The organism is Enterococcus sp. UD-01, from assembly GCF_044909655.1.
Classification (GTDB): domain Bacteria; phylum Bacillota; class Bacilli; order Lactobacillales; family Enterococcaceae; genus Enterococcus_L.
Genome location: NZ_JBIYEU010000023.1, coordinates 1 through 45,599 on the forward strand (window position 1 = coordinate 1; position 45,599 = coordinate 45,599).

General features: G+C 35.0%; 40 protein-coding genes and 2 pseudogenes. 1 reads left to right on the plus strand and 41 read right to left on the minus strand.

What is annotated here, in order from left to right:
* Nucleotides 1–117: 117 nt before the first annotated feature.
* From ABH902_RS14545 to ABH902_RS14745, 41 genes and pseudogenes are all read right to left on the minus strand, one after another.
* The gene (locus ABH902_RS14545) at nucleotides 118–786 is read right to left on the minus strand and encodes a WxL domain-containing protein (RefSeq protein ID WP_404591929.1); all 669 of its coding nucleotides are present in this window, start codon (nucleotides 784–786) and stop codon (nucleotides 118–120) included.
* 170 nt (nucleotides 787–956) lie between these two features.
* On the minus strand, nucleotides 957–2,417 hold the full coding sequence (locus ABH902_RS14550) for a helix-turn-helix domain-containing protein (protein WP_404591931.1): 1,461 nt from the start codon (nucleotides 2,415–2,417) through the stop codon (nucleotides 957–959).
* Between the two features lie 195 nt (nucleotides 2,418–2,612).
* The gene (locus ABH902_RS14555) at nucleotides 2,613–3,278 is read right to left on the minus strand and encodes a T7SS effector LXG polymorphic toxin (RefSeq protein ID WP_404591933.1); all 666 of its coding nucleotides are present in this window, start codon (nucleotides 3,276–3,278) and stop codon (nucleotides 2,613–2,615) included.
* Nucleotides 3,269–3,631, minus strand: a complete 363-nt coding sequence (locus tag ABH902_RS14560; protein WP_404591935.1) for a hypothetical protein — start codon at nucleotides 3,629–3,631, stop codon at nucleotides 3,269–3,271. The genes ABH902_RS14555 and ABH902_RS14560 overlap by 10 nt, the downstream gene beginning before the upstream one ends.
* A gap of 1 nt (nucleotide 3,632) precedes the next feature.
* Complete coding sequence (locus ABH902_RS14565; RefSeq protein ID WP_404591937.1) at nucleotides 3,633–3,896, minus strand: hypothetical protein; 264 nt, start codon at nucleotides 3,894–3,896, stop codon at nucleotides 3,633–3,635.
* A 283-nt stretch (nucleotides 3,897–4,179) separates the two neighbouring features.
* Nucleotides 4,180–4,467: a hypothetical protein gene (locus ABH902_RS14570; RefSeq protein ID WP_404591939.1), complete on the minus strand. Its 288-nt coding sequence runs from the start codon at nucleotides 4,465–4,467 to the stop codon at nucleotides 4,180–4,182.
* 51 nt (nucleotides 4,468–4,518) lie between these two features.
* Nucleotides 4,519–5,634: a hypothetical protein gene (locus ABH902_RS14575; RefSeq protein ID WP_404591941.1), complete on the minus strand. Its 1,116-nt coding sequence runs from the start codon at nucleotides 5,632–5,634 to the stop codon at nucleotides 4,519–4,521.
* A gap of 1 nt (nucleotide 5,635) precedes the next feature.
* Nucleotides 5,636–6,316 (minus strand): ATP-binding cassette domain-containing protein, encoded by a 681-nt coding sequence (locus tag ABH902_RS14580; protein ID WP_404591943.1) that lies wholly within the window; start codon nucleotides 6,314–6,316, stop codon nucleotides 5,636–5,638.
* Nucleotides 6,317–6,600: 284 nt separating this feature from the next.
* Nucleotides 6,601–7,329, minus strand: a complete 729-nt coding sequence (locus ABH902_RS14585) for a lactate utilization protein C (protein ID WP_404591945.1) — start codon at nucleotides 7,327–7,329, stop codon at nucleotides 6,601–6,603.
* On the minus strand, nucleotides 7,326–8,795 hold the full coding sequence (locus ABH902_RS14590) for a LutB/LldF family L-lactate oxidation iron-sulfur protein (protein ID WP_404591947.1): 1,470 nt from the start codon (nucleotides 8,793–8,795) through the stop codon (nucleotides 7,326–7,328). Before ABH902_RS14590 ends, ABH902_RS14585 begins: the two co-directional genes overlap by 4 nt.
* Before the next feature lie 11 nt (nucleotides 8,796–8,806).
* Nucleotides 8,807–9,568 carry a (Fe-S)-binding protein gene (locus ABH902_RS14595; RefSeq protein WP_404591949.1) on the minus strand — a complete coding sequence of 254 codons (762 nt, stop codon included), beginning with the start codon at nucleotides 9,566–9,568 and terminating at the stop codon, nucleotides 8,807–8,809.
* A gap of 271 nt (nucleotides 9,569–9,839) precedes the next feature.
* On the minus strand, nucleotides 9,840–14,312 hold the full coding sequence (locus ABH902_RS14600; RefSeq protein ID WP_404591951.1) for a Spy0128 family protein: 4,473 nt from the start codon (nucleotides 14,310–14,312) through the stop codon (nucleotides 9,840–9,842).
* Between the two features lie 345 nt (nucleotides 14,313–14,657).
* The gene (locus ABH902_RS14605) at nucleotides 14,658–15,065 is read right to left on the minus strand and encodes a hypothetical protein (protein WP_404591953.1); all 408 of its coding nucleotides are present in this window, start codon (nucleotides 15,063–15,065) and stop codon (nucleotides 14,658–14,660) included.
* Between the two features lie 682 nt (nucleotides 15,066–15,747).
* Nucleotides 15,748–16,341, minus strand: a complete 594-nt coding sequence (locus ABH902_RS14610) for a hypothetical protein (RefSeq protein ID WP_404591955.1) — start codon at nucleotides 16,339–16,341, stop codon at nucleotides 15,748–15,750.
* Nucleotides 16,338–17,408, minus strand: a complete 1,071-nt coding sequence (locus ABH902_RS14615) for a T7SS effector LXG polymorphic toxin (RefSeq protein WP_404591957.1) — start codon at nucleotides 17,406–17,408, stop codon at nucleotides 16,338–16,340. The genes ABH902_RS14610 and ABH902_RS14615 overlap by 4 nt, the downstream gene beginning before the upstream one ends.
* A 239-nt stretch (nucleotides 17,409–17,647) precedes the next feature.
* Nucleotides 17,648–18,208: an RNA 2'-phosphotransferase gene (locus ABH902_RS14620; protein ID WP_404591959.1), complete on the minus strand. Its 561-nt coding sequence runs from the start codon at nucleotides 18,206–18,208 to the stop codon at nucleotides 17,648–17,650.
* Nucleotides 18,201–18,545, minus strand: a complete 345-nt coding sequence (locus tag ABH902_RS14625) for a hypothetical protein (protein ID WP_404591961.1) — start codon at nucleotides 18,543–18,545, stop codon at nucleotides 18,201–18,203. Before ABH902_RS14625 ends, ABH902_RS14620 begins: the two co-directional genes overlap by 8 nt.
* 33 nt (nucleotides 18,546–18,578) lie before the next feature.
* On the minus strand, nucleotides 18,579–19,217 hold the full coding sequence (locus tag ABH902_RS14630; RefSeq protein WP_404591963.1) for a hypothetical protein: 639 nt from the start codon (nucleotides 19,215–19,217) through the stop codon (nucleotides 18,579–18,581).
* A gap of 434 nt (nucleotides 19,218–19,651) precedes the next feature.
* Nucleotides 19,652–20,119, minus strand: a complete 468-nt coding sequence (locus ABH902_RS14635; protein WP_404591965.1) for a hypothetical protein — start codon at nucleotides 20,117–20,119, stop codon at nucleotides 19,652–19,654.
* Nucleotides 20,120–20,175: 56 nt separating this feature from the next.
* Nucleotides 20,176–22,107 carry a T7SS effector LXG polymorphic toxin gene (locus ABH902_RS14640; protein WP_404591967.1) on the minus strand — a complete coding sequence of 644 codons (1,932 nt, stop codon included), beginning with the start codon at nucleotides 22,105–22,107 and terminating at the stop codon, nucleotides 20,176–20,178.
* Nucleotides 22,108–22,566: 459 nt separating this feature from the next.
* On the minus strand, nucleotides 22,567–23,046 hold the full coding sequence (locus ABH902_RS14645) for a type II toxin-antitoxin system death-on-curing family toxin (protein ID WP_404591969.1): 480 nt from the start codon (nucleotides 23,044–23,046) through the stop codon (nucleotides 22,567–22,569).
* On the minus strand, nucleotides 23,039–23,437 hold the full coding sequence (locus ABH902_RS14650) for a hypothetical protein (RefSeq protein ID WP_404591971.1): 399 nt from the start codon (nucleotides 23,435–23,437) through the stop codon (nucleotides 23,039–23,041). The genes ABH902_RS14645 and ABH902_RS14650 overlap by 8 nt, the downstream gene beginning before the upstream one ends.
* Entirely contained in the window at nucleotides 23,400–25,046 is a 1,647-nt protein-coding gene (locus tag ABH902_RS14655; protein WP_404591973.1) for a T7SS effector LXG polymorphic toxin, read from the minus strand. Before ABH902_RS14655 ends, ABH902_RS14650 begins: the two co-directional genes overlap by 38 nt.
* 80 nt (nucleotides 25,047–25,126) lie before the next feature.
* Nucleotides 25,127–25,828: a hypothetical protein gene (locus ABH902_RS14660; RefSeq protein WP_404591975.1), complete on the minus strand. Its 702-nt coding sequence runs from the start codon at nucleotides 25,826–25,828 to the stop codon at nucleotides 25,127–25,129.
* Nucleotides 25,816–27,273: a DUF4474 domain-containing protein gene (locus tag ABH902_RS14665; protein ID WP_404591977.1), complete on the minus strand. Its 1,458-nt coding sequence runs from the start codon at nucleotides 27,271–27,273 to the stop codon at nucleotides 25,816–25,818. The genes ABH902_RS14660 and ABH902_RS14665 overlap by 13 nt, the downstream gene beginning before the upstream one ends.
* A 21-nt stretch (nucleotides 27,274–27,294) precedes the next feature.
* Nucleotides 27,295–28,005, minus strand: coding sequence for a DUF4176 domain-containing protein (locus ABH902_RS14670; protein WP_404591979.1), 711 nt, complete (start codon nucleotides 28,003–28,005; stop codon nucleotides 27,295–27,297).
* Entirely contained in the window at nucleotides 28,005–28,298 is a 294-nt protein-coding gene (locus ABH902_RS14675; protein ID WP_404591981.1) for a TIGR04197 family type VII secretion effector, read from the minus strand. The genes ABH902_RS14670 and ABH902_RS14675 overlap by 1 nt, the downstream gene beginning before the upstream one ends.
* 18 nt (nucleotides 28,299–28,316) lie before the next feature.
* Entirely contained in the window at nucleotides 28,317–28,754 is a 438-nt protein-coding gene (locus ABH902_RS14680) for a DUF5082 domain-containing protein (RefSeq protein ID WP_404591983.1), read from the minus strand.
* Nucleotides 28,755–28,791: 37 nt separating this feature from the next.
* Complete coding sequence (gene essC, locus ABH902_RS14685) at nucleotides 28,792–33,258, minus strand: type VII secretion protein EssC (RefSeq protein ID WP_404591985.1); 4,467 nt, start codon at nucleotides 33,256–33,258, stop codon at nucleotides 28,792–28,794.
* On the minus strand, nucleotides 33,239–34,411 hold the full coding sequence (gene essB / locus ABH902_RS14690) for a type VII secretion protein EssB (RefSeq protein ID WP_404591987.1): 1,173 nt from the start codon (nucleotides 34,409–34,411) through the stop codon (nucleotides 33,239–33,241). Before essB ends, essC begins: the two co-directional genes overlap by 20 nt.
* A 13-nt stretch (nucleotides 34,412–34,424) precedes the next feature.
* The gene (locus tag ABH902_RS14695; protein ID WP_404591989.1) at nucleotides 34,425–34,685 is read right to left on the minus strand and encodes a type VII secretion protein, YukD family; all 261 of its coding nucleotides are present in this window, start codon (nucleotides 34,683–34,685) and stop codon (nucleotides 34,425–34,427) included.
* A 14-nt stretch (nucleotides 34,686–34,699) separates the two neighbouring features.
* Nucleotides 34,700–35,194, minus strand: a complete 495-nt coding sequence (locus ABH902_RS14700) for a hypothetical protein (RefSeq protein ID WP_404591991.1) — start codon at nucleotides 35,192–35,194, stop codon at nucleotides 34,700–34,702.
* A gap of 31 nt (nucleotides 35,195–35,225) precedes the next feature.
* Entirely contained in the window at nucleotides 35,226–38,600 is a 3,375-nt protein-coding gene (esaA, locus tag ABH902_RS14705; RefSeq protein ID WP_404591992.1) for a type VII secretion protein EsaA, read from the minus strand.
* Nucleotides 38,601–38,674: 74 nt separating this feature from the next.
* The gene (locus ABH902_RS14710; protein WP_404591994.1) at nucleotides 38,675–38,971 is read right to left on the minus strand and encodes a WXG100 family type VII secretion target; all 297 of its coding nucleotides are present in this window, start codon (nucleotides 38,969–38,971) and stop codon (nucleotides 38,675–38,677) included.
* Nucleotides 38,972–39,730: 759 nt separating this feature from the next.
* Complete coding sequence (locus ABH902_RS14715) at nucleotides 39,731–40,063, minus strand: hypothetical protein (protein WP_404591996.1); 333 nt, start codon at nucleotides 40,061–40,063, stop codon at nucleotides 39,731–39,733.
* A 4-nt stretch (nucleotides 40,064–40,067) separates the two neighbouring features.
* Complete coding sequence (locus ABH902_RS14720; protein WP_404591998.1) at nucleotides 40,068–40,355, minus strand: hypothetical protein; 288 nt, start codon at nucleotides 40,353–40,355, stop codon at nucleotides 40,068–40,070.
* Between the two features lie 17 nt (nucleotides 40,356–40,372).
* Nucleotides 40,373–41,905 (minus strand): cutinase family protein, encoded by a 1,533-nt coding sequence (locus tag ABH902_RS14725; protein WP_404592000.1) that lies wholly within the window; start codon nucleotides 41,903–41,905, stop codon nucleotides 40,373–40,375.
* Between the two features lies 1 nt (nucleotide 41,906).
* Nucleotides 41,907–42,320, minus strand: coding sequence for a hypothetical protein (locus ABH902_RS14730; protein ID WP_404592002.1), 414 nt, complete (start codon nucleotides 42,318–42,320; stop codon nucleotides 41,907–41,909).
* A gap of 28 nt (nucleotides 42,321–42,348) precedes the next feature.
* Nucleotides 42,349–42,734, minus strand: a pseudogene (locus ABH902_RS14735) (hypothetical protein); the annotation flags it as partial.
* Nucleotides 42,735–42,736: 2 nt separating this feature from the next.
* Nucleotides 42,737–43,135: a hypothetical protein gene (locus ABH902_RS14740; protein ID WP_404592003.1), complete on the minus strand. Its 399-nt coding sequence runs from the start codon at nucleotides 43,133–43,135 to the stop codon at nucleotides 42,737–42,739.
* Between the two features lie 1,065 nt (nucleotides 43,136–44,200).
* Nucleotides 44,201–44,581 (minus strand): hypothetical protein, encoded by a 381-nt coding sequence (locus ABH902_RS14745; RefSeq protein WP_404592005.1) that lies wholly within the window; start codon nucleotides 44,579–44,581, stop codon nucleotides 44,201–44,203.
* A gap of 857 nt (nucleotides 44,582–45,438) precedes the next feature.
* On the opposite strand from ABH902_RS14745, the pseudogene ABH902_RS14750 reads away from it, so the two are divergent.
* Nucleotides 45,439–45,599, plus strand: a pseudogene (locus ABH902_RS14750) (IS5/IS1182 family transposase); the annotation flags it as partial.

A 45,599-nucleotide genomic window follows, 5' to 3' on the forward strand; every position in this document is an offset into this window, starting at 1 on the left:
CGAATAACCGAAAGTAAAACAGCTTAACAACAAATAAAAAAACGGAGTAGATTTCTCTACTCCGAAAAAAGTCTAACTTTTTGGGGTCACTACAAGACTTCCCATCTTTTTCTACTTTTAAGCTGGTGCATCAGACAACACCCAAGTCAGCTTGGCCGTATATCGTTGTGCTTCAAAACCGTTTTGCGGTACGTGAAGTTTCACATTTTCATTTTGACCATCTTTTCCTTCAAAAACAGCAGCAAATGCCCCAGCACCATGCCTCATTTCAGCAATCATAATATCTTGGACTTCACTATTTAACGTAAAGACGTCACTCGTTAATTGGGGTGCAAGAGATAAAGAATTATTTTTTGTTACCACTTTTCCGCCGCTTAAAATCATTTTAGCACCTCTTAGCGCTTGACCATTTTCTCCAATGAAGGGGGAGATAGACACACCTAATTTCCAACCCATTCCACCACCGCGAGTATCATTAACTTGCACATGCGGCTTCTTATTTAAGGCATAGTAATCTGCATCCCCCTGCTTAACTTCATGTTCTCCAAAGGTAATGTTAGAGGCAAAAGGAATCGTTAAGGCTCCCTTATCCCCTGTCTCTGGATGATCATCATGCGTATCGTCCGGCACAATAGGTTCTGCATCTTCACCTGAACCTGGTTTTAAAGTTAAATCCGTATTGGAAGAAACGGAATGTGACTCAGCAGCTTCTACAAAAACACCCGTTCCCGCCATAGTACAAGTTAACAAGCCGAGTGAGGCCGTAGCCAAGGCCATTTTTTTCATTTTATAATTCCTCCTAAATAATAATTGGTTTAAACTAACCCGTACTGATTTTCGCATGTCGTTCCTGCTTTTTCTAGTTTAAATAATTTCCAAAAATAAGAAGAAAAGTAAAAGTAGCCCTTAACAGCACTCAAGCAAATTAAAAAAGCTAATCTGCACATTTGTACAAACTAGCTTTTTTTACTCATCAATTGGGCCAATAACTGCCGTAGCTGTTCCCAGTTTCGTTCGGTAGGAATATTTTTCATCAACAGTAATGGCGTATCCTTTGTATTTAAATAATAATTCGATACAACTAAGTCAACCTCTTCCGGCTTGGTCTGATAATCATAAAAAGCCAAAACATAAGAATGTCCAAAATAAGCATTAATTTTATTCATCAGCCATAATCGGTGCGTGTGATGCAGATCATCCTGAATTAAAATCTTAATCGGATCCAGATTATTTAACAATAAATCATAATAATCAAGCACATAATAATAATTTAGAAATAACTGTTCCCAGTTTTCAAGTACTTTCCCCAGCTTTTGATCAGCGGCTTTTTTTAACACTTTGCGAAAATATGCCATCTTTTGATAATTTTTTGGTTGTTCAGCTTTGATTTCCTTTACGTAAGATCGGTTAAAAAACAAATCTGTATTGCCAAAAAATAGATAGCTTCTTTCATGAAATGCGACAAAATTAAACAGCAGTTCCGGGTCATTCACTGCCAAATCAAACGAAAATTCCTTTTTCAGAACTTCTTTTAACGTTATTACTGCGCGATAAGACAAGCTCTGACATTTTTCATGAGCGGCCGCATAGCTGTTTTCATACCTTTTGTTGCCGGCTATTATGCCAAAAGAATAAATAATCTGGTAAAGAAAATAGCCTTCTTCTTTGGACAACGATAGCTGAGTTTGTTTGATCCATTGAACTATCAATTCAGCACAAGCGTCGGCATCAATAATCGCCTGATCTTCTTCATTCATGCAAACTGGAGCTACCTGACTTCTTTCTAAAATTATCGCCAGCCAATATGAAAATACCCGGCGCTGTAAATGATCTAAAGTGAGTTGATACACTTTTTCAAAAATAGACAAATAATGCTCGATAGTTTCTAATTGTATATCAAATGGCCAGCTGCCATCACGGTTTGAATTCCAGTAAAAGTAGTAATAAAAACTGCGGATCGCTTTTTCATCTGCCTCCAGCTCCAGCTTAAACGTATGAAAGGTCATTCGATACCGTTTAAAATAATTCACCAATAATTTGGCATATCTAAAAACCGTTGAAACACTTGTAAATTGCGTTTTCGCATACTCCTCTAAATTTTTTTCGGGATTATGATACATAAAATCAATCAAATGATAATTATATGATTTCCTGTAAAAGTGCAGATAAATTGTGTAAATTGGAAAATCTTCCGCTTTTTCAATAGAAAACCGCTGATTGTTGTCATTTACTAAAGTAATTTTTTCAGGATATTCCGTAAGCAGCTGCGTAAGCTCGGAAATATAATTCAAAATTGACTTAGCTGACATATTAAACCTTTTCTGCAGTTCTTCCAATGAGCACCAACGGTTTTCTTCAAGCAGTAAATTCAGCAGCTGGATTTTTTTCTGCGAGGTTTTCGTTAAGAAGGTTTGCATACACTCTCCACTCCAAATCTTATGCCTAACATTCATACAATCCTATTCTTACAAATTAGAGAAATTATATAATTCCTTGATTGTTTCGTCAACAGCGACAAGCTATGAATAACAAAAAAGAGGAGGAATGTGGAGCAATAAGAACCTCAACAATCTGTCCGATCACTTTATACCTACTTATGCATCACTCTCCATTCAATGCAACTGTTGAAACCAGCTCTTGTCAACTCCGCTCGGAAAAGTATAGGTACCATCTTTACGGACAACGGTTTTATTTAACAATAGGACAGCCTGCATAGCTAGCGTCATATCACTTAAGCTATTGCTGAATAACCCATTAGTCCGCTTTGAAAAAGCTTGTAATTTATATAGCTTCCCTTCTAGTTCGTTCATATCCCGCTGCAAATTCTCCGACATCTCTCTTAAATTCTTCTGAAAATCAACTACAATATCCAATACATTCGTCATCAGAGTTGTCCTTGTTTGTGATTTCACAAAGGTACACGTGATATCTACCGATAGCTTCATTTCTTTAATAGCTTTCAACTGCTGCCTTAGATTATCTTCATCTAAATATCCCTCGCTTGAAATCAACGAATCCTCTGCTTTATATGTCTCTAGCTCCTGTTCAATTCCTTCAATTGATGTTGTTAGTCGTGTAATAGCAGGGAGGATGCAGTCACTAAACAAGCCTGCCGCAGCAGTATAAGCTGCTCCTGACAATGTGCGACCATCAACCGCTAAAATGACCTGCCGGCTTCCCTTACTCAATTGATTAACCGCTGCTTTGGCACTCGTTAAATTTTTGGACAGAGCTGCAATCAATTCACTAGATTCAGCACTTGAATAAATTAGTCCCAAGGAATTTCACTCCTTTTTTTGTAAAGTGCTTCCCGCTCATCATCCAATCGATTAATTGCTTTGTTATAAGCGGATTCAAATTGTTCACCTGAATCTCTTAAACTTTGCTGAAAAACCTGCAGATATTCATCATTTTTTTGCATTCTTCGCAAATTCTTTGTATTTCCCTGATTGACTAACTCATCATTTAACACAGACACTTGCTGGAAGCCTCGCTGAAGATCACTCTCCAATTCTAAAATAGCACTCTTTATTTTTCGTCGTTCATTCACTAATTCATCTTGTTGATTTTCTATCTGTAAAACTTCCTGGTTACACATTCTTTGTTGCTGCTCATACGATAATTGATTCAACTCATTCACATCCTTTAAATTGAAACTGGCTATCCTTAAAAGCCATTAATTCCGCAATTTCAGGGAACTTATTGCTTTGTTCCTGAACACAATGAATGAATTGAGATAAGTCAGAAAGAAGCTGATTATTCACCTCAACACCTATTTCAATACTAGCGATCGTACTTTTTTCTAAAGTAACTTGCTGCCCCTTAGAAATTACGACAGCATTAACCCCGACCACTGCAGAATTTGCTGCTGAAATACTTGAAGCAATTTTTTCCATCCTATTTACCCCTTTTCAGTACAAACAAACTTGTATGCGTATATATTATATCAAATAATTTTCTTATTGTAATATAAATTTTAAAAAGTAGAATAATTTCTGTCAAATAATATTTTTTTTATAAATTACGAACTTTTTACTAACTTTCGCAACTACTATAAAATATTTCAGGCGTTTAATTTGTTTTTCTACTAGAAAAAGATACCTCCCAAAAGATTTGGAAAGTATCTTTTAATAGTGTACCAAAACTAAAACGCTTTTCTCTTTTTCGTCTGTTCAGTTATCAGTAATTCCACCACCATCTATAATGAGTTACATACTTATAATTCCACCATTTATTACCTAAGCTTCCATAACTTCTAGACTTTAAATACTTATTGCTCGCAACATTCTTGTACAGATAATTGAAAGAAGTATAACTAGACCAAGGATTATTCCAAGCATTATAAGTATCGTTCCTAGCAATGACCGTCTTTGCTTCTGAAATAGAATGATGTGTAGGAATACATAAAATTGTTATTCCAAAAAACAATCCTGTTGATACCAAAACTATCTTTTTTAATTTACTCATTTCTATTCCTCCTATTCTATAAGCCAACTATAAATCTTTTCTTCTTAAAAGTCAATTTTTTCTTACTAAATTTATTATTAAAAGTGTTAAAAATGAAACTGAAAGAAAGATAAATGCATTTCCAACGTTAAAATGTAGATTATGATACTTTACCGCCTGAGCATTTGTGGTAATGGCAACCGGGTTCAAATAGCTAAATACATTGAAATGAATAATCGAATCGATTTTTTTCATCCCGGAAGGAATCATTTGCGAGCCAACCCCAGCAAAAAGAAAAGCAATTAAGACAATTGATTCCTTTTTTATTAGAGAGTACATTAAATACAGCAGAGTAATCATAAATAAACCCACCAAAATAGATAATAGAATTGTTTCTAATAAGATTTGTTGAATAGGAACCAACGTAAAGCCATCTATTTTCTGTATCACTATCGGAAATTTAGGGCTACCTATACCATTTAAACATCCTGAAATACCAAAAATCAGCCCAGTACTTACAAATAAGCTGATGAATGAAACGCCAATTAATACGAATAGCTTTATACATTTTATGCGTCTAGCTGTAATTGGTTCGAGCAATTTAAAATTAAAATTGTTTTTATAATCTAAAGAATACTGGTGTGAAACCAACATAGCCAGTAAAAAAATATATATAATTGGCATGATAATGGATAAATATCTAAAGGTATTAACAAATCCTTCTGCATTAGCTTCTTGGCTTTTAGGAAACACGTCATTTTTTATAAAGTAGCTAAAAAGGGCACTATCAATATCCAATTCCAGCAACATCCTTGATTTATCTAGACCTTCCGATAGTTCAGCGTCTGAATGAAATAAATCATTTTTCGTTTTTTCTATATCTTTGATTTCCATTGCAAAAGCTTTTTTCCAATTCCCATTATTTATGTAGCTTTCTTTTTTTCGGGCATTACTTAACAAGGCTTCTAATTCTTTGAAAAAAGGATCATCCTGCTTATTTTCCTTCACCATAGTTTCCCGATCTTTTGAATACATCTCCACATAAGTGGTAAATCTTTCAGAATAGCTGTCTGTATTAGCTGTAGGTCTCGTATAATAAGATAATGCTAAAACAACAAAAATTAATATACCTATAAAAAGTTTAAATCTTACATCTCTCACAACCTCAATAACGGTAAATTTATACATGTTATTTTCCACCTCTCTTAATATTTTCTACCTCCATATAGACTGTCTCTATACTATTCGTTTTACAAAAATAGACATTCTTCTCTTTAATAAAAATCATTTCTTCTGTTAATTCTTCTAATTGAGGGACTAAGTGAGAAGCCAGCAGAATTGTACGACCATTCTCTTTTTCTGTTTCCAATAAGCGTTGAAAACTTTTTATCGTTTCATAATCCAAGCCATTGAATGGTTCGTCAAGGAACCAAATAGGTGCATCACTGATATAATACATTGCCAAGATAAGCTTTTGTTTCATTCCTAAAGAACATTTTCTTAATTGCTTGTTAAAAAACGACTGCATAGCAAAAATCTCAATCGCTTGTTTTATCCTGACTTGATCTACCTTCCACATATTTTTTATATGTTCCAAATATATATAAGCGGTCAGTGATTCATTGAGAAATCCTTCAAATTCATAATAAAAGAATTGCTTTTTATAAGAAACGGTTCCAGGCTTTTCCCCATTCAGCTTAATCCTACCGTTACTTTTATATATTCCTGATAATGTTCTGAAAAAGGTCGTTTTGCCAGCTCCATTTAACCCAAACAAACCATATACTCCACTTTTCGGTATTATTAGGGAAAATTTTTCTAAAATCGGCATTCCTGACAACCATACTTCTAGATCCTGTAGCTCAATCATAATAGCCTCCTAAATAAACAGATATATTTATTATACAGCAAAACAAACTTTTTATTTTAAATAAATTACTAAAATACTTAAACTCAACGTATTTAGCTTGTATTGGTTATTATTTCCGCGTTAACTATAAAATTAAAAATGATTCGAACTGCTAGAAACTATAATTTTCGGGTCAAAAAAACGAATAAAAAGAAACTGGAGTCAACCTCCTTCTTTTTATTCGTTATGCTTATTAAAATTATTCAGCTCTTTAAAAATACAGATGAACTGTTACACATTGATTTTTATAAATCCGTCACTACAACGTAATAGACCTTCACAGGACCATGTAATCCAACTACCAACTGCATTTCAATATCTCCAGAGTTTGAGGGTCCTGAAATAAAATGAATAGCTGAGCCGACTTTTTCTCCTCGTTCAATTTTTTCTGAATAAAATGCCGCTGCCTGAGTAGAACGTGGAACCAGCTTACTCATTGGAATAATAGAAATGTAATGCTTCGGCAGAAAGTGAAGAGAACGTCCTTGACCTGCCGAAGTTTCAACAACAATTGTTCCAGATTCGGCTAATAAAAATTCCGCAAATGCGATAGATACATTGGCTTGTTCAGCAGCTTGAATATTTTCATCTCGGTACTCATTCCCCGGTTTCCAGTAAGTGATGGTAGTATCCTCGCTTGCCAATTCGGTTTCTATAAATTCTGTTAAACCGCACGCTGCAAATCGATCATCTGTAGGCAACAACAGCTTTCCGCCTCCTGATGCTTTTATTAATGAAAGTAAGGTATCCGCCAAGTCCTTAGCTGTTGTTTCAAATAGCTGCGTATGGATTTTAGGAACGCGCGCTTTTACTATTTCCAGCAGCTCTTCTTTACTTTTATCCGCTAGTTGCTCTTGAGGAAGCTGATTGATCGGTACAAAAGGGTGCTCACTAACCGGACGTCGCGGTACTCCTAGTTTTTCGGATAAATTAGTTAAAAAGCTTTCTCTGTTTTGGATCTTTCCAGTAGTCATTTTTCTTCACCTGCTTTGTGTTTTTTATACCAGCTTCGAAAGTTTTCAGATGATTTAGGTGGCCGAGGAAGATCGCGAACATCCGTCCAGCCCTTCATCATAGCTGGCCCCTTATCAATATAACCGCCATATTGGTACATGTTCTCTACGGTAATCTCTTTATTTTTACTCAACATTCCTAATCCTGCATGATCCACTGACAATGCCATTTTGAAAAGTGTCGGCGAAGAGGTCCCTTTACCAATCACTTTCATTTGAACATCTTCAAACCCATGCTTCATTTTTAAATCATCCGTCATCACTTTTCTGTGTTCGATTAAAAGCTCATGCAAAGGAATTTTCACCGGACAAGTTTCTGTACAAGCGCCACACAAACTTGAGGCATAAGGCAATTCGCCAAATTGCTTGTAGCCGCCCAAAATAGGAGACAAAACGGCGCCAATTGGTCCCGGATAAATAGAACCGTAGCCATGACCACCGATGTGACGATAGACAGGACAAACATTTAAGCAGGAACCACAACGAATGCATTGAAGTACAGGCTGAAAAGCTGTGCCAAGTGCATTTGAACGACCATTATCTAAAATAATCACATGAAAATCCTCAGGACCGTCGGATTCATCTTCTGCTTTAATGCCAGCAAATGTTACATAGGTCGTCAAGCTTTGCCCAACTGCGCTTCTAGCTAACAAATTGTCAAGGACTTCCGCTTCTTTCATTGTCGGAACAATTCGTTCCATCCCCATCAATACGATTTGTGTTTTCGGTACACTAATCGTCAGATCTGCATTGCCCTCATTTGTATTTAAATTGACCATTCCTGTGTCTGCAACAGCAAAATTACAGCCTGTAATGCCGATCTCAGCTTCTAAGAAAAATTTTCTCATGACTTCACGAGCACATTTGGCCAGATTTTCTGGTTCATTATCCCCTTTATAGCCTAGTTTTTTCTCAAAAACCTGTCGGATCTGTTCACGATTTTTGTGAATACTTGGAAACACAATATGAGAAGGTTCATCCCAATCATCCATTTGCAAAATAAATTCGGCTAAATCCGTCTCCATAACGCTCACGTCTTCTAATCCCAAAAGCATTGGATCAATATCCACTTCTGTTGTGACCATTGATTTTGATTTTACGACTTTTTTCGCCTGTTTTTGTAAGACAATCTGCTTTACATAGTCATTGGCTTCTTCGGCTGTTTGAGCAAAAAAGACATGTCCTCCTTGCTTCGCTACATTATCACTAAACTGTTCCAGATAATCTGGCAGATAGGCAATGGTATGTTGCCGAATTTGTTCACCTAGTTCCCTCCACTGAGACCAATTTCCCAGCTCTGCTCTAGCCCCTTCCCGCTTCAACCATTGATCGTCCTGAGCCTTAGCCACAGCTTTTTGCATAAAGGTATCTTTTTTACTATCTTCAATTCGTTCACTAAATGTTTTTGTACTTGTTGATAATCCCATTTTCTTACCTCCTACGAAACAGTTGCGATGTTAGTCTGTGCCACTCTACTTAAATCAACATCGTTATTTAATACTTCAGCGATATGCATGATCTTAATTTTTTTGCCTTCTCGATTAAATTTCCCACCGATATTCATCAAACAGCCCATATCTGCACTAATTAAGATTTCTGCCTTCGTATCAATAACATCATTCATTTTTTCAGTAACCATTTCCTCAGAGATAGCAGGCATTTTTACTGAAAAAGTGCCGCCAAAGCCACAGCAATTTTCAATATGCTGTAATGGGATTAGCTCCAATCCTTTTACCTGTGCCAATAATTTAAAAGGGGCTTCTCGTTCTTTTAAGATACGTGTCATATGACAGGAACGGTGGTAGGTAGCTTTAGCCGGCAATGTAGCTCCAACATCAGTCAACCCCAATACACGATAAATAAATTGGCTAAATTCATAGGTTTTTTCAGCTAAAGCAATCGCCTTTGGTCCGTAAATTGGATCATCCTTCAAAAATTCAGGATACTCTCTTAACATCCCTGCACAGGAGCCAGCCGGAGCGACTACATATTCCGCACCTTCAAAGCTGTCTATTTGATTTTTCAACGTGGCATAGCTTGCTTTTTCATAGCCGCTGTTGTAGGTCGGCTGACCGCAACAAATCTGCTTGTCCGGAAGCTCTGTTTCACATCCTAAACGTTCCAGCACTTCCACCATTGCAGCGCCGACATTAGGAAACATTAAATCAACCACACATGTAGAAAAGATACTAACCTTCACAAAAAAACCTCCTCGCACCTTTGTACGAGAAGATTCTTGATCACCAGATGTAAATTATCGGTTCTGCTATGTGACGACTATTTGCAAAAGAGATGATCCTGTAGTGATAGAAAGGTTCATACAAATGCGCTTTTTGTAATAATTATTATTATAAAATAATTTTAACACGCATCTCTTGCATTTGAAAGTAATTTTCCATACATAATTAAACGAACGATCCTTTTGTTGCACTTTTATGCTTTGCTAATTTTTATGCTTAGAAAAGACCTTTCTATTTATCGCTTACTTGTCTTTTCTTAACTATTATAAGAATCACACCTAGTAATAAGCAACCCAACACTGCTAATACTCCGCTGATTTCATCCCCAGCCTTTGGTAATATTTCATTCAGTACTTTTTTATTGACTGGTATCGGCTGTTTTTTCACAGGCTGACTAGATGGAGAAACGAACTCGTTGGTAAAGGTAGGCACCGCTGTGTTATTTTGGTAATTTACGGTTGCTTTGAGCTGTCCTGCCTTTTCAGTAACCGTTACTGTCACTTCGTACTTCGTTTTATCATAGGTCACACCTGTTACTTTTTTCTCTGGAATGACTTCTGACATAGTGTATTTGTACACTCCCGCTTTTGTATAGTGCAACGGATCAAAATCAATAGCTCCATCTGCGGCATTCTTCTTCGTCTGCTTTGTGTTATTCCCTATTCCAACTAACTCAAAGCTAAATTCATCTGCCAGCAGCTTGCGACCCGTCAACACTTTTTTAGCCTGCAACTTAATATCTGCTGGTCGAACTTGTTTTTCTGGATTATAAACGTTGGTAAAGTTCGGCTCTTTCCCTTGCTGATAGTCAACCTTCGCTTCCAGCTGTCCGTCATTTTCAGTAACTGTTACCGTTACTTCATAGACTGTTTCATCATACGTCATACCTGCTTCCGGTGTTGTCGGTGTTGCTTCAGAAAGCTTGTAAGTGTGCACTCCCGGCGCGTCATAGGTTATAGGATCAAAGGTAATTGTGCCGTCTGCGGCGTTTCTCTTTGTTTGGAGGGTCTGGTCTTGACTATCTTTCAAATTAAAACTAAATTCGTCCGCCTGCAGCTTACGACCGGTCAGAATTTTTTCCGCTGCTATTACTGCAGAGGTTGTTTTAGTTTCCTGCTTTTTATTTTCCAAAGTGAACGTGTACTCACTGCTTTCATTAGAAAGCGTAAAGTCGTACTGACTGTTGTCCAGCAAATAGCCGTCTGGCGCTTGATTTTCAATCAATGAATACTCTCCATAGCATAAATTGGAAATTTGTTCAACCGGCTGCCCTGCTTGAAGAATCTGATCCCCGCGAACTTCAATATCACTCAACAATAATGTTAATTCACCAGAATCACTTCGATGATAAAGATTGAAAAACGCAGAGCCATTGGTAATTAATTGATTGTCCTCATCCACCTTACGGAATTTCAGTACGCCGTTTTTACCACTTGAGGTTCCTTCGCCATCTGTTGATTTAACCGTCACCTGCGATTGAGTTGTATGATACTCTAGCCCTTTACCTGAAAGTGTAGCCCGATTCGAAATCGTTTCATTATTCAAAACACCCGGATCAATCGCCGTACGATATTCTACAATATACGGAGAATTAATTTCAGCACCTAAATCAATGGTCAAGGTTTGCTCGCCCTTAACAAAATCCATGGAAACGGTCGGTCGATTTTCCTCTGTAAAGACCAGAGCCGGTCCGTCCTTTTCAAAATGAGTACCATCTGTCGTTTTTGCAGGATAAACACTCACAACCACTTGGCCCTGCTCATCATAAACAAATGACTGCTCATTAATTTTCACAGTATCCACGACTTTCGGGTCAATCATTCGATGCGCATCTTTGTTTAACACAATAGACCAGTCAACTAAGCGATAATCATCTCCTGTTCCTTGCTTGCCGGATTTATCAATCCATCGGTCAGAATCACTTTTTTCAACTGTTGCTGCCACTTCAAGCGGTTCTTGATCCGGCATCGTCAGAGTTGCTCGATTAGTATAATCTGCTTGTTCATCCGCCGCTTTAGCGGAAACAAAGACTGCCAGTACCTTATTGGTTGCTTTCAATAACGTAATTTTCGGGACACCATTATCCATTTCATACGTATAATCTTGGCCTGCAATCCATTTTTCGCCTAATTGACCGACCTGCACTCTAGAAGAATGAAGTTCGGCATCGTAAATAGTTACTTCTTTAAGCGTTTGACCATCACCTAAAAAGTCTTGAATCACGGAATTTTTAGGGATGTTACTTTGCCAAGTATTGAAAACAACAGACCAATAGGTACTATTTTCAGCAGCAGTTTGTTCTTCAAAAGGATTAGCATGTGAAAAAGCTCCTGCCACTGGCTCGTCTTTTTTGAGATACTTGCCGTATTTCACCCCATTTTTTGCATAATCAACAGGTACCCAGGTTGCTGTTTGCGTTCCATCCGTATGTTTTTTATCATCACTGCCGACATAAGTAACCACAGTGCTATTATCAAAGCGGAGTACAACACCATTACTCGCTGGCGGCTGATTTTCTAAATTATATTTCGTTTTATACGTTAAGGTAAGCTCCGCTTGCGTTGTTGCATAGCTACCGATTAAACGGATTACAAATCCCGTTAAGTATTCATCATCACCTGCTAATTTTTCCAGTAGATAATCCTGTCCTTGAACTAACGTCGCCGTTACTCCTTCACTATTGGCAACAAGTACAAGCGAATCTTCCATTAGTTGCAGTGCGCTTTTATTGGCTCCCGCCAAATTTTCAAATTTATCCGTGATAACTGTATTCTTCATTAACACACGTTTAGAATTGACGGTCACTTCCCAATCAATGGTATTATTGGCATAATCCTTACTAACTGCTTTTTTCCCAACACCTACCGATTGATCCACATCCGTTTTAACTGTCGAGCTGGTTTCTTCCCGTGTACTGCCGTCAATAAACAACGCTTGATTTAAGTAATCCCGTCCCAGCGGTGCCGGCACATCAAAGGACTGCGTGGAATAGAAAATTTTATAAACACCTGCGTGTTTAAACTTCAATGTAAAATGAACATATTCACCATTTTTTTGTTGGAAATCTCCCTCTGTTGAAGAAATCGACCAATCACTGGCTGGTACTGGATTCCCTGCTTCGTCCTGTACCTGCAAGGTATTTTGGAGCAAGTAATGATGTGCAGAATCTGCACTGCCCCAACGATTATACATCCAATCTTTCAGCTCACCATTTTCTTGCGTAAACGTTGCTTTTAATTCCCAGGTAATCACGCCTGTATTTACATCCACACTGGTATGGTGCTTGTAGTTATCCAAGTTGTCATAATCCACACTGGCTTCTGCAGCATTTTCGATAAAGTTATCTCCGGTAATCGTGGCTCTATTGTAAAAACTAGTCTTCATTTGATCCACAATGTTGGTATGCAGCACGATTTTAATTGGCTGATTCAGCACACCAGAGGTCGGCGTTGCAACGTAGCTGCCATCACTTTCAATCCAGCCAGATAAAAAGTTTGCCGGCGCAGCCACCCACTCCTGATTTTCATTTAATACATAAGTTGAAGTGTACCAGCTTGTTAAGCCTTCAGGTATAAAGTCACGAATATACGGACGCTTTAATTCCCGACCAGATTCATTGATTAATAAGGTCCACGTCACCACATTGTTTTTTTCCAGCATTCCCTGTTTACTGATTTCCGCTTTTAAGATGGGAATCTTGATTGTAATACTTTCACTATCTTCATTTTCAATCCCCGTCACAATTTCTACGACTTCTTCTTCAGTTACAATATTTAATTCCGTTCGCAAGTCAATCGTTCCCTGACGTTGACTCAAATTTTGAGCATTTTCATTAAACGTCACAACCAATTTCCCATCAAAACCTAATGTAAATGCACCTAAAACTGCACCAGAACTATTTACTAACTCCTCTGAAACCGGATTATGAACTGAAAAATACTCAGGCAACTGGTACGTATAATAATCACCTGCTAAAATTTCCTCATCATCCAATAACGACCAGTCAAAATGAATTTTGATATTCGCATTTTGGGTAGCCGGATACGTATCAGAAAATTCCTGATCGTTAAAATCCGTCACTTTCATTCCGTTAAATAATTTCACCCCGCGAGTATTTAAATTCGGTTCATGCGCGCGCGGACTTTTCTCCGGAAGAGCAGTCTCCAACGGTTCTACCATACTAGCACTGGTTTCATCAGAAAAATACAGCTGTTTAACAATGCCATTGCCAAAATCAAGTATATCCTCCGATTGATTGACAGCCGTCGGATAAGCTTTGAGCAACACCGAGCCATGATAACGCACAATACTAGCAAAATCCGATACTTGTCCTATTTCATCAAGCACATAATTTTGCTTAAACGTAACTATCAACTGCTGATTCGCCACTTGATAACTGCCTACCTGATCAATGGTTCCTGATTGTTCTTCATACGTTAGATTTTTCGGAAGCGCCATAGCGATCTGAGTACCTTCTTCAATCAACTGACCGTCCTTCATCGTCCAATTAAGCCCTACATTCAGGGAAGCGTCTTTGGCTAATCGATTGTCAGAACTAATCTGACGGCCCTGCTCATCTGTCAATTCTACTGATTCAACCGCAAGGATTGAATCCTCCGCCGTTTCTGCCAATGCTGCTAATGGTAAGGTTCCTATAAAAACACTCAAAATAAATAGAATCGAGCAAACTTTTTTTAGTATCATTATCCTTCACTCCTTCTTTCTGAATGACCATTGCCTATTCCTATCTACCCAGAGTATAGTTCAATAATGTAGAACCAACACGACAATATCCGTTCAAAAAAGGAGATTTTTTGGCTAATAAAAGTGAAGAAAATCTTTCTTTTGTTTGCGTTTTTCTTTTAGAACTTTTTGTTAGAAGCATCAAAAAAACGTTCCGCAAACTCAATTACGAAACGTTTTGATTTAGTTTGATGGCAGCTAATACTTTAAGAATTCTCCAACTACGTTATATTCATACGTCAATAATTTCGCAATGGTCCCAGCTGGAGTTGTGACACTGTATAGAATTTCTTAAAATAAGTTGAACTACTCTGATAAAAATTTCTCCGCATAATCTTTATAACTTGGTTGCTCTTTAGTATTCATAGCATAGATTAGCGTTCCACTTAAATAATCATCACTATTTACTTTCAACAATAAAGCTAGTGCAGAATTTCCTTTTTCCGGAAAGATTACGGAATATTTTTCGTTATCAATCGTTAATCCATAATACTTAACGCCATTTGATGTTCCTACAGCATTTTGCTTGTAGTCCAAGTTTTCATTTTCATTGTCATTTGAAATAGTTATTTCTTTATCTTTAATTTTTATTGAATAGACTTTAGCATTTGCATCTTCGGCTTTCCAAGTTTTTTGAATCTCCTTTGACCCGGAACAACCTGTCATAATAAGAGTGATACAAGCTATAATAAAAATTTTATACTTATTTTTCATATCAAAACCTCATTCTATAAATTTTGGATTGTACTTACTTTTTAATTGTTTATTCAACGTATACTCATAATTAACCTCTTTTGTTTTGTACGCAACTTCATTTGGTGAATAGTACACATTATCGTAATAAACCGCAAAGAGGAATGCCAAGATTTGATAATGTTTATTTAATGTATTTATTGTGTACGTGCTCTTGTTATCGTAGGATACATTGTCTTTTTCAATCAGGCCTACTTGAATGTCCTTAGAGTCATACATTGGGATTTTTAAACCTTTTTTCCTAGTCCTATTGCATAGAAATAATACGTTTCATCATTGTAATTCAATTCAAAAAGAGTATAGCCAAACAACCATTTTGTTCTTCTTTCACATAATAAGCCTATTAATACATTGTATATCTGAAAAGGGAGTAATTTTACATTTTTAGAATAATTGAACCGGCTCAACGCGTCTTTAATAATAGAAAATTGTAATTTTAAATTTTTATTTGCTATCGAAACATTGATCTGTGTCCTCAAGTTTATTGGGATTTTAGTCGTACCTATAATTTATTTGCTTCTGTTAGTTCATATCTTTTTCCAAAATTAGCTTTTGTTTGAATAAGTCTATTTGTTATCATTGGATTAAAAAATACCCTTTTTTTTATTTTACAATTAAATCAGTTGGTAATTTATATTTCAGTTTATTCATCATACTTGCCTTCTTTCATTTGCTTTTTTAGAATTCTGAATGCTTTTTGTTGGATAAGTGGATGAACAGAGTAATGTAAGAGTCCTATTCCAAAACAGAATAAAATTAATTCTACTACAATTTTTGTAGAGATATTCTCCATAGAAAAAGAAAGTAATAGAAAAATTATATATCCTATGAAAAATAACCTCTCTATCCATGCTAAAGGAATCAAATTTTTGGAATTTTTAAGAACTTTTTTCACTTCTTCTTTTTTGAACTCTCTTTTTACAATTGATCCCTTTGATTTTTCTACTAGAAAGCTTGCTAAAATTTTGCCTAAGAACCAACTAACTCCGGAAATACAAATAACTGTTAAATAGATTGGCACAAAAGAAATAAAATTAAATTGCTTAGCTAGCAATGGAATTAACAGTATCCCCCCTACCATACTAGTTATCCACGTGTTAGATTTAGAATAACTCCTACTTGCTTTTTCAGTAAAAAGTCCTATGAATTCTTGAATAAATAATTCACGTGTTGACAGATCGAAATAAATAGATTTGTCAGAATCAATCTTTAATAATGGCGCTACTTTATTTTTCAATCAAATGCTCCTCCTAATGACTTACCAACGTTAGAAAACCATTTCCCCATATCTTCTTTGACATTGTTAATATTCTTTGATACTTCTTTCACCTTTTTTTCTATGCTTTTTTTTGCTTGACCCGACTCTACCCAATCATATATTCCAGAAACGGCCACTCCGATTCCCATTCCTACTGCTGCACCTACTACTGTTCCAACTATAGGAACGGGAATGGCTGTTCCTAGCCATGCACCAATCTGACTACCAACAGCTGCTCCTCCTGATTGAATTATTGTATGAGCTGCTGTATTTTTTAAAGCTCTCGCTTCGTCATTATATTTCTCCATTTGATCATTGTAGTCAAAGGCTGCTCCGATAACTGTGGTACTAATCCCATTATTAATATCATTTATCCGCTTCTTCACATCCGGATCATCCACCCCATACTTCGCAATCATTTCTGACGGCGTCATCGAGTTCAGATCTTTTTCTTTGATCTTCCGCTGCTTTTCTTCTGCTTCTGTCACATTCTTATGAAAAGCTTGTACATTCTCTGCTAATGCAGTGCTATTCGCAAACGCGAGAAACCGTGGATCTGTATAGCTTAAGCCTCCGACTTTCTGGGCTGATTTAATCTGTGTGCCTAAAGACTGAATCATATCTTCATTAGCCGAGTTTCCTTGCTTACTATCAAACTGGTTAACTTTTTTTATGATTTCTTCCGCATATTTCTTCGTTGCGTCCGCTACCTGATTAAAGTCACTTTTCGAAGCAGATAATGAAATTAAATCAGAAATACTACTATACACTGTCTGGAAACTTTTCACTTGCTCTTGATAAGTTTGCTTCATTTTATCAATATCTGATTTTGCTTTGATCAGGACTTCTTCACTAAGGACCGCTGAATCTGATGATTCCCCTGTCGTTCCTTTAAAATCCTGATATGCTTGGCGCAGTTCCATCTCCATTGCTGAATAACTACTTTTTAACCCAACAATTACGGCGTTCTGGTTGTTATTAATATCTGCTGCTATAGCCTGGCCTACCTGACCGTACATTGCGTTACTGTTAATTATACCATTCAAATAGTTTTGTATTCAATTATATTTGCGATTCACTACTAAGCTCTTAAATTCTATTTTTAATACACTTATAGATAACTAAAAAGATATGAGAATACTACTCACTTTTAAGAGTTAGCCTTTCTCATATCTTTTTTCATATTATAGTTAGCTTTTTATTAGCCACTGGTAACTTAATTAGTGTGTGTGCTTATTATTCAAGACTTTGCTATTCGACGCCAATCAGATAGTAAAGTGCCTTTTTATTTTGTGTTATATATCTCTATGAATTCTGATGGAACGCTGTCTGCTAGCCAAACCTTTTCATTTCCCAAATAAAATTTTATTCCTTTTGCTCTAGCATTTTCTGTATTAATCACTAAAATAATCGGGTTTTTATCTTTTCTTTTTCCTACTAAATTAGCTGTCTCTATATCTTCAGATAAATGAACATATTGCCTAGACATTGGAGATAAACCACTTTTTTCAATTTCAGATAAAAAATCATGTGCAGTCCCATGATAAAGTAATTTAGGAGGAATAGCTTCTTCTTTTACTATTTTCATTGGAATAGAGTGTCCATACAATGCTCGAATACTATTCTCTTTAATCTCATGTCTCTTTTTTTCTGATTTCTCAATCATTATTTTTAAATCATCGAGTTCTACATTTTGCCATTCATCAGACTGATGAATGGCTTGTAATAATTGGTCAATCGGCACCCAACCATTTTTATCTAGTTCTAACTCATATTCCCAAGGAGCATGACGCAATGCATAAGAAACTTCTTTACTCAATTTTGTATAGTTTATTTTCTTAGACAATTTCTTCCTCCCGATTATATTCGACCATTGTCTTAACAGCAGATTCTACCCATTCCCATAAATCTTCAAATTCACCCCTTTGTTCAAAACCTTCTGTAGTGAAATCATGAATTAATTGAATTTTACTTCCTTTACCAATTTCAAAGCAAGCAGTATCATCATTGTCAGCCCTCTTAGCAAATGGAATCAACTTCCGATTTGGATACCTATTTCTCATGCCATTATAAATACTTGAAGCTTGTTCTTTTTCCATCAAAAACCAAATGTCAAAATTTACTAATCCCAAATCTATTAGTTTTTCATATGATTTGGGATATTCAAAATTAATTTCTTCCATATAAAAATTACACAAATTAACCACCCACATTTTCTATTTCATTTTTTCTAAATCAAATGACCCCATTGGATTATTATTTCTGAAACTAGCTTTTTGTTTTCCAATTCTCAAATCAGTAGCTTCTCCCCATGTCTTAGGGACTCCTTTAGGTGTTGTAAACCTTGCAACCATATCGGGAGGTAAAGGATCATTATAATTTCTAACCGTGGCTTGAACATCTATCCCAACCTCTCTAGCTGCTGCAACTCTTGTGTTATCAAGAGTCGTTAAACTACCGTCAGGCATTCTCACAACATCGATTGGGTCACCTTTCCAACCATTCGCTTTCATACTAGCAATAATTTCATCTGAACCGTTTACAGAAGTTTGACTGAACCTAATTTCCGAAGGGTTAACATTTTCAATATTCTTTCCAAGTCCACTGGCTTTCTTAGCTACATCATCAACAGCACCACTTCCCTTACTAAAGTTAGCTTTTGCCATCTTCATGTAGTCATCAATTGTGCCTTTGCCAAAGACTTTGACGCTTCCTCCACTTGCAATTGCTAACTCATCCATTATCGGCATCGGAATATTTTTTAATTTGGTCACAAAGGCTTTTAGCGCATCATCTCCATATTTCAGAGCTTTATTCATCATTGATGTGACTTTGCCTAATTTACTTAATGTCATGGCTTTCGTTGTTGCTTTGAACGCATTTTATCCCTCAGCAATTTTTACGCCTAACTTCGTTCCTTTCAGAGCCGCATTTACTTCTCCAACTCCGACAAACATGCTCGCTATATCAGTTCAGCAATATTTCTAAAACTATTTCCATTTTCAACTAAATCCTGGGATTCTCCTTTTTTTGAATAACGATGATACATCTGAAAAATGAATAGGAAAAAGCAGTATAAGTACCACTATTAAAGTACTCATATTGCTTTTTCTGTAATGTTTATTAACTAATCATTCAATTCCATCATCTAAAAAATATCATAACAAGAAAGCATTGTTTTCATTAACTTTGGTTAAAATAGCAATAGGATGTTAATTTTTTATCATAATAAACTGTCTTTTTTTAGGAATCAAATCCAATAAATAGCATAGTTGTTCTGTCCATACCTTTATTCATTAGCCATTGTTTTTTTCATTAAATCTTCAATCTTTATTAATTCATTTTTATATTCTTCAATTGTTTCTGGAAATTCATTAATCATAAAATTAAAAAACTCTTTCGCAGATTTCAATAATATCGAAAAAAATTCTTGCTCTGGTACATTCCATTTTTTGACTTCAGATGACTCCATAGAAAATAAAATTTGGTTATTGGCTATTCGGTTCATTTCTAATTTGATCGGTTGGTCTGGAAAATACGTTTCCGATTGCCCTTTTTCTATCACCATACTAATCATTTCCACCAAATAAGACCAAAGTTGATCAACTAAATCCCAATGCTGTCGTCCTAAAATTTCTTCGTCAATATACTTTAAACATATTGCTCCTTCTACATAAAACAAGTCAACATTACTTTTAATAATGGATATTTCCTTTAAATTATCAATACTTACAAAGTTACATTTTAAATTGTCCATTGTAACAATAGTCCCTGGTTTTAATATATATGATGTACATGTAAACATTTTTTCACCTACTTAATTATTTCGTATAATTGACCAATCCGTCCATTTTTAAATCCTATAACATATTCTACTCCATTAAATTTACCTGAAACTTGAAACATTCCAGTAGTTCCTTTTTTCAATATCAAATCTCTGTTCTGTTTCATTACACTTTCCACTACATTTTCAATATCGTCAATTGACAGAGATTTGTTAAGAAAACTTTGTGTATTTTTTATACTTCCATTCCAATAATTGGGATGATGCCGTTCCAAGATATGCTTTAATCCACTTTTATCTAATTTAAATGTTAGGTCTCCAACTTTAAAAGTCTTACTATTGAAGTTAGCTAAATCATTGACAACTTTTTCTGGTAACGCTTTTTTTACATCATCAACAGCCCCACTCCCCTTACTAAAGTTAGCTTTTGCCATCTTCATGTAGTCATCAATTGTGCCTTTGCCAAAAACTTTGACACTTCCGCCACCTGCTATAGCCACTTCATCCATTATAGGTACGGGTATTTTTTTCAGCTTATTAGCTAATGCTTTGGCTGCATCATCTCCGTATTTTAGTCCTTTACTAATGACATTCGTAACTGTTCCTAATTTGCCTAATGTTGTTGCTTTGGCAGCTGTCTTAAACGCATTTAACCCCTCTGCCAGTTTACCAACAAACTTCGTTCCTTTCAAGGCTGCACTGACTTCACCTACCCCAACGAACATACTGGCTACATCGAATACATAACCGCCTATGGCATAAGCATTTCCATTTTTAATATCATTCACTACTGTACTAACTATTCCAACGCCCATATCAAAGCTTTCTTTCAATGCCTCTCTATGTGCAGGACTTACAGCTAATAACCATGGATTAGTAACTGCTTGGAAGCCCATACCCACAGTTTTTAACATACTTCCGATTGCTTTCGTATTTTCCCAAGCACCTTTAATATCATCTAGCTTCCACTGAGGTGTTGCAACGCCTCTGGCTGAATCAAATCCCCATTCAACTATTTCCACGCCTAAATGGAGTAACTCGCTCCCACTAATCGCAATAGAACTAACCATCTCACCTGCGCCGCCAAGAAAACCTTCGCCAAATAAGAGAATATCTTTAAACCCTTTAGGAATAGACAGATTTTTTGTTCCTTCTACAACATTCCCCCACCAATCACCAATGCTATCTGACATATTTTTTAAGAAATTTTCTACTGGATGATGCTTTGCCCATTCTTCTTGTTTTTTCTTTGCCACTTTTTCCGCTTCTAGCTTTGCGGCCGCTTCCGCTTCGGTTATTTGACTATCAATATCCTTAATTGCTTCTGCCAGCTCTGTTTGTGATACGAATTCCATAAATCTAGGATCTGTGTAGCTTAAGCCACTCGCGGTTTCAGACATTTTGATTTGTTGCCCTAAAACATTGATGATTTCTTCTGCTGAACTTGGTTGTTGCTTGTTATCAAACTCATTGACTTTTTGAATAATTTTATCCAAATGTTTTTTTGACTCATCGCAAGCACTAGTGAAAGCACTACTACTTGGCATTGAGAGTGCAATTAAATCAGCTATATCACTGTAAGTTGATTTAATTGTTTGTCTTTTTTCTTTGTGTTCCGTCTTAAACTTATCAATCGCTGTTTTCGCCTTCGTTAAAACATCTTCATCTAACACCGCACTTTGTGAGGTTTCTCCTGTGGTTCCCGCAAAATCTGCGTAAGTTTGCTGGAGATCTGCTTCTACTAACTTATAACTATTTTTTAAGCCAACAAGTACGGCATTTTTATTATTATTGATATCAGCCGCGATTGCTTGGCCTACTTGACCGTGCATCGCATTACTGTTAATGATACCGTTCATTGAACTTTTGGCATTATCTAATTGTTCTTGTGCCGTTTTGGATAGTTTTTGATACTGTTCCAAAGCCTTTTTCATTTCGGCTGTTTCTACATGAAAGCCCATAATATGCTCCTTTCTTAATGTTTTACTGTCTACTCTGTTTCTACGATTTCAGAAAGTGCTTCGTAATAAGAAATTGCATTTTCTGTCGTCATGTATATTTTAGAAATTTGTTAATTTAATACTTGAGTCGCCTGTAATACATCAAACATAACAAGATCTCCAGCTAATATATCCTTATTTTGGCTTTTTATTTTGATACACGAAAAACGGTATAGTGATCGTAGTTTATTCACCAATACCGTTTTAAGAGCCTAGGAATCCATCTGATTGCACATCAAAGAATTATTCGAAAAGACTAGAACAGTCCTTTGAAGTTTTGTAAAATAAATACAGCTAATTTATATCAGCTATCGATAACTTGAATAGCGAATTAGTTCTTACTAGTCAAGGCTCTATCATTTGATTCCCAGTCTTATAATAAAGCGCCTTTTTTATTTAGTTTTTATCTATGTCTCCTCATTAAGTTTGTGATAATTTAACAATCACATCTTGAAAAGAACTATTTTTACTTATTTCTATTTCTAATTGTTTTAAAATGTTTTCGGATGAAATTTTATCGCCTTCAACCGTATTCTCTTGTAAAATTTCTTTGATTTTTTCCTTTTCTATATGCGATTCCACAATATTTAAAGAAATATCATAAAAGCTACCATCTATCTCTAAACAATATCCATTTATTCTTAAATAAATATACGTTGTCACTAATGCAGTGCGCTTATTTCCATTGTAAAAGCAATGATAATTGGAAAGTGCATACCATAGATAAGCTGCCTTATCGAAAATTGTGGGATACAATTCCACACCAAAAACTTCTTGATTTAAAGATTGAGAAATTAGTTGAATAGAGTTCTTATCTCTGATACCATACATAGGTTTAACAACATTTTGGGTTAATTTCTGCAGAAAGTTATTAATATCAATTATCAACTGCTCATTCATAATTTTCTCTCACAAAATCTTTTATTTCTTTATAAGAATGAAACTTGTTATGGCTAATTTGCTCCGATTTATCTAGATATATAGTATAATCTAAATAGTCATCAGAATAATTAATTGATATCATTACTACAAAATCAGTGTTTGTTTTCACTGAATTTTTTATTTTGGAAAACAATTCATTAATTTCGTTAAAATCCACATTGTTATTTGCATCTTTTATTATCTTTTGCTCTGTTTCAACTATGGAATTAGTATCTCCACCAGAAATTCTTTCTTTTTTTACAGTATCAAACAACATAACTGTATACTTATTATCTTCTCTAACGGAATCATATTTTATTAGAAAATTTGCTTTATTTTCCTTTAAGAATATTTGCAATTTCTGACACATCTTTTAAGTCTCCTGTCCCTATTCTATTTATTAAATCCCATTTTTGAGTATCATTTAAAGGCGATTTCAACCTTAAATCATCTAATAACATATTTAAGGTGTCAAATGCTGTGCGCTTATTTCCATCTACAAATGCATGTTCTGCAACACTTCTTGTTACTGCAGAAGTTTGTTCCCACACATCTTCATAATACGAAGCAGAATTGATAATACTATCTATTGAATTATTTTGTTCAAGTCCACTAGAATATTTTTTGTTTATATTCCTAATATCATCAGCAATTTCATCCATATTATTAATTAAGTTTCTAGGAGGTTTATTGACATTAGCCCCACTGGATCCCTTAGCCACATCATCCACAACAGACCCAACTTTTGGCGCTTTCAACTTAGTTGTAACATTCTTCGCCGTGTTTTTCAATCCATTCGCTGCAGTTAACATCGTTCCCACTGTCAGAACATCTGTCGTCATTGCATAGATATCTCCACGTTTGAAGTCATCAGCCATTGCGCCTATCGCAGCTTTACTCATTTCAAAAATAGCGGAAGGCGTCAGTGCTTGAACATTCTTAACAGTTCCTGACCAATCTTTTCCGATCCAATCTGGGGATTTTACTCCCCGTAGATTATTGATCCCTGTAGCGATTCCTCCACCTAAAAGCTGCCCAACTTGTACACTACCAATCGCTAATGAACTGATCCCATCTCCTACAAATCCTACTGTAGATTCTAAAGCTAATAAAATACCTTTGCCTGTTTCTAAGAGGAAAAAACCTTCCGTATTGAGTCCTTTTGTTCCTTTAACAATCCCATTCCACCAAGAACCTATTCCGTCTGAAAAATTACGTAACGCATTCTCTAATGGATGTTCTTTTGCCCATTGTTCTTGTTTTTTCTTTGCGGCTTTTTCTGCTTCTAATTTTGCATCTGCTTCTGCCTTAGCAATTTGACTATCGATATCTTGGATTGATTCTGCTAACCCTGTTTGGGAGACAAACTCCATAAATCTTGGGTCTGTGTAGCTTACACCGCTCGCCGTTTCAGACATTTTGATTTGTTGAGATAGAGCATTGATAATCTCTTCTGCTGAACTTGGTTGTTGCTTATTATCAAACTCATTGACTTTTTGAATAATTTTATCCAAATGTTTTTTTGACTCATCGCAAGCACTAGTGAAAGCACTACTACTTGGCATTGAGAGTGCAATTAAATCAGCTATATCACTGTAAGTTGATTTAATGGTTTGTCTTTTTTCTTTGTGTTCCGTCTTAAACTTATCAATCGCTGTTTTCGCCTTGTTTAAAACTGCTTCATCTAAAATTGCACTCTGAGACGTCTCTCCTGTGGTACTTGCAAAATCTGCATAAGCTGTTTGAAGATCCGCTTCCACTAATTTGTAGCTATTTTTTAACCCTACAAGTACAGCATTTTTATTATTATTAATATCTGCCGCAATGGCTTGTCCTACTTGTCCATGCATTGCGTTACTGTTAATTATGCCATTCATAGATTTTTTGGCGCTATTTAGTTGCTCTTGTGCTGTTTTTGATAGTTTCTGATATTGCTCCAGTGCCTTTTTCATTTCCGCTGTCTCTACATGAAAGCCCATAACATACTCCTTTTTTACCATCGGTAATTACTATCTTAAAGAGCTCTTTTATTCAATCGTTTAAAATCACTTATCTTCATCTAATTCAATAATTCATTCATTTCTTTTTGTTCCTTTATTGCCTTTTTTATCATTTCCAAATTATTAGACTTTTTATTGTTCATTTCAGAATCGAATGCAGCCGTATAATAGTACCTTTTCTCTCCAGTTATTTTTATTCCGATGTTAAAATTATTTAACTTATCATATAAGACTTCCATCGTACTTTGAATAACACTAATCATTTCATCTTCTGTAAGTCCATGTTTAATTACTGCATCAATTTCATAAGTTGGATTGAATTTTTCAATATACTCCTCTAAAGTAATCGATGAATCTATTCGTTCTGTTGTTCCTTTAGGAGCAAAAGTTAAGCTCTCTAGAGTGATTGTTGGTTTATCAATCCATTCTCTTACATTTTTTTCTGCCTCGGATTTCACATAATACTGTGCATAATCATCTTTCATCTTATCTCGAGTACTAATCCATACGAAAAAAACTTCTTTAGGGTTATTTTTTGGCATAAAATAACCTGTATATATTTTTTTCGTTGGGTATTTTTCTAATTTTTCTTTTTTATCTGGTACATACTCAAACGATTTTTCATACTTTTTTTCTAAATTTCCAATGACTAATTCTCTTACATCTTCTTTAGAATCAAAAACTTTTGTCATCTGACCACATCCTGTTGTTATTATTAGCAAAATAAATACTACTATATAAGAAAACTTTATTTTTTCCATGTAAAGATTATTGTCTCCTCATCTATTGAAATATTTTTTATATTTTCATTATTTTTTAGAGCTTCATACATGCTTTTTCTCATCTCAGTATCTTTAACCTCTAACTGTGTTCTTGTAAACAAATCTTCTTTACTTTTACCTGAATCAGTTCTTATAGCCAAGTTCCAAAAATGCTTTTCTTCTTCTGCATAGTCTCTTGTATCATTTTCTAATAATATTTTACCAGTATTTGCATCATATATCGTATTTTTTATAGGGATCTGATCCTTTTCTTCTACACAAGGATACCAGCCAGGGATAGCTGATTCTACTTGTGTAACAAAATCACCAGAGTCGAAGTTTTTATAATACAAACCCACTTCTGCTCCATAAGACTCACCAAATCCATAGGAACCTTTCCAAAGTTCTAATCGATATTCTTTACCATTTGCTTCATAGTAGATGACCTCTTCATCTAAATCCATTCCAAATAGTGGACCAACCATATCAAAGAAATCATTGAAACCTCCAATATGTTGTATAGAGTGTTTATTTGTATAGTAGTAGTCTTTTTGTTTATTGTATTCAAACCCTAAAAACGGAGATATCCAGAATGCATTAGCATTAAACAGATTTTGCTCCAAATCTCCCCAAAAGGCTGTCCAGCTATTATTTATATCATCGGAAATAATTTTGCTAGCTCTCTCCCAACTTACATCTCCACTTAATACAGAAAGTAAAGGGTGCCTTTTCATTATCTCTTTTTCCTTTAATTTTTCCTGTTCATCTTCCCATATTTTTAATTGATTATCTAATTCAGTAATGCTTTTTGCTAGTTCTGTTTGTGATACAAACTCCATAAATCTCGGATCTGTATAGCCTAGACCACTTGCTGATTCGGAAACCTTGATTTGTTGTCCTAAAACATTGATTATTTCTTCTGCTGAGCTTGGGTTTTGCTTATTATCAAACTCATTGACTTTTTGAATAATTTTATCCAAATGTTTTTTTGACTCATCGCAAGCACTAGTGAAAGCACTACTACTTGGCATTGAGAGTGCAATTAAATCAGCTATATCACTGTAAGTTGATTTAATTGTTTGTCTTTTTTCTTTGTGTTCTGTCTTAAATTTATCAATAGATGTCTTTGCCTTCATTAAGACAGCTTCATCTAATACAGCACTTTGTGAAGCTTCTCCTGTAGTTTCTACAAAATCCGCATAAGTTTGTTGAAAATCTACCGCAACTAATTTGTAACTATTTTTTAACCCTACAAGTACAGCATTTTTATTATTATTAATATCTGCCGCAATGGCTTGTCCTACTTGTCCATGCATTGCATTACTATTAATTATGCCATTCATAGATTTTTTGGCGCTATTTAATTGCTCTTGTGCTGTTTTTGATAGTTTCTGATATTGCTCCAGTGCCTTTTTCATTTCCGCTGTCTCTACATGAAAGCCCATGACATACTCCTTTCTTTCGTTCTATTCTGTTTTCGAGAGTGTTGAAAGAGTCTCATAATAGGAAATTGCATCTTCTGTTGTCATATATGCGGTGGAAATTTGCTGATTTAATGCTTGGGTCGCACGCAATACATCAAAAGAAAAGGCTTCTTCGTACTCATTCGTATAACTTTCTGCAATCACACGCTTAATCATCATATTAGACACCAATACCGGATCGTTCCCCGGAATCTCTCCAAAAGGCCAGAGTCGACCTAAATAATCAACAATGTATTGATCAAAACCTTCCATTAAAGGAACTTTTCTTCCAGTAAGAGTCACAATCGCTCCTAACTCACCATCTGTAAACATCTCTGCTACACTTTCCGGTAACATGCTTTCATCTAATTCAACAGTTGTTCCGACTGGATAGATTGGTGCAAAAGCCATGTCAATTTTGCCAATATAATGTAAAAATTGAGGTATCGTTAATACGACTTTACTCGCTTGACGTTCAAAGGTAACATGTTGCTCTTCATAATCAAAAAACACGCTTAATTTAGCACCAACCATCGGCTTATGCTCAAATCGTTGATCCAAGTTTCGATAAGTTTTATAGACCGATTTTAATAATTGGAAGTTAGTTCCTAATAGAACACCAGTTAAAATCAGTTCTTCAGTTATTTCAAAAGTTAGAGAGTCATCATTGATTAATATACCTTCAAAAAACTTTTTTGCATCATAACTGGCCATTACTCGAACCTCACTTTAGCTGTATTTTGTTGAATAGATTTTGAAGCTTGATTATCTTCGTTCACAATATTTTCAGCAGCCTTTTTCATCTTTTGTGTATCTGTACTCGAAACATTTTTGAAAGACTCTACCGTATTTACTAACTTCTTTTGTGTTTCAATTACTTTCTTAAAGCGTTTTAGGGTTGTCTTACCCAAATCATTAATTACTGGTTTTGAAATACTTGAAACAGCACTTTCTGCTTTTGATACTGCTGCATCCCAAGCTTCTTTATCTACACCTGTTTTCCCCATCCATAATCTCTCCTCGGATTAAAAAATAGAAGCCAAGAAATTTTTCGCTGTGTTAAAGGCACTTTCTACAGCATTCAATAAATCTCCTTGTTCTAATTCTTTTTTTGCTATTTCTGCATCTAATTTTGCCATATTTCTTTGATAGGAGTTTTCCTCCGAATGTAATGTCGTTCCCATCTTTTTCGCCTTCTCATCAAATTTATCGCGAAGTGTGCCTTTAAATTGTCCAGTACTCAATTTTGATGGGTATTGCTTTACTTGATTTTCAAACTGTGAAAAATTCTTCATGGATTTTTCTAATTTTATTTTTGCTTCTTTTAATCGTTCTAATTTTTTTTGATTTTTATCATAATTCGCTTTTCGCTCATTGCCAATTCTCTGCCATTTAACTGATTCTTGTCTATTTTGAGCATTACGCTCCTGACGTCTTCTTTCTGCTGCATCATCTTTGGCCATTCTTTTCCCTCCTTGCTACAGCAATCAAACACTTATTCTATTCACTAACCAACTTCACGCGACAAGCGTTCCGTCCCACGAAGAAATGAGATTCATCCAGCTCCACTGTTGGTTCACTGTACCCTGATTTCACATTGATAAATCCTTGGTCTGCCAATCGTGTGCCGATCATCCCAGCCGGGATATTTGTACGTAATCGCTTATTAAAGTCATCAAAGCTATTTTCAATTTGCTTTTGATTACCTTGGAAGATAAAGTAGATCTTCACTTTTGCTGCTTTTCTTAAATAAACATCAATTGCATCGTTGGTAATAAATGTCTTATCTCCAAAAAGGTGTGCTTCCGGGATATAAATAAACATTGGTTCCGGCTCAGCCACATCTTGACGAACCTCGATTTCACTCACTAAATCATTGACAAAGGTACTATAATCCGGTTCTGCGACCATCATATCAAAGCTGTCAGTAAAGCCGCCAAAACGTTCTGAACCGTTAAAAACAACTCGTTGTGCTCGGCCTTCGAAATGTTTTAGATTTTCTACTATTACTTTTTCAATGTATTCCGTTTGTTGCGGCGAATCATCTCCGATAACAAAATAACCATGTTTTTGTGGATCGAAGCCGACGACATTCGTTGTCTCCTTATCCAACCCAATTGGCAATTGCATGTGCTCAAGCATCATTTGTGTTTGTTTTGACTCATAAAAATCAGCCATTGAAATAACTTTTGCTAACATTGGAATCTTAATAGGACGTTCACCTTGCCACGCCTGATCCATCGCTTCTATCTCTTGTTCCAATTTGTTTAATCGATCAATATCATTTTCACCCTGAGTCGGAAGAAATACCTGAAGCTCATGTGGTTCATCCAGCTTGATCTGTGCGCGTCCAATGATTTCTTGTGGAATCAAAGCATCACGCCCAACGACATCTCTGATTGCCCCTTCTTCTACCAGGAATAAACCGATATGAGATGGTATGTTACTAGCCATACTCATTTTGAACGTAGAAGTTCTCAGAACAGAGAGCACAGCATAGAGACCTACACTCGCTCCTTCTCGTAATAATTGATTCACAACAGACTCAATTTCATCTTCCAATGGACTTTCCTTAATCGCATCAAATCCATCAATGATCGTAATTATTACAGGAAGTTTATTGCCTGATTTTTCTTCATATTGTGAAAGACTTGCTACTCCAAAATCAGTAAATGCATCTTTTCGTTCCTGAATCTCCTTGCGGATTCTCTTCAAGAATTTCACTAATTTTTCATCTTCTTCCAAACGAACTAAGTCAGCAACATGTGGCAGCTTTTTCAATGGGAGCAAGCCATTTGTACCGAAATCAAATAGATTGAACTGCACTTGACTTGGCGTATTTAGTCGTGAAAGGTTCATTACTAAGGTCTGAAGTGCAGTTGATTTCCCAAAACCAGGTGATCCATAAAAGGCTGTATGAGTCAGCTCATTAAAGTCAAAATTAAACACGACTTGCTCTTGTTTCGAAGGAATATCCATAAAGCCGAAAGGAACACTTAATTGTCTTGTATCGCTCCATTCCTTAGACAAAATAGGTGAATCGATCATGGTTTCTAATGGAGGAAGCCATGGTTTTTCTGGTAATACCGCGTTAGTTTCTTCTGAATAAGCATGGATTGCTTCTACAATGGCATCTAATTGTGTTTTTTCTTCTTCATTTTTCACCACTGTATCCTCTTCTTGTGAAAGATCAGCTGTTAATAATTCGTATTGTCCTAATTGATTTATTAGCCAAATACGTTCATCCACTTTTTCTTCTCGCGAAACAAAAGGATCATAGTTTGCGCCGCTCCAAGCAGATTGGAATAGTTCATAAATTTCATTGTTTCCGACTTGTAAATACGCACGACCTGGTTGTGTGATCGTTGCGGCATCTGGTGTTTTGATAATTTCATTTGAATCATTGGCATCGGCAACTTTCAACGCTAGCTTGAAACGAGAGTTTGACCAAATCTGGTCATCCACGACACCACTAGGCTTTTGAGTAGCTAAGATTAAATGGACACCTAACGAACGACCGATTCGAGCCGTTGAAACAAGTTCGGCCATAAAGTCTGGCTCATTCGCTTTAAGTTCGGCAAACTCATCACTGATTAAGAACAAATGTGGCAGTGGATCGCTTGGGTATTTTTTCTTTTCTTCTAGATCTGTAATTGTTTTGCCTTGTTTATATAATTTCGTATAGCCATTGATATGATTCACACCAAATTGACTAAATTTACGTTGTCGTTTTTGTAATTCTGCCCGAATACTTTGTAAGGCTCTAGCAGAGCTTGCTCCGTCTAAATTGGTAATAGAGCCCAATAAATGAGGCAAATTGGCAAATAGATTCGCCATACCTCCGCCTTTAAAGTCAATAGGTAAAAAGCCGACATCCTCCGGCGCAAAATTCACTGCTAAAGATAAGATATAACTTTGGACAATTTCAGATTTACCAGATCCTGTTGTACCAGCTACTAATCCATGGGGGCCATGCGCTCGTTCGTGCAGGTTAAGATACACAATATCGTCTTTCCCACGTACACCTAACGGAACTGCTAATGATTTAGACGTATCTGCTTTTGTCCATCTTGTACCAATATTTAATTCGTCCACCGTTTTTACATCATATAATTCAAGAAAATCAATGGCTTCCGGAATGGCATTCTTCTCCACTTCAACATGATGTAAATTCGCTAATCTCTGCAACGCTTCTTCAATCGGATAAGCCGTTGGCAAATGAGTCGGTACAAACGCTTGATTGACGTATTCATTATTTTGGTTGATCAAGATCGCCGCTTCACTACTTTGGTAATCGATCAAGGTCGTCGTTGTCTCAGGCAACATCGGTAAGGCATCTTTCCCCCAAATCACGGTCACACCATACGGACTCATGTCTTCCGCTAAAAATTCATTTAGTCCATGGCCAGATAACCAACTTTCCTCCAAAATGGAAAATACATAGTGAGGTTGGAAGCGTATCTTTTCATTACCTGCCTCTTTTACTTCTTGTCTTCTTTTCGTTAAAATTTGATAAAACGAGTTAAGCACCATATCTCTTGTTTGGGCATTGTGGATGATCCCTCTTAGATTCAAGCTACGAATCTTCAAATGCGGCAACCAACGCCACGCATGCCAATGAGTATCATAGTCATTTTCAGGAACCAACGTTACAAATTCTACATCCCGATAAGAATGCAGCATTGAAATTTGGAACAACAGCGTTTGAATAGCGGTTCTTAGTACAGGATAGTTCCCTGCCAGCCCAACTGTTTGATCCATTAAAGGAATAACGATCGGCGCACCTTCCAATTGTTGGTACGGCCAAACAAGCTGTTTCTCCGCTAATGAGCTCAATTCATTTTCTTCATTACTAGCTTGATATTTCACGGAAAAGCTTGATTTAATTTCTCCAGTTCCAACATGTATTTTTAAGAAATCTTCATTGGTTGTCATGCGTTCATAAATTCGTGCTTGATAGTCTTTAGCCATTAACGCAAGATCATTCATTGAAGGATACATATACGTAAGAGCATGCTCTTGTTCTTGTTGTAAAAGGGAAATATCTCCTTTTTTCCGAATCAAATATTGTCTATAAGTATTTTCATTATGCTCATTTTTTTCTTTTGTTTCTTTCTTATTGGTAAAATAACTAGAAACAGAAAAGCCTGCTGTTAGTAAACTAGCACCGCCCATACTTAACATCATGATTGGATTGCCGCCGCTTAGAAAGCTTGTAGCACCACTTAAAACAACCATTCCCAAAGGAGGTACCAGAGTTCTTAATAATTCATTTTTCCCTTCCTTTTCTTTGGGTGTCGGCGCCATCACCTCTACATCTTTCTTTGGTTCTTTTAGATGAATCCGCGGACTCCGTCTGAACAGTGGAAATTCTGAAGGATACTCAGGTTTATAATTTTGTTCAACAATTTCAAAGGGATTTAATTTAAAAGCCGCCCCTAAATTAGTTAACTTTAATTGTTTTTCCCTTACTTCTATGATAAGTTTATCAATCACCAACTGATCACCAGTAGTAAAATTAAATGTTCCTTCTGAAACCTGATTTCCGTTAAAATAGACGTTCTCATTATTTGCGTATATATTCATGCTATACTGACTTGTCTTAGTCTCAACAGAGACAGAAATAAAAGCTGCGGTGGGCAAGCTAATAGCTGAAGATGCCATCGCGGAAATCGTGAAATCTTTTTTCGGTTTACTCGTCACAATCGTTTTATATTCCGTTGGTTTAACAATAATAAATTGAGAATTGTCTTTTTTAAACGTTTTATTATCAACTAAAATATTTTGTCCATCATAAGACACTGAATGCCCATCAATCACTCGTTCTTGTTGTGTTTTTGTTAACTGACTATGAGAAAAGACTTCCCCAAAATAGAAAATATCAAAAAGAACATCGACAGACGGCTGCATTTGATCATCAATAGGAACCATTGACTCATCTTCTATTTTATTCGTTTTCAGAATCATCGGTTGCTCCTCCTAATAATTTCATATATTTAGCAATCGCTTCTTCGTATTTCGTTAACAGTTCTTGTTTCTTTTCGCCGTTCATTTTTGTATCTAGTTTTGTGGCATCATATAATTTGGTGTACGCATGTAAAATAAATTGATTATCACCTATATTTTGAGCAATATCCAGAGCTTTTTCAAATTCACCTTTGCCTATATTGATCCAGTATAACAGCGTATTTTCATTTGATTTTTGGGAAATATTATTTAAAATCATCTCTTTTTGCTCGTTGGATAAATTATCTAATTGTACCGAGCTTACTGCATATACATATTGCGCACTTTTAGGCAAAGTTTCCGGTATATCCTCTTTTAGAGTTTTCAATACGCCCGAATAATCATTGGCAATATAATTTGCTTCTGCTGTAATGATTCTTTCTTGCGTGGGAACCTCTTTCAGAGCGTAATTTCCGACAAAAAAACCTAAGATAAGCGTTACAGCTAATAATACAAAACTCCCCCATTTAAACAATGTGTAGCTTTTTCTCTTAACCAATTGGTTTTGTTTTTCTTGTTTCATTTTTTGAATGACCACTTGTTCACTGATCATTTGATCAATCTCTTCAGGTGAAAGAGCTGCCTGAATATTTTTAGATAGCTGATCTTGTAATGTTCCGGAGCCTTCGATCAGTTGTTCGTAATCTAATTTTGGATGAAGAATGAACAGAATTAACGCACGATATTGTTTTAGAAAATCTTCTTCATTTGTAACATACGGAACGACTAGATTCATAAAACCTCTATGCGCAATTGACAACTCTTCTCCAAAAAGAAAAATATTTCTCGGATGGATAAATGGTTGAATTGTTGAATGAAAAAACGATTCGACAAAACGGATTTTTTGCGCTAATAGCAGTCGATTAAATGATGACATTTTTCGCACTACTTCTTCAATCGATGAGGCATATTTGTGTTTTTCATAGGATAAAATCAAATGCTCTTCGGTGGCCTCTAATATTTCTCCTGCTAGTAGAGCATCTTTTTTCGGGAGAACAGTACGAAACTGACTCAGCTCTGATAAGCGGTATTGATTTGCTTGCAGCTTGACCAAGACTTTATCTTGTTGAACTTGGATATCTATTTTTTCTGATATATCTTTTACTTCACTCACGGTTTAGACCCCTTTACTTTTTCATCGTTTCTTTAACAACCAATTGATCTCCATCACCTAATGCGTAGTTGGCTAGAAGAACTTCGCCATTTAACTTGATTGATTTATTTATTATTTCCAACTCAAATGTATCGGGCAAATGGATGTTTAATAGTTCTAGCGATTCTTTCAATAGTTCTTTTAAACGATTTCCAGAAACTTTTATGGGTATCTGTAAATCAATAATTTGTCCACCCACATGTAACCCAATGCCAATAGATGTGTCTTTTCTCATAGAACTCTACCTTCCTAACCTTTCTTTACCCATCTCGGAAATGTTCGACCTAATAAAATTCCAAGACCCGCGACAAGTACTCCACCAACCACACAGAATATCAAAAAGCCAATATTGGTTCCTTGTTTTAATGCAGAATCTTCAGAATCCAAACTATCATCCAATACATATCCGCTTGAAAAAAGAAGGGGTGTTATTTGTTGATTCATTGCCTGTTCTTTTGGCGTTTCTTTTCTAAAAACTTCTCTTTGTACATTCTTGATTAGCTTCATTTTTTCTTCATTTAACTGCTTATCTTGTTTGGACATATCTTTCATAAATAATTGATTGATTGTAAAGGTAGTAGAGTTACTCTGACTACCTTCATTTTTTTCATAAATCACTTGATTATTTATTTTTAAGTCACCATTATCTGCATAAACAGGACTACTTTGTACAAAAATAATTAGTAAAGGAAGAAGCATTCCTTTTAACATCGTTTTAGCATTAAATTTCGGTCTATAGTGCATAATTTTTCTCCCCCACCAATAATAGAAACGATCACGCATTCACTTTTTGTTCTTCTGGATTCACCCAAAAGTTTAATAAAATGCCACTCAATGCTAGGATTACAAGACTCAGATAGCTTATCCAGCCAATGCTGCCCCCATTTAATAGTGCAGTAAAGCCGTTTTGAATGTTTTGTAAAGGCGACACTCGATACAATATATTGGTGATTGTCCCTGTTTTAGTGGCTACCCCCAGTAATGGCGTCAGCATGAAGAAGAGACCTAGTATGGCTCCACTAACATAAAGTGTCAGTATTCTGAACTGTCTCATAAAGCCGAGTGTTAAAAGTAAGCCAGCAAGTAAAACTAAAAAGGCGTAGCTAAACCATGCTCCTTTAGCATTCATTCCAACAATAAAGCTCAAATTAAGAGCAAATGCAATAGATAAAGCAACACTGTTGAACAGTATTACAATGACATTTGACATATTGTACCAAGCTCTTGATGGGTTCATGAGCAAATCAATTTCAGATACTTTTCTTTGCTTCATATATTTTTGCATCGCTACAGCAACCAAAACAATCATAAACGCTGCTATGATCGTTGCATAATATGGAATCAATGAATTTTGTCTTGTTTCCCCAAAATCTCCTTTATCTTGAATTGGATTTGATAGAAAATTAAAGACTGTTGCATTATCCGATCCGCCATTTTTAGTATTGGAAAGTACTTTATCAAAAGTTTTTGCGTACTTAGCGTTATCAGTTGTTTTCTCATCCATTTCAGCAACAGTTTTATCCAAGTTTGTTAAAATACCCTCTGCATTTGTCTGCACCTTGTTTGTAGATTCCTTTAAATTTTGAATAGTTGGCGCAATGTCTTTGACTTTCGCCGCAGATTCTTCCGTTGCTTTAGCCGTTTCTTTTGAACTGCTAGCTAATGTCTGGATGCTTTTCACCAAGTTTTCTGTGGTTGCATTAATCGCAGTAGTATCATTTTTATCAGGGTGTGCATTTGTCTCTGTAATAATGGTTTCCGGAGCCACCCGTTCTGTTTCGTTCCATGAGCTGTATGTTTTTTCAATTTCTTGATTTGCATTATCGAACCAGCTTCCTAATACAGAAGCATCCTGTAGCATCATATCAGGAACATTCATAAGATTTAACGTTCCATACAACGTCATCGTTCCATCTTCATTTTTATCCGTACTCGTTCCGATTGTGGCATTTAATTTATTAATTTGTTCTACAATATCGTTATAGAGGCTAGTTCCATTTTCCCTATAATTTTCGTAGAGTGAATCTGAAATTTGTGAAACTTTTTTAGAATCCGTGACATTATCATATAGCCAATAAACAGAATCAGGTGTAGCTAACTCATTGAATGATTTATCAGGATGATTGCTAATATTTTCAGCAAAACTAATAACATCTTGTTGTGACGGATCAGCATAAATGGTTGTTAGCTTTTCTGCAGTAGAAGTTAAAGTTGTAAAAAGATTAAAAAGTTCAGCCAAATCTTGTTTCAAAGGCTGGTCTTTATCTATATATGCTGCTAATTGTCCAGACGTTTTTGAACGATTGGAAGTCCAAGAATAATGACATTGAACATACTCATTGCTGCTATAATCATTGGGATAAGTCCAGGTTATTTCAGAATCAAAGGTGTAAGACATCTGTGATTGCGCAGGTGCTTTCACTGGTCCGCTACTCCCTGTGTTCTTAGGTATAATAGCTATATTTAATTGTGTTCCCTCATTAGTAACGGTCGCTGTATAGTCCGACCCAGATAAATTAGCTATGATCTTTCTTTCTAAATCTCCTCTAATTATTTCTAAATTAGTAACTTCTACTGTACCGCTACTTTCAGGACCAAATGTATGTGAAAATTGTAAATATCTGTTGGTTCCAGGAGTTAAATTTATCTCTACCGTATTTGTCGTAGTGAATACAGATGAAATATCTTGTTTCGGAGTTGTAGATAAGATGTTGAATTGATTTCCATTACCAGTCAAAGCTGGATCATAATGTGTCACAATTGTATAAGCAGCACTCAATTTGTCGCTTGCGCCTTGTGACAGCAACCCATTATTTAAAAGTGTATCTAAAAGAATAGGGAAATCTGTACTTGATGGAAGTGCACTATTCTGTAATTGCGTAAGTTCATTTCTTACAGAGGTTAAATATGCGCCATCTTCTTTAATCTCTGATTCTTTATCAACCGGTGACACTAACTTTGAAATAGCTAGTTTAACCTGATCTTCTGTTGCTGTTGCTGGATCCGCACTTCGATCATTGTAATACTTCTCAGCAACGTCTTCTTTTAAAACAGTTAAATCAGCTACTTGTTTTTCCAATTCCTTTATTTCATTCGACAGCTCTTCTATTCTATTACTTTGTGTTTCTTTAAAGGCATATGCATTCTTCAAAAAGTCTGCATAAACACCCGTGTCATTCGCTTCTTCAGAGCCTTTTGTAAAAAATAAGCCAAATTGATTTTTGATACTATCATCAAAGCTGTCATATTGAGACTTGTACCCTTTTAAATCATTTTGCCATTGATTTTCTAATTGCTCTTTTTGCAGCTCAAATTGCTCATTAAACTGTTTAATGGATGTTTCTAATTTTTCATTTGCTTCATCTGCATAATCATCCACAGATTTCTGCACTTCTTCTGTTGTTTGACTATTTGCTTCCAAACCAGAGTTATTACTGTCCATCAATTGTTTCACTGATTCAACAAATGCTTGTTGTTCAGATGTAAACATCTTATTTTCTTCATCCAAAATACTTGCTGTATCAATGACACTTGAAAAATTCGTCGGTACTTCTTTAAACGGCAAATAAATTGTTTTTTCCAAATTGTCTTTGTGGTCTATCTCCAACCCAACAATCTGATTGACATTTTGTTGTGCCTCTGACAAATTTCCTACAATACTTGAAAAATACATCTGTACAATTCTTTGATTGAAATCTTTTAAAATATCATTTACTTTTCCCTGAATCGCCTGATTGGTTATCTCATTTTGTCCTTCTCTCACTTGATACTCCACTAAAGCTTTTTCAGGATTCATACTTTGTAACGAGAGCAACCGTTCAGAGAAATCTTGTGGAATAATAATCTGTGCATCAAATTGTCCATCTGCAACTCCACGACTAGCAATATCTCTAGTCGTCGTCTCCCAACGGTTAGCAGTATCTTGATTGATCAATGTGACAAAGTCATTTCCTAATGCATATTTTTTTCCTTCAAAAAAAGTTCCTTTATCTTCGTTTACCAAAACATACTGCATTTTCGTTATCTTTTCATTCGATGTTTTTTGAATATTATCACTTTTAAAACCTATATAAGAAAGAATAGATAAAAACAATATGCTACCGATGGTAATCGAAATAATAGGAAGATACTTTTTTAGTTTATTTTTCACTTTTCTCTTCTCTCCTAAATAAAAAGCGTCCGCGCAATGAATTGCACTGACGCTTTTCTTATTTCAAAATTAATTTAGTTTAAACCGAAAGAACTTGCATCTTGTTGATCACGTTGTGCTACTGTATCAGCATACTTGTTCAATTGATTATTAATACTAATCAACAATTCTTCCATTTTTTTAACGTTTCCTTCTAATTGATTGTATTGTTCTAAATAAGATTGAAACGCTTGACCTTTCCATTCTTGCGCGATTTGTTGATTCATAGAATTTACTTTACGAATCGCATCTTGGATTTGTTGTTGTGATTGTGTATAAACCTTTGCTTGTGATTTCAGTTGCTCGGGTGTTACGGAAATTACTCCTGCCATTATAATCTCTCCTACTCTATAATAAAATTGTTTACATAAATAGTATATCTATCAACAAGTATGCTTGTCAACGTTTTTTAGAAATAAAATATGATTTTAAGGTAAACATTCTATTCCAATTGAATATTTTCATTTTTTTAAAGTAAAATATATCATTTAAATACAAGCTGTTTTAGCCAATAAATCCAAACGTAAACTGCTTTCTTGTAGATAAAACTCTCTCAATTTTATATCAGATAACACGTGACTAATATAATTGATCTTTATAAAATATTATTAACCTGCTCTGATAGATTCATGCTAATAGCACCTCTTCAAAGTTCTGGTGATGATCTAGACAACCTTGATAAATAATTCAAATAACCTATTCATCCATCCAACGGGTGGTCGAAGGTGCCTTGTCAAGAGCTATATCTGCAATTAGTGCGGTCGTAATTCTACACTTTTAGGAATCCTTCAGACAATTAACTAGAAGATAAGCTGCTTTTTATGTTTGATATTCCAAAAAATATATAAATAAGGAAGTGCATAGTAATCCTATAAGGAAAAAATTAACCAAATTCGGGTTTGGAACCGATTTTCTTCATAACAATAGTATTTACTTGGTTAAACCAGACAATAGTTGAGAAAATTTCGCATATATTCAAAAGTAAAAGAACAGTGAGAGTCATTCGATAATTTTTAAAATATTTCATGCACGTTTATACTTTTATTTCTCCCAAACTGGAACCGATTTCGATCATGTTATAAATCAAAGTTTCAGGTTGTTCCTTCTGTCTGTTTTATTTTTTCTATGTCTCGTTGGTAAGTTCGTTTTAGTTCTAGCTGTTTTTCTTCGACTTTTTGCGTGAATCGTCGTGCTTCAGATTGAATCGTTGCTTGACTTTCTTCCATTTGTCGATAGAACGATCGCTTATCCCATGAATCATTTTTTGTTAAATAGAGAACTTTATCCATCAACTTTTCGGTGTCTTTTTTGAATACAGCCACTTCTTCTTCCATTTTTTTCTGTATTTGTTGAAGAGCTCGTTTTTCCTGCTCGTATTGTTCTGTTGCTTGGCGTCGTTTCCTTTTTTGTTCTTCTGGACTCATTCGCTTAAACCTCTTTTACAGGTGTTTTAAAGGCTGGTTTCTCTAACTGCGTCAAGCACTGTTTCGCAGATGTTGCACTGTTACCCTGTAAAGCTCCTTCCAACGCTCCTGGAAGGACACTATTACTTTGTTGATACATGGCTTCTGCTAGTTCATTTAGCGTACTAGTAGATGTCTGTCTAGTTGTACTTAACCGTGTTTTTTTTGCGGTGATTATTGCTTTTATGGCGTTCTGTTCTTGCTTTTTTCGTTCTTGCTTTAATTTTAAAAGCAACGCTTTTTCTTCATCCATAAAAAAACTCCTTTTTGTTACTTCTCCATGAAGATATTTTTTCCTGCATTGCCATCATATTCTTGAATGTTCTTTGCAACAGTCGTTAATGTTTTACTAAATGCAGTCAATTTTTCTTTATATTTTTTTGCTTCATTAGTATTACTTGTCGCTTGTCCACTATCCCACAAATTATTTTTTTTATAGGGGGCAATCAAGGCTTCAACTTCATAGCTTTCTAATGATTGCTGGATTGCCAGAGCACCATCTCGAATTTCTTGGACAACTAAATCTACTTCATCTTCTGCTTCTTGTTGGTCATTTTTTTGAATCAATACATATTCGTCGCCAACTGTTTTCGCCTTTTTTGCGACTTCTGTAGCAAGTTCTCCTCGAAGTTTAATTTTTTTACTGCCAGAAGCCCCTCGAATACTTTTCTGTAACCCGGATACTTTCTCATTCCATTTACTCGCAGCCTCGGCATCTGCAATGATTTTTGAATATTCTTTTTCGAAATCTTTATAATCACCAGAAACAAGTAATTTGATTGCTTCTGTGAAAGATAGTCCTGATTTCTGACCGTCTTTTGTTAAAATATTTAAGTATTTATCAATTAAATTAGAGATTTTAATTCCAGCTGCAAAAATATATCCGTGTTCTTTTAAATTAGCTTCTTTTGGTGTCCCATCAGGGTTTAATTGATATTGTCCAAAATCATGACTAGAGCCTGGGTCTCCACCATCGAATGTAGACGTAAATGATTTTGGCAGTAAATAATGTACTTTTCCGATTTCATCAACGCCTTTTTTATTTCGATTTAACATTGATACAATATCAAATGCATTGACATAATATTCAATTTTTCCTTGTTCTTCTAGGCGTTGGATATTTTGTTGGGCTTGTTTAGACATTTCATTTATGCTTGCTCTAGCATCTGGACCTTGAAATAAAATGACCTTATCAATCTTATCAATGTCTCCTGCTGGTAAATTGGCTACTGCTTGAATAGTGACCATTGTCCCTAGCGAATGCCCAGTCATAGATATTGTTGCATTTGGGGCTTTCATTCCCATTTCTTTAATTTTTTGGTGCATAGCTTCTGTAGCTAATTTTGCTTGAGGTATATAAGCGTTATTTACAGCAAATTCATAATTGTTACCTAACCAATCATTTTTATTATCCCATGATATTCCATCACTTCCTCGAGTGGTAAAGTAGGTATGTTTTGTCTCTGCATTTAGAGTAGGGGTATCCGTTAGATAATAAGAGTTATACCCTGCTTTTTCATCCGTTAGCAGCCCTTTTTGATACTCCTTGTCTTTGCCAAAAAACTTTTTTTCAGTGACTGTTTTGACGGTATTATCTGGTTGTAAATAGACGGTATTAATACTATTTCCATGTGCATCTTTTGCCCCTGCAAAATTAAATTTTACGGACTCATTTTTTTTATGACTGTCTAATTGTCCATCATTCCACTTGTTTTTATCATAGGGGAATTGTGTAGGTCTACCTGTATATGCACCTTGAGCTAAATCTGCATAGATATTATAATCATGCTCTAAGATAGCCATATTAAATATCTCCTTTGGAGTAATTATAATCTGCATTTATTGTATACATATCTATAATTTTAACAGGGGCGTTTATATTGTCAGGGATTATTGCAAATCCAAATGAATTTATATCTGTATCATTATAATCAATTACTTTTATTCTAAGTGTTAATATATGATCTCCACCTTGAGGCAAACCATTTCCGACCACTTCATCATGTAAAGTAGACCAATCATAATCAACTTTTGAAATTTTATCATCTTGTGTTTTAATAAAGTCTGTCATTTCATTTTCATGTTTTTTAAGAAACGCAATCTGTTTTTCTTTTTCTGTTGGTTCGGTCATTTTTTTCACTCCTAACATTCCTATTGTTCCTAAAATTAAAATAATTCCTGTTAATATACTTAGTTTCACTGCTCTTTTTTTATTCACACATTAAACTCCTTTACTAGAAAAACGTTAGTGCATGACTTTGCAATTTTGCTTGAGGAATATAACCTTTTTAGCAAAAAAGAGATTATTGTCCACCCAATCATTTAAATTATTTCCTATCCACCCTTTTGTCACATCTTTCCAATCACCTGGAAGAGCATCGCTTCCTCTAGTCGTAAAGTAGGTATGTTTTGTCTCTGCATTTAGAGTAGGGGTATCCGTTAGATAATAAGAGTTATACCCTGCTTTTTCATCCGTTAGCAGCCCTTTTTGATACTCCTTGTCTTTGCCAAAAAACTTTTTTTCAACGACTGTTTTGACAGTATTATCTGGTTGTAAATAGACGGAATTAATACTATTTCCATGTGCATCTTTTGCATTAGGGAACTCATATTTAGCATAGCCTTCATTTTTTATTAATATCTTTCAAAATTCAAAATTTCCGTTGGTTCGCTTAAGGAATCAACGTCTATAAGTAATTCAAATTCATGAGAATCATTATACTTTCCTGTAATATCAATTGTGTAAGTACCAGTAGGTATACCTCCAGCATCTCGTTGATAAGTATCATAGTCATCGTAATCAAAATATACATTTTTTACTACAGGATGTTTCTTCTCATTTTCTGAGATTATATGAAATTTTTGTGATTTAACATAATCAATCATTTCATTTTCATGTTCTTTAAGAAAAGCAATCTGTTTTTCTTTTTCTGTTGGTTCGGTCATTTTTTTCACTTCTAACATGCCTGTTACTCCTAAAAATACGATCATTCCTATAATTATTCCTAGTTTCACTACTCTTTTCTTATCCAAACATTAAACTCCTTTGATAAGAAAAGCGTTAGCGCAAGACTTTGCACTAACGCCTTTTATCGACAATATATTTTTTAGTTTAGACAAAACTTATTGATCATATTGTGTTACTGTATCCGCATAACTGTTGTTGCTATAGCGTGTAATCCTTTTCTTGTGATGTCAGTTGCTCGGATATGTTGGAAATTGCTCATACAGCTATAATCTTTCCTACCCTATAATATATAAATAAGTATATCGAGCATTAAGTATTCATGTCAATAGTTTTTAGAAATAAAATGGGATTTTATGAAAACATTCCAAATCTAATTGAATATTTTATTTTTTCAAAAGAAATAATATGTTTTTTTATTGTAAATCATTCTATCCATAAAATTCCAAAGAACCTATATTATCAGACGGAATAGTTAAGTTTGTCCTCAGATAATAACTTTCAATTTCATTATTTTTTTAAGATTGTGACTAAAATTTCAAATACATTTCCTTCCATAATTTATTATTTATCAAAGTAAAATTAATTTAACTATATCATAATTAATTCAACTTAAAAGACTTTTTAGTAATTTTTTCTAACATCTGAGCAAATAATTTTCAAGCAAACGTTTTCCTTTTTTCTTTACTAAAAAACAAGAGACACCATTTCTGATATCTCTTGTTTCAAACAGTAGTCAAACTACAACTTTTTCTCGCTCTAATACTTTTTGATGTTGGCGAAGAGCTCTCAAAAAGTCATCTTCCAAAAACTGGAAAGTGTCTTGAAACATTCTAATTGAATGGTACTCAATTTTTTGCAAAATCGCCGTTCCATATTGTATTCGTAAGCAAATAAATTCGCAACGACTCCAAAAATTAACGTTGTTGAGAACTGTGAAGCTTTACGGACTTTTTTAAGATCTGGTTGTGTTTTATCGATTTTGACTATACTTCAAAATTCTTTAATAACAATGGATTGAAAAAAATTCATTAAAAACTTCCATCTAATTTCAGATGACTCGTACTCCAAAAATAAACGTGAATCAGAGCACACTGCATTTTATTATAACAATTAGTAAAATAACCTATTTTTTAAAAACCAAAATATGGCAATAATGTTACCAAAAAAAGGAGCAGATATATTAAAAACCCCCATAGATTTCTTGGATTAATTGTCCAACCATATCCAATTCCTTTTTCTACAAAAAATTGAGATTTTTTTGAGGGGTCTACTCCTAAAAAACTCGCTATTAATATAGATAGCACAAAAATTGAACAAATTAGCGGAAACAAATCAAATGAACTATCTTTCAAAATAGTTTTATTTAAAATAATGCCACCAATTGAAACAAATACTAAGAACCCTATCAATATTTGATTTATATTCCACTTACTCACCTTCACTTCTGAATCAGCTGCCTTTTTACCTTCTTTCATGAAATTTTTTATCTGTTTATTTTTCATTTTTTTCAAAAATATCCTTCCCTAATTTTTATTTACTTTTAAGATAGTAAAATTTAATGATCGTAACCAGTATTTAAATCAGAATATAGATATCCTTCTAACGTTATATATATTATACCAAACAATCTCTCATCATAGATTTCAACTTTATTTTTTGAATAAAACGATTCTGAACAACATCAATTATATCAGTATAATTTTCTAAAATCGTCTCTTTTACATCTTGATTACTAAAAACATAAGCATAAGTTTGACAAAAATGGTAAAATTTTGGAAGTCAATTTGAGGATTCCACTTTTTCACCTGTTTTAAGATTTTTACTGGACCATCAACAAAAATCCATTGTTTCATAAAATTAGATTTTTGTATATCGAAGATTCTCGTTAGAGAATTTTTATCACTAGTTATATTGCCTAACTGCAATTCATCAATATATTCTACTGTGACTCCACAGCAAGACAACCCTCTATTTTTATGATCTACCACAAACATTGAAAAGATATTATCACATCCATTTGAAACAACTCTAAAATAAATACTTTTACCCTAGCATATTTCATACTAAATAACAAAAGATCATAATTTAAAAAAGCTTCGCCACCAGTTCAAACCAAAAATTTCACTGAATTAGTTTCAGCTACTCTACCATTTTCCACCATAAAATCATTACGAAATTCTTTTCCATCTAACTTTAGTAACTTTGCTTGTTGTTTTACACTTCCCAAGTTCTCACTGCCTTAAATGAAAAATAAAGAAGCTTGAATTCAAGCTTCCAGACTGTAGACAAAGTCCCAAAAAAGGGATGACGTCTACAGTTTTTTCTTTTATACTTAATGTATGAAAACGTTTTAAAGGAGCGTGGGAAAATGATGTCAAAACATCCAATGAATGGAAGAGATCAATACATGATGATTTCCTTAGAAGATCTTGTGCCAAAAGATCACTTGATTCGAAAAATAGATAAAGCAATCGATTTTTCCTTCATTTATCCAATTGTTGAATCAACTTATTCGACCTTAGGTCAACC

Excerpts from the sequence above, each read along its gene's own strand:
- ABH902_RS14605 (WP_404591953.1), bottom strand. The coding sequence starts at position 15,065 with ATGAAAAATAAGTATAAAATTTTTATTATAGCTTGTATCACTCTTATT.
- ABH902_RS14580 (WP_404591943.1), bottom strand. The coding sequence starts at position 6,316 with ATGATTGAGCTACAGGATCTAGAAGTATGGTTGTCAGGAATGCCGATT.
- ABH902_RS14585 (WP_404591945.1), bottom strand. The coding sequence starts at position 7,329 with ATGACTACTGGAAAGATCCAAAACAGAGAAAGCTTTTTAACTAATTTA.
- ABH902_RS14710 (WP_404591994.1), bottom strand. The coding sequence starts at position 38,971 with ATGGCAGGAGTAATTTCCGTAACACCCGAGCAACTGAAATCACAAGCA.
- ABH902_RS14655 (WP_404591973.1), bottom strand. The coding sequence starts at position 25,046 with ATGGGCTTTCATGTAGAGACAGCGGAAATGAAAAAGGCACTGGAGCAA.
- ABH902_RS14650 (WP_404591971.1), bottom strand. The coding sequence starts at position 23,437 with ATGTGTCAGAAATTGCAAATATTCTTAAAGGAAAATAAAGCAAATTTT.
- ABH902_RS14575 (WP_404591941.1), bottom strand. The coding sequence starts at position 5,634 with ATGTATAAATTTACCGTTATTGAGGTTGTGAGAGATGTAAGATTTAAA.
- ABH902_RS14680 (WP_404591983.1), bottom strand. The coding sequence starts at position 28,754 with ATGGCCAAAGATGATGCAGCAGAAAGAAGACGTCAGGAGCGTAATGCT.
- ABH902_RS14670 (WP_404591979.1), bottom strand. The coding sequence starts at position 28,005 with ATGGCCAGTTATGATGCAAAAAAGTTTTTTGAAGGTATATTAATCAAT.
- ABH902_RS14715 (WP_404591996.1), bottom strand. The coding sequence starts at position 40,063 with ATGAGTCCAGAAGAACAAAAAAGGAAACGACGCCAAGCAACAGAACAA.
- essC (WP_404591985.1), bottom strand. The coding sequence starts at position 33,258 with ATGATTCTGAAAACGAATAAAATAGAAGATGAGTCAATGGTTCCTATT.
- ABH902_RS14675 (WP_404591981.1), bottom strand. The coding sequence starts at position 28,298 with ATGGGGAAAACAGGTGTAGATAAAGAAGCTTGGGATGCAGCAGTATCA.
- ABH902_RS14665 (WP_404591977.1), bottom strand. The coding sequence starts at position 27,273 with ATGGGCTTTCATGTAGAGACAGCGGAAATGAAAAAGGCACTGGAGCAA.
- ABH902_RS14630 (WP_404591963.1), bottom strand. The coding sequence starts at position 19,217 with ATGACATTAAGTAAATTAGGCAAAGTCACATCAATGATGAATAAAGCT.
- ABH902_RS14550 (WP_404591931.1), bottom strand. The coding sequence starts at position 2,417 with ATGCAAACCTTCTTAACGAAAACCTCGCAGAAAAAAATCCAGCTGCTG.
- ABH902_RS14565 (WP_404591937.1), bottom strand. The coding sequence starts at position 3,896 with ATGGAAAAAATTGCTTCAAGTATTTCAGCAGCAAATTCTGCAGTGGTC.
- ABH902_RS14625 (WP_404591961.1), bottom strand. The coding sequence starts at position 18,545 with ATGGAAGAAATTAATTTTGAATATCCCAAATCATATGAAAAACTAATA.
- ABH902_RS14635 (WP_404591965.1), bottom strand. The coding sequence starts at position 20,119 with ATGGACAATTTAAAATGTAACTTTGTAAGTATTGATAATTTAAAGGAA.
- ABH902_RS14725 (WP_404592000.1), bottom strand. The coding sequence starts at position 41,905 with ATGGCTATCTTAGAGCATGATTATAATATCTATGCAGATTTAGCTCAA.
- ABH902_RS14590 (WP_404591947.1), bottom strand. The coding sequence starts at position 8,795 with ATGGGATTATCAACAAGTACAAAAACATTTAGTGAACGAATTGAAGAT.
- ABH902_RS14545 (WP_404591929.1), bottom strand. The coding sequence starts at position 786 with ATGAAAAAAATGGCCTTGGCTACGGCCTCACTCGGCTTGTTAACTTGT.
- ABH902_RS14700 (WP_404591991.1), bottom strand. The coding sequence starts at position 35,194 with ATGCACTATAGACCGAAATTTAATGCTAAAACGATGTTAAAAGGAATG.
- ABH902_RS14640 (WP_404591967.1), bottom strand. The coding sequence starts at position 22,107 with ATGGGCTTTCATGTAGAAACAGCCGAAATGAAAAAGGCTTTGGAACAG.
- ABH902_RS14645 (WP_404591969.1), bottom strand. The coding sequence starts at position 23,046 with ATGAATGAGCAGTTGATAATTGATATTAATAACTTTCTGCAGAAATTA.
- ABH902_RS14660 (WP_404591975.1), bottom strand. The coding sequence starts at position 25,828 with ATGGAAAAAATAAAGTTTTCTTATATAGTAGTATTTATTTTGCTAATA.
- ABH902_RS14695 (WP_404591989.1), bottom strand. The coding sequence starts at position 34,685 with ATGAGAAAAGACACATCTATTGGCATTGGGTTACATGTGGGTGGACAA.
- ABH902_RS14720 (WP_404591998.1), bottom strand. The coding sequence starts at position 40,355 with ATGGATGAAGAAAAAGCGTTGCTTTTAAAATTAAAGCAAGAACGAAAA.
- ABH902_RS14570 (WP_404591939.1), bottom strand. The coding sequence starts at position 4,467 with ATGAGTAAATTAAAAAAGATAGTTTTGGTATCAACAGGATTGTTTTTT.
- ABH902_RS14600 (WP_404591951.1), bottom strand. The coding sequence starts at position 14,312 with ATGATACTAAAAAAAGTTTGCTCGATTCTATTTATTTTGAGTGTTTTT.